Below are 57,053 nucleotides of genomic sequence, written 5' to 3'. Positions count from 1 at the left end.
TACGAAGTCGTCCGCCAGGGTGCGGCCGAAGTCCCCGAACTTACCGGGGTGCGCCGCAAGAGCGATATCGCCCGCGCTGCGGCGGCCCGGCGCGACCAGCCCGCAGCCTCGCCACCGGGGTTGTTCAAGCTCGCGCTGCGCGTGCGTGCCGACAATCGGCTCTACGTGTCGGGCATGGGTCTGGAGTCCGAGTGGGAGGCCGACATCCGCGTAGGAGGCACGTCGGCGGCGCCAAACGTCACGGGCGAGGCGCGGGTTGTTCGCGGCACCTACAGCTTCGCCGGCAAGCGCTTCGACCTGACTCGCGGCATCGTCCGCTTCCGCGGCGGGCCGGTCGGAGATCCGGAGCTCGACATCGCCGCGACCACGACGACGCAGGGCATCACCGCGACGATCGCGATCGGCGGGTCGGCGCAGCAGCCGCGGCTGACCTTCACCTCGACGCCCAACCTGCCGCAGGACGAAGTGCTGTCGCGCCTGCTGTTCGGCAGCTCGGTCACCAACCTGTCGGCGACGGAGGCGATCCAGCTGGCCGCGGCACTCAATTCGCTGCGCGGGTCGGGCGGCGGCGGGCTCAATCCGCTGGGCAAGCTGCGCAGTGTCACGGGTATCGATCGCCTGCGCATCCTCGGCGCCGACCAGGCGACCGGGCGCGGGACGGCGCTGGCGGCCGGCCAGTATCTGACCGACGACATCTATATCGAGATCATCACCGACGCCCGCGGCTTCACCGCGACCCAGCTGGAAATCGCGCTCAGCCGCGCGCTCAGCCTGCTGTCGTCGACGGGGTCGTTCGGGGGATCGAACGTGAACCTGCGCTATTCGAAGGACTATTAACGCGGGGCCAGTGCGCTTACACCTTTGTCAGTAATGATGGAGGGCGCGGTGGAGCAGTTCGACGTGATCGTGATCGGTGCCGGCCTGTCCGGCATCGGCGCGAGCTGGCACCTGGCGACCGAGTGTCCTGACCTGACCCATCTCATCCTGGAGGCGCGCGACGATCTGGGCGGGACGTGGGACTTGTTCCGCTATCCCGGCATCCGGTCGGATTCGGACATGCACACGCTGGGCTTCCGCTTCAAACCGTGGCGGCAGGCGGAGGCGATCGCGGATGGCGGGTCGATTCTCGACTATCTGCGCGAGACGGCGGCGGAGAAGTGCATCGTCGGGCGCATCCGCTATCGCCATCGCGTCGTCGCGGCCGAATGGTCGAGTGCGGAGGCGGCGTGGACGCTGACCGTCGATCGCGATGGCGAACGGGCGCTGTTCCGGGCCAACTTCCTCTACGTCTGCGCCGGATACTATGATTATGAGGAAGGGCACGCGCCCGTCTTTCCGGGGGGCGAGCGGTTCGGCGGGCGGATCGTCCATCCGCAATTCTGGCCCGACGACCTCGATTGCACGGACAAGCGCGTCGTCGTGATCGGCAGCGGCGCGACCGCGGTGACGCTGGTGCCGGAGCTCGCCAAGACCGCCGCGCATGTGACGATGCTCCAGCGCTCCCCCACCTACATCGTCGCGCGGCCGGGCAAGGACGGCGTCGCCAACGCACTGCGTCGGGTATTGCCGGAGCGGACCGCCTACCGGCTGACGCGGTGGAAGAATGTGTTGCTCGGCCAGTTCTTCTATCGCCAGATGCGCAAGCATCCGGATGCCGCGAAGACCCGGCTGATCGGCTGGGTGCGCGATCGTCTGGGCGAGGGCATCGATGTCGATCGACATTTCACCCCGCGCTATGACCCGTGGGACCAGCGGCTCTGCCTGGTGCCGGACGGCGATCTTTTCGATGCGATCAAGGCGGGACGGGCGAGCGTCGTTACCGATACGATCGAGACGTTCACCCTGGACGGCATCCGCCTGGCGTCGGGCGACACGCTGCCGGCCGACATCGTCGTCACCGCGACGGGGCTCAAGCTCAAGATGCTCGGCGGCATCACGCTGAGCGTCGACGGGCAGGTCGCTGACCCGGCGAAGGCGCTGACGTACAAGGGCATGATGTTCTCGGACATCCCCAACCTCGCCATCGCGTTCGGCTATACCAACGCCTCGTGGACGCTGAAGGCCGACCTGACGAGCGCCTATGTCTGCCGCCTGCTCAAGCACATGCGGGCGACCGGCGTCCGCCAGGCAACCCCGCGGGTCGGGGCGCCGGTCGAGCGGGAGGCGTTCCTCGACTTCACCTCGGGCTATGTTCAGCGCGCCAAGGACATCCTGCCGCAGCAGGGCACGCGCGCGCCGTGGAAGCTCGACCAGAATTACCTGAAGGACGTCCGCACGCTGCGTTACGGACCCGTCGACGACGAGATGGAGTTCCGCTGAGCCAGCACCGCGTCGGCCGCCGCGATGCCGGTGGCGAGCGCGCCGTGCGCGGTCGAGAAGTCGGTCGGCGAGCAGGCCTCGCCCGCGAAGAACAGCCGGTCCTGCCACGGTGTCGCCAGCGTCGCACGGGAGCCGCGGTGGCCGGGCAGGGCGTGACTGTACGAGCCGCCGAAGCCATCGGTCCTTGCCCAGGCAGAGCCGGCGATGAGGCGCAGCTTGCTGCGTACGCCGTTGCCAAGGAGTGCAGCGAGTTCGTCGATCGCGAAGGCCGCGGCGCCATCAAGACCGACGTCCTCCAGCGCGATCGCGCCAGCGCCGCCGAGGAAGACTTCGACTACCGGCCGGCCGAACGGGCGGAGGTAATAGCTGCCGGTGCAGGCGCTCTTCGGGTTGCCGAGCAGGTGGCTGTCGGGAGGCACGTCGGCGTCGTCGAAGGCGAGGAACAGCTTATCGGCGAGCCCCAGCGGCAGGCAGGCAGCGGCATGGGCGCGGTCATCGAGCGCCGGGGGCAGGCGGAGGCCGCCCTTCGCCAGCACGTTGGTCGCAACGGTCACGATCACCGACCGCGCGCGGATATCGCCGCGAGGTGTGACCAGCCGCAGCGCCGTGCCGTCTTCCCCGATCCGTTCGACCGGCGTCGATAGGTGGAGCGGGACGGGCGGCAGGCTTGCGGAGACGAGCGTGCCGTAGCCGTCCGGCACCCGCCAGTTCACCTCGCTCGCAGCGTCGTCATAGGCGAGATAGTCCTCGACCGAGAGCGTGCCGAGCCCCGCGCCGTTGATGTAGCCCGACAGCGCCTCGATAAAGCCGTTCCACGGCCCTTCGGCGGGCAGGGCGTCGGCTGCGCGGTCGCTCGGCTGCGGGCTGTCGCGCAGGGCGCGGTCGAAGGCGTCATAGGCCTCGCCCGCCGCCTTCTGGTCGGCTTCGGAGAAGCCCAGGTCGCGATACTGCTCGCCCCAGCTGGTCGGGCTGCGGTCGATTGCGAAGCCCGCGCTCTCCGCGATGCCGACCCACGGATTGCGCTCGGCCGAATGGAGCCAGCCGCAACCCAGGTCGATCAACATGCCCGCCACGCCGAGCGTCCAAGCGCGACCACCGACGCGGGCGCTCGCCTCGACGATCGCGACCGACAGCCCGCTCCCGGCCAAACGCCGCGCGGCGCCGACCCCTGCCGCGCCCGCGCCGACGATGACGACGTCGTACTCAGCCACGCGACGTCAGCAACGCGCTCCGCAGGCACTCGCACACCACCTCGTCGCGCTGGTTGAGCATGCGGTGGCGGAAGGTGACGATGCCCTGGCCGGGGCGCGACTTGGACGGACGCAGCTCGACGACTTCGGTTTCGCCACGCAGCGTGTCGCCGATGAACACCGGGTTCGGCATCACGACCTTGTCATAGCCCAGGTTCGCGACGAGCGTTCCCAACGTCGTGTCGCCGACCGAGACGCCGACCATCAGCGCGAAGGTGAAGGTGCCGTTGACGAGGATGCGGCCGAACTCCGACGCCTTTGCCGCCTCCGCATCCAGGTGCAGCGGCTGTGGATTGTGCGTCATGGTCGAGAACAGCAGATTGTCCGTCTCGGTCACCGTGCGGCGCAGGTCGTGGACGATGCGGTCGCCGACCTGCCATTCGTCGAAGTGGCGTCCGGCCATCAATGCTGTCCTTCGAAATGCAGTTTGAAGCCCAGATGGCTCTGCTCCCAGCCGAGCCGTTCGTAGAAGCGATGCGCGTCGGGTCGGTTCAGCTGCGACGTCAGTTGGACGAAGCGGCAGCCCGCGGCGCGGCAATGCTCGACCGCCCAGTCGATCAGTTGCTTGCCGAGCCCTTGGCCGCGCAGGTCGGAGGCTACGCGGACGGCTTCGATCTGTCCGCGGAGCGCGCCCTTGAAGCTGAGGCCGGGGATCAGCGTGACTTGGAGCGTACCGACGATGCGGCCGTTCTGTTCGGCGACGACCAATGTCTGGTTAGGGTCGGCGGCGATCTGGTGGAAGGCAGTCTCGTAGGCGGGGTCGATCGGGAGCGACGGGTCTTCGCGGGTGGCGCCGTTGAAGTCGTCGGCCATCAGCGCGACGATCGCGGGGACGTCGGCGAGGGTGGCGGGGCGGATGGCGAGGGTCACGATCCTACACTCCCATTCGTGCTGAGCTTGTCGAAGCACCGTTCTTCGAGCCGCGAGCGATCCGCGTGCGTATCGCAGAACGGTGCTTCGACAGGCTCAGCACGAACGGGTTTGGGGCGGGGGTAAGGTTCACGCCGCCTCCGCCCGTTCGATCCGCACCAGCATCCGGCCCTCCGCAACCTGCTGGCCCGCTTCGGCATCCAACTCCGCGACCATTCCGTCGAACGGCGCGACCAGGCCATGTTCCATCTTCATGGCTTCCAACGTGACGAGCTTCTGCCCCTTGGCGACCGATTGGCCCGCTGCCACCTCGACCGCCGTGATGCGGCCGGGCATGGGCGACAGGATCGCGCCGTCCGCCGCGCCACCGGCAGCGACACCGCCCGCACGGAACGGCGTGACCGACCAGGTCTGGCCGGCTTCGGTCAGCAGCAGGCCGTCGTCCTCGATCTCTTCGCCGGGCTCCCTTGCTTCGATCTCGACCGCCTCACCGTCGACCAGCAGGCGGACGGTGCGGTTCGGGGCCGCGTTCAGCCGGAAGCCCGACAGGGCAGCGTCGCCGACGATGCGGCCGGCCGCTTCGGCCAGGGCGTCTTCGCTCGGCAGCGCGTCGGGCGTCAGCGCGTCGCCGTCGCGGGCGATCAGGCCGGTGTCGAGATCGGCGGCGACGAAGGCGGGATGCTCCAGCGCCTTGACCAGAAAGCCGGCGTTCGAGCGGATCGGCCAGACGACCGCGGTGTCGAGCGCGTCGATCAACTGCTCGCGCGCGTCGTCGCGCGTCTCGCCCCAGGTGATGACCTTGGCGATCATCGGGTCGTAGAAGGGCGACACGTCGGCGCCTTCCTCGACACCCGTTTCGATCCGAGCGGCGTCGCCCAGGTCGAACGCCTCCAGTCGCCCGACGCTCGGCAGGAAGCCCTTGGCCGGATCCTCGGCATACAGCCGCGCCTCGATCGCCCAGCCGTCGATGGCGAGCTCGTCCTGCCGCTTGGGGATCGGCTCCCCGCTCGCCACGCGCAGCTGCCATTCGACCAGGTCCACGCCGGTGATCTCCTCGGTCACCGGATGTTCGACCTGCAGGCGCGTGTTCATTTCCATGAACCAGATGCGATCGGCGCGCAGGCCTTCGGACGCGTCGGCGATGAATTCGATCGTGCCGGCGCCGACATAGTCGACCGCGCGCGCGGCGTTGACCGCGGCCTGGCAGACGGCGGCGCGCGTCTCGTCGCTCATGCCCGGCGCCGGAGCTTCCTCGATCACCTTCTGGTGGCGGCGCTGGAGCGAGCAGTCGCGTTCGAACAGGTGGACGACATTTCCATACGAGTCGCCGAAGACTTGCACCTCGATATGGCGCGGGGAGAGGATGTATTTCTCTAAAAGCACGCGGTCGTCGCCGAAGGACGAGGCGGCTTCGCGCTGGCAGCTGGCGAGCATGTCGGCGAACTCGGCCGCGTTTTCGACCCGGCGCATACCCTTGCCGCCGCCACCGGCGACCGCCTTGATCAGCACCGGATAGCCGATCGCGTCGGCTTCCGCCTGCAACCGTGCCGGGCTCTGGTCGTCGCCCAGATAGCCCGGTGTCACCGGCACGCCGGCCGCGATCATACGCGCCTTGGCGGCATCCTTCAGGCCCATCGCGCGGATGCTGTCGGGCTTGGGGCCGACCCAGATCAGGCCGGCGTCGAGGACGGCCTGCGCGAAGTCGGCGTTTTCGCTCAGGAAGCCATAGCCGGGGTGGATCGCCTCCGCGCCGGTCTGCTTCGCCGCGGCGATGATCTTGTCGCCGACCAGATAGCTTTCGCGTGCCGGGGAGGGGCCGATATGGACCGCCTCATCCGCCTGGCGGACGTGAAGCGCATCGGCGTCCGCGTCCGAATAGACCGCGACGGTCCGCACCCCCATGGCGCGGGCGGTGCGGATGATGCGGCAGGCGATCTCGCCGCGGTTGGCGATCAGCAGCGAGCCGATCATCGCCCGGCTCCAAACTTCACGATCATTGCCCGTATGGCGCGAAAATTTTTGGAAACTTCGTGTGAGCTTTGCATGGCCGACGACTAGCGCGTCGCCGGCGTGTAGGAAAATGGAATCAGCCCGCCGGGCAGTCGGTCTGGCGCTGGGTGTAGGTCAGATGCTGCACCTTCCAGCCCGCAGCATCGCGGACCATCGTGAACTGGTCGGTACCGCAGTGGGTGACGCGGCCGTCGGCGCGGAAGATGTAGCTGGACCAGACCATCGCGAGGTTGCCGTCGATGTCGACGACCGGATTGACCAGCCGTTCCTGGAGCAGGCTGGGCCCGTCGGTCAGCCCACCGGCGAAATCGGCCCAGCTGCGCGTGCGAACTTCGCTGGAGCCGTCCGGCATCGCGACGATCGCGCTGTTGCGGCCGTCGGTGCGGACCTGGGCGAGGATGGCGGCGCGGTCCTTCGCGGTGACCGCGGCGAACAGGCGGTCGATGGGGGCGAGGACGGCGGCGGTGTCGGCGTCGGGCGGGGGCAGGGGGACGGCCTTGGGGAGGGGCTGGACCGGCGTGACCTGGAGGGCGAGGGCGAGGAGAAGCATGGCGGTTCCTTACCATTCCTCCCCGAGCTTGTCTCGGGGAGGGGGACCGCCCGGCGCAGCCGGGTGGTGGAGGGGCAAGCGGTCGCGTGCGGCGGACACGATCCCGCGAACGACGGCGTCCGTGTCTTTCAGAACATCAGTTGCTGGAACGCGCAAAGTCTGAAGGCCGAAGCCTGCAAGCCAAACATCGCGCGCTTCGTCATACTGCGGGCGGTTGCCGCGCGAATGGGCTTCGCCATCGACTTCGACGACCAGCTTCGCGTCGATGCAGTAGAAGTCGACGGTGAACGGGCCGCTGGGGTGCTGCTTGCGGAACTTCAGGCCGGCTGGGCGGCGGCGGAGGGCCTGCCAGAGGAGGATTTCGGGCAGCGTCAATTCACGGCGGAGGCGGCGGGCTTTGGCGACCCCGCCTTTTCGCGGTTTCGGTGCTTCATCCTTGAGCATCTCGATTGCCCCTCCACCATGCTGCGCATGGTCCCCCTCCCCGAGACGAGCTCGGGGAGGAATTTTTACATCCGGAACACGCCGAAGCTTGGCCGCTCCGGAATCGGTGCATTCAACGTTGCCGCGAACGCCAGGCCCAGCACATCTCGCGTCTGCGCCGGGTCGATGATGCCATCGTCCCACAGGCGGGCCGTGGCGTACCAGGGATTGCCTTCGTCCTCGTACTTCTGGCGGATTGGGGCCTTGAAGGCTTCGGCCTGATCGGCGTCCCAGCTCTCCGCATCGCGGTGGACCGTCGCCAGTACGCTCGCCGCCTGTTCGCCGCCCATCACCGAGATGCGGCTGTTCGGCCATGTGAACAGGAACCGCGGGCTATAGGCCCGGCCGCACATACCGTAATTGCCGGCGCCGAAGCTGCCGCCGATGAGGACGGTGACCTTCGGTACGCTGGCGGTGGCGACGGCGGTCACCAGCTTGGCGCCATGCTTGGCGATGCCCTCCGCCTCGTACTTGCCGCCGACCATGAAGCCCGAGATGTTCTGGAGAAACAGCAGCGGGATTTTCCGCTGGCAGGCGAGTTCGATGAAATGGGCGCCCTTCTGTGCACTCTCCGAGAACAGCACGCCGTTGTTGGCGAGGATCGCGACGGGCATGCCCCAGATGTGGGCGAAGCCGCAGACCAGCGAACTGCCGTAGAGCGCCTTGAACTCGTGGAATTCGGACCCGTCGACGATGCGGGCGATGATTTCGTGCACGTCGTAGGGCGCGCGAACGTCCTGGGGGATGATGCCGTAGAGTTCTTCCGGCGCATATTTCGGCGCCCGCGGGTCGCGCAGGTTGACGCCGGCGCCGGTCTGGGGCGCCAGGGTCGAAACGATGTCGCGGACGATCGTCAGCGCGTGGTCGTCGTTTTCCGCGACGTGATCGACCACGCCGGACTTGCGACCGTGCGTGTCGGCGCCGCCCAGTTCTTCCGACGAGATGACTTCGCCGGTCGCCGCCTTCACCAGCGGCGGGCCGGCGAGGAAGATGGTGCCCTGGTTGCGGACGATCACCGTCTCATCCGACATGGCGGGGACATAGGCGCCGCCCGCGGTGCAGCTGCCCATGACGCAGGCGATCTGGGGGATGCCCTTCGCGCTCATCTGCGCCTGGTTGAAGAATATGCGCCCGAAATGCTCGCGGTCGGGGAAGACTTCCGCCTGGTGCGGCAGGTTGGCGCCGCCGCTGTCGACCAGATAGACGCAGGGCAGGTTGTTCTCGAGCGCGATTTCCTGGGCGCGCAGGTGCTTCTTGACGGTCAGCGGGTAATAGGTGCCGCCTTTCACCGTCGCGTCGTTGCAGGCGATTATGACCTGTCGGCCGGAGACGCGGCCGATCCCGGCGATGATGCCCGCGCCCGGCACCTCGTCGCCGTACAGGCCGTTGGCCGCGAGCTGACCGACCTCCAGGAAGGGCGAGCCGGGGTCGAGCAGGCGTTCGACGCGGTCGCGGGGCAACAGCTTGCCGCGCGCGGTGTGGCGGTCGCGCGACGCATCGCTGCCACCGCGGGCGGCGGCGGCCACATCGGCGCGCAGGCGGTCGACCAGCGCGCGGTTGTGCGCGGCATTGGTGCGGAAGATTTCGCTGTCGGGCGAGGCTTTTGTGTCGAGGACCGGTGCACTCATGGGCTGTGGGTAGCCGTCCGTTGCAACGATGGGAAGCGGGTCTGGCGGACGGACCACGACGCGCCTAGCGTGCGCGCAACTGTCCACGGAGTCGCCTGATGCTGCGTCGTTCCCTGCTCATCCTCGCCCTGCTCACCACCACCGCCGCCACCGGCCCCCAGTCTGCGCCCCAGGCCGGCGTCGAGCGATCGTCGATGGACCCGGCCGTCAAGCCGGGCGACGATTTCTACCTCTACGCCAACGGTGGCTGGCAGAAGGCGACGCAGATTCCGGCTGACCGGTCGAGCACCGGGTCATTCTACGAAGCCTTCGCGACGACCGAGCAACGGACGACCGGCATGGTCGACCAGATCGTCCGTGGGACGCCGAAGCCCGGCACGCCCGAGGCGCGGATCGCGAATTACTACAAGGCCTATACGAACACCCGCGCGATCGATGCGGCGGGCATGAAGCCGGTCGCCGCCGACCTGGCGCGGTTCGCTGCGATCCGCGACAAGGCCGGGCTGTCGCGCGTAATCGGCACGACGATTCGCGCCGACGTCGATCCGCTCAACGCGACGAATTTCCAGACCGAGAATCTGTTCGGCATCTTCGTCACGCAGGGCCTGGCAACGCCCGGCAAGGTCATCCCCTATATCCTGCAAGGCGGGCTGGGGTTGCCGGAGCGCGAATATTATCTGTCGGCCGACCCGAAGATGGCGGAGATTCGGACACAATATCGCGCCTATATCGCCAAGCTGCTGAAGACCGCGGGCATTGCGGATGCGGATGCGAAGGCGCAGCGCATCTTCGATCTGGAGATGAAGATCGCCAAGGCGCATGTAACGCGCGAGGAGAGCGAGGACTTCACCAAATCGGCGACGGTCTGGTCGCGCGCGGACCTGTCGGCGAAGGCGCCGGGGATCGACTGGGCGGCGTTCCTGACCGGCGCGGATCTGGCGCGGCAGACCATGTTCGGCGCCTATCACGCCCGCGCGATCACCAACCTGTCGGCGCTGGTGGCATCCGAGCCGCTGGAGGCGTGGAAGGACTGGCTGGCGTTCCACCAGATCAACAGCCATTCGGACGTGTTGCCGAGTGCGATCGATGCCGCCCATTTCGCCTTCTACGGCACAACGCTGAGCGGTACGCCGCAGCAGCAGACGCGTGCCAAGCGGGCGCTGGCCGCGCTGAACCGTGAACTCGGCGACGACGTCGGGCAGCTCTATGCCGCGCAATATTTCCCCGCCAGCGCCAAGGCCGAAGTCCAGGCGATGGTCGAGAATATCAAGACCGCCTTCGCCAATCGCGTGCAGAACCTCGACTGGATGGCCCCGGCGACCAAGGCGGAGGCGCTGAAGAAGGTTCGCGGGATCGTCGTCGGTGTGGGCTATCCCGAGACATGGCGCAGCTATGCCGGCTACACCGTCAGCCCCACCGACGCCTATGCGAACGCGGTTAACGGCGAGCGGGCGGAATATCGGCATCAGTTGGCGAAGATCGGCAAGCCGCTCGATCGCAACGAATGGTGGATGACGCCGCAGACGATCAATGCGGTCAATCTGCCGGTGCAGAACGCGCTGAACTTCCCGGCCGCGATCTTGCAACCGCCGTTCTTCGATCCTGCGGCTGACCCGGCGTATAATTACGGCGCGATCGGCGCGGTGATTGGCCACGAGATCAGCCACAGCTTCGACAACAACGGTGCGGCGTTCGATGCGTCGGGTACGCTCCGCAACTGGTGGACGCCGGCCGACCTCCAGCGGTTCAATGCCGCGGGCAAGGCGCTGGCGGATCAGTACGACGCCTATCGTCCTTTCCCGGACCTGGCGGTTAACGGTAAGCTCACGTTGGGCGAGAACATTGCCGACGTCGCGGGGCTACAGGCGGCTTATGACGCGTACCATGCCTCGCTGGGCGGCAAGCCCGCGCCGGTGATCGACGGGATGACCGGTGATCAGCGCTTCTTCCTCGCCTTTGCCCAGACCTGGGCGACCAAGATGCGCGACGCGACGCTGCGCGCACGGATCGCGACCGACGGCCATGCGCCGGGGCAGTATCGTGCGCAGACCGTGCGCAACCTGGACTCGTGGTACGACGCGTTCGGCGTGAAGCCGGGTGATGCGCTCTACCTGCCGCCGGACAAGCGCGTACGCGTCTGGTAAGCCTGCTGCGCTCCCGGTTAGAAGAAAGACCCGTCAGTGCTCCCGCGAAGGCGGGAGCCCAGGGCCACAAACTACACAGTCCGTTGTAGTGCTTGGCCCTGGGTTCCCGCCTGCGCGAGAACACCGGTCGGTTTTGGTTTGGCGCGGGTCCCCGTCAGCGCGCGTAGAGCGTGTCGATCCACGCGGGCAGGTCGCCCAGCCGGTCGAGCTGGCGGAACCGCGGGTGGTCGGACGGCACGGTGGCGCTCTCGTGGCTCCATGCGCCGGGCTGCGGGACATAGGCCGCCCAGGCCCCGGCATCGAGCGCGGGGTGGATGTCGGATCGTAGCGAGTCTCCGGCCATCACCGCTTCCGCCGCATCCACGCCTTCGCGCGCGAACAGGCGGCGGAAGGTGTCGGCGGTCTTGTCGCTGACGATCTCGATGCCGTGGAACCGGTCGCCCAGGCCCGAGGCGGCAAGTTTCGCCTCCTGGTGCAGCAGGTCGCCCTTGGTCACCAGCACGACCCGACCGCGCTCGGCCAGCGCATCGAGCGTGTCCGCGATGCCGTCGAACAGCTCGACCGGATGTGACAGCAGCGCCCGGCCGGCGGCGAGAATGTCGGCGATGAGCCCGGCGGACAGGGGATCGCCGACCAGTTCGACCGCGGTCTCGATCATCGACAGGGTGAAGCCCTTGGCGCCATAGCCATAGAGCTTCAGGTTTCGCGCCTCGCACGCCGTCAGCCGTTCGTGCGTGATCGCACGGTCGGCGAACGGCGCGATCAGGTCGAGGAGCGCGTCCTCGGTCGCGTTGAAGTGGCGCATATTGTGCCACAAAGTGTCGTCGGCATCGAGGCAGATGAGGCGGATCGGCATAGCGGGCGCGTCTTTACGCCCCGATCAGTTCCCGGCCAATCAGGTAGCGGCGAATTTCGTTGGTCCCCGCGCCGATGTCGTACAGCTTGGCGTCGCGCAGGAAGCGCTCGACCGGCCATTCCTTGGTGTAGCCCGCGCCGCCCAACGCCTGGATCGCCTCGAGCGAAGTCTTCACCGCATTCTCGCTGGCGAGCAGGATCGCACCGGCGGCGTCGAACCGCGTGGTCTTGCCCGCATCACAGGCGCGGGCGACGGCGTAGACATAGGCGCGGGCCGAATTGAGCGCGACGTACATGTCGGCGATCTTCGCCTGCATCAGCTGGAACTGCCCGATCGGCGTCCCGAACTGCTTGCGATCGCGGACATAGGGCAGGACGACGTCGAGACAGGCCTGCATGATGCCGATGGGACCGGCTGCCAGCACCGCGCGCTCATAGTCGAGGCCCGACATCAGTACCTTCGCGCCTTCGCCGACCTTGCCCATGACGTTCTCGACCGGAACCTCGCAATCCTCGAACACCAGCTCCGCCGTGTCGGAGCCACGCATGCCCATCTTGTCGAGCTTCTTGCTGACCGAGAAGCCGGGCATGTCGCGTTCGATCAGGAAGGCGGTGATGCCCTTCGGCCCCGCCGCCGGATCGGTCTTGGCATAGACGACCAGGGTGGAGGCGGTCGGCGCGTTGGTGATCCAGAACTTGGTGCCGTTCAGGACATAGCGGTCGTTGCCCCTCGCCTCCGCCTTCAGCTTCATCGAGACGACGTCGCTGCCCGACCCGGCTTCCGACATGGCGAGGCTGCCGACATGTTCGCCGGAGATGAGCTTGGGCAGGAAGCGCGCCTTCTGCTCCGCATTGCCCCAGCGGCGGATCTGATTGATGCACAGGTTGGAGTGGGCGCCATAGCTGAGGCCCACCGAGGCGGACGCGCGGCTGACCTCCTCCATTGCCACGCAATGTTCGAGATAGCCGAGACCCAGGCCGCCGAATTCTTCCTCGACCGTAATGCCGTGCAGGCCGAGCTCCCCCATTTCGGGCCAGAGTTCCTTGGGGAAGCGGTTGCTCTCGTCGACCTCCGCCGCGATCGGGGCGATGCGGTCGCTGGCGAAGCGCTGGGTCGCGTCGCGGATCATGTCCGCGTTTTCGCCGAGCCCGAAATCGAGCGTCGCGTCCATCCAAACTCTCCTGAAATCCTGATATCGTTGCAACTCGCTTGCGGTAGGATCGTTCGCGCGGCAAGCCCACAGCATGATTGATCCTCATCAAGCATGGTTTTCGAGACGAGTGACGAACCACACGGACCTGACCGGATGACCGTTGCCGTACCCGCGGCGTCGGACGAGTTGTCGCGCCTGAGCGCGCTGCAGCGGACCGGTATCCTCGACACCGCGCCCGAGCCACGGTTCGATGCGATCGTCGCGGCGGTGAAGGCATTGCTGGACGTGCCGATCGCGCTGATCAGCCTGATCGATCGCGACCGGCAATGGTTCAAGGCGCGCGACGGGGTCGAGTTGAGCGAGACGCCGATCGATACGTCGGTCTGTGCGCTGGCGATCCGCCAATCGCGGCTGTTCGTCATTCACGACCTGTCGAACGATCCGCGCACCCGCGACATGTCGCTGGTCACCGGCGATGCGCATCTGCGCTATTATGCGGGGTTCCCGATCGTCACCAACGACGGTGTCGCGGTCGGCAGCGTCTGTGCGATCGATACCAAGCCGCGGCTCGACGAACTCCTGCCGGCGCAGGTGATCGCGCTGGAGGCTCTGGCGCGCCAGGCGGCGATCGAGATCGAGCGTAACGCCGCGGGGATAGCCGACAGCGACGCGGCGATGCCGTTCAGTGTCGGCAGCTGGGGCTGGGACCTGGAAAGCGGGCGGCTGACGCTGGACGCGCGGCTGGCGCGGATGCTGGGGATCGACGTCGGCGAGGCGGCACTGGGCCTTACCGGCGATCGGGCGGTCGATTATATCCATCCCGACGACCGCGCAGCGATGCGACGGGCGATCGAGGATACGGTCGCTGCGCGGGCGCCCTATTCCTGCGAATATCGCATGCGGCTGGCCGACGGGCGCTATATCTGGGTGCTGGCGCAGGGGCGGGTGATCCGGAGGCCGGATGGTCGGCCACGCTATTTTCCGGGCGCCATCTTCGACATCGACGCACGGCGGCGGCAGGAGATGCGGCTGTCGGCGCTGATCGAACTGAACGACCGGCTACGCGAGCCGGGCGATGCGGCGGATCTGGCGCAGGCGGCATCCGAAATCCTCGGGCAGACGCTGGAGGTGGCGCGCGCCGGCTATGGCCAGATCGACCCGGTCGCCGAGACCATCGACATGGGGCCGCACTGGTGTTCGAAGGGTGCCGCGCCGCTGCCGCCGCTGCTGCATTTCCGCGATTATGGCAGCTTCATCGACGATCTGAAGCAGGGCGACGTCGTCGAGATCGCCGATGTCGCACGCGATCCGCGCACCGCCGATCACGCCGATGCGATCAAGGCGTTGGATGTCCATGCCCTCGTCAACCTGCCGATCCTGGAGGACGGCCGGTTCGTGGCGCTACTGGTCGTCAACGATAATATGGCCCGTGACTGGAGCGAGGCGGAGATCGCTTTCATCAAGGAGGTCGCCGATCGCACCCGCAACGCGGTCGAGCGGCGCCGGACCGAAACCGCATTGGCACAGCTCAACGCCTCGCTGGAGGCGGAGGTGGAGGCGCGGACCCGGGACCTGATGATCGCGGAGGAAAACCTGCGCCAGTCGGCCAAGATGGAAGCGGTCGGCCAGTTGACCGGCGGGCTGGCGCACGACCTGAACAATCTGCTCACCGGCGTGTCGGGCGCGGTGGAGATGATGGGTCTGCGGATTGCGCAGGGGCGGACCGACGCGCTGGACCGGTATCTGGGGATTGCGAGCGAGAGCGTGACGCGGGCCGCGGCGCTGACGCATCGCTTGCTGGCCTTCTCCCGTCGCCAGACGCTCGATCCGAAGCCGACCGACGGCAACCGGCTGATCGAGGGGCTGTCCGACCTGCTGACGCGCACGGTCGGGCCGGGGCATCCGATCGAGCTGCAATTGCTTGAGGGCGGATGGCCGATCCTGGTCGATCCGAACCAGCTCGAAAACGCGCTGCTCAACCTGTGTATCAATGCCCGGGACGCGATGCCCGATGGCGGTGCGATCCGCATCGAATGCCGCAACCGGACGATCGACGCGGCGACCGCAAGCGCACGGCATATGCAGGTCGGCGATTATCTGGCGATCAGCGTCAGCGATACCGGTATCGGCATGTCGGAAGAAGTCCGCCGGCGCGCCTTCGACCCGTTCTACACGACGAAGCCGCTGGGGGTGGGAACCGGCCTCGGGCTATCGATGGTCTATGGCTTCGTCCGCCAATCGGGCGGACAGGTGTGGATCGACAGCGAAGCGGGAAAGGGGACCTGTGTGTCGCTGTACCTGCCCCGCACGACCGCCACGCCGGTCGCGGACATCTCCAGCGAGCGCGAGCGGCCGGTGCCGACATCGGCCCATACGATCCTGGTCGTCGATGACGAGGCGTCGGTGCGGACATTGATGGCGGAAGCGATGACCGATCAGGGCCACCGCGTGCTGACGGCATCCGATGGCGCTTCGGCGTTGCGGCTGCTCGACGGGGAGGATGCGATCGACCTGGTGCTGACCGATGTCGGGCTGACCGGCGGGATGAACGGGCGGCAGGTGGCCGAGGCGGCGCTGCGGCAGCGGCCGGCGCTGAAGGTGGTGTTCGTGACCGGCTATGCCGAGCAGGCGGTCCTGGGATCGGAGCAGCTGCCGGGCAATATGACGCTCGTCACCAAGCCGTTCGCACTCGATACGCTGACGTCGCGGGTATCGGCGCTGCTCAGCGCATGAGGCTGACGCGGGTCGCTGCGGACGGCACCCGCTCGCCTGTCGAGCGGACACTGGCCGATGAAGTGCCGATCGCGATCGAGGTGAACGGTATCGGCTATGCCGTGCTGATGGCGACGCCGGCCGATCTGGACGAACTGGCGATCGGTTTTGCGATCTCCGAACGCCTGCTGACCGCGGATGCGCCGGTCGAGGTCGACGCGCATGAGGCCGGGGCGCTGGGTGGCTGGATCGTCCGGCTGACGCTCGATGCCGCGGGCGCGGCGGCGGTGGCGGCGCGGGTGCGGCACCGGACGTCGGAGTCATCCTGCGGGCTGTGCGGCGTGGAAAATCTCGAACAGGCGATGCGGACATTGCCGCGGGTCACGGCGGTATCGGCCGCTGAGGATACCGCGGTGTTCCGAGCGCTGGGCGATTTGCGGGCTTTCCAGCCGCTCAACGCCGAAACCGGAGCGGTCCATGCGGCAGCATTGTGCGCGGCAGACGGGGCGATCCGGCTGGCGCGCGAGGATGTCGGACGGCATAATGCGTTCGACAAGCTGATCGGTGCGATGCGGCTGCACGGACGGGAGTGGGACGGCGGCTTTGCGTTGCTGACCTCGCGCTGTTCCTACGAACTGGTCGAGAAAGCGGTGCTGTCGGGATGTCCGATGCTGGCGACCATCTCCGCCCCGACTGCGCTGGCGGTCGCCCGTGCGGCCGAGGCCGGGCTGCCGCTGCGGGTGCTGGCGCGCGCCGACGCGATACTCGCGCCGTGATCCTGGGTGCGATCCTGGCCGGCGGGCAGGCGCGGCGGTTCGGCAGCGACAAGGCGCTGGTCGAGCTCGATGGCGTGCGGATGATCGACCGGATCGCTGCGGCTCTGGCGGGACAGTGCGGCGACGTCATTCTGTGCGGGCGGGTCATGGAGGGCTTTCGTTCGGTTCCTGATCGGCCGGCGGCGAATCTCGGCCCGTTGGGCGGGCTGTCGGCAGCGCTGCGGGTGGCGGCGGATCAGGGGTTCGCGCAGGTGCTGACGGTGCCGTGCGATGTGCCGGACGTGCCGGGCGACCTGCTGGCGCGGTTGGGCGCGGGGCCGGTCTATGCGGTGGATTGCCCGGTAATCGGGCTGTGGCCGGCCGGGCTGGCGGATCGGATCGACGCGTTCCTGGCTGAAAGCTACGACCGGTCGCTGCACGCGTGGGCGCGGGCGTGTGGGGCGCGGCCGGCGCCGGCGCTGAGGCTGGCGAACATCAACCGGCCGGAGGATCTGACGGCGTTTCTCGCCCCATAAGTCTGCGTCGTTCCCGCGAAGGCGGGGTGTTGCATCGGTGCGATCGCTCTGGTCAGATGGCGGGCATGGATGCGATCGATCGACGTTCCGCGCTTGGGCTGCTCGCGGCCAGTGGGGCGGCCATAGGCTCACCCGCACTGGCTCAGGCACTGTTCGACCTGAAACTGCCCGGCGGCAACGGTGCCCGCCCGATGACCAGCGCCTTCCCGGAAAAGGGCGCGATGATCCTCCAGCGCACGCGGGCGCCGCTGCTGGAAACGCCGATGGCGGTATTCGATGACGGCGTCTTCACGCCCAACGACCGCTTCTTCGTCCGTTGGCATTATGCCGACATCCCGACCGCGATCGATGGTGCCGCACACCGCGTGACGGTGGGCGGCGCGGTGCGGCGGCGGTTGAGTCTGTCGCTCGCCGATTTGATGGCGATGCCGCGGTTCGAGATCGCGGCAGTCAATCAATGCTCTGGCAATTCGCGCGGGCATTTCGCGCCGCGCGTGCCCGGTGCACAATGGGGGCATGGCGCGATGGGCAACGCGCTGTGGGGCGGGGTTCGCCTGCGCGATGTGCTGGATCGTGCCGGGGTCGCGCCCGGTGCGGTAGCGGTGCGGTTCGGCGGGCTTGACCGACCGCCGCCCGGCGCGCCGCCGTTTCTGAAATCGCTCAGCCTCGACCATGCTCGCGACGGCGAGGTGATGCTGGCGTTCCTCATGAACGGCGAGCGGCTGCCGATGCTCAACGGCTATCCGCTGCGCCTGGTCGTGCCGGGCTGGTACTCGACCTATTGGATCAAGGCGCTGAGCAGCATCGAAGTGCTGGACGCACCCGACACCAGCTATTGGATGGAGAAGGCCTACCGCATCCCGACGGCCCCGCGCGCCAGCGTCGTTCCGGGCGCGAAGGATTTTCCGACCGAGCCGATCAACCGCATGAACCCGCGCGCCTTTATCACCAATCTGGCCGATGGCGACGCGATCGTCGCGCGGTCGCCGTTCGCTGTGCGCGGCATCGCCTTCGGTGGGGCGGCAGGGGTGCGGTCGGTCGAGCTGTCGATGAATGGCGGACGCAGCTGGCACCCGGCGCAACTCGGCCCGGACATGGGCAGATACGGCTTCCGGCGCTGGGACCTGACCGGGGCGGCGGTCGCGCCGGGGCAGTATCGCCTGGCGGTGCGCTGCACGAATACGGACGGCGTCGTGCAGACGGGCGAGCCGATCTGGAATCCGGGCGGATATATGGACAATCGAATCGAGACGATCGGGGTGCGGGCGGCATGAGGCGGCTTATCGTGCTCCTGTCGCTCGCTCTCGCAGCCTGCAGTGGTCAGCCGGACGAGGCGGATGCGCCGAAGGCGGCGGAGACGGTCCGGATTTCGCTGCCCGACGATCCGGCGACGAAACTGGGCGGGAGCGATCCGGCGTTGATCGAACGCACCTGCCTCGCCTGTCATTCGGTCGAGACGATCACGACCCAGCCCAGGATGCCGGCCGAGAAATGGGCGGCGACGATCGAGAAGATGCGGGCGGTCTATGGTGCGCAGATCGCCAAGGGTGATGAGCCTGCACTGGTGGCGGCGTTGCAGTCGGCCCAGCAGTAAGTCCCGTTAGGGCCGCTGTCCGAGCAACCCGGTCCCGACATGAATATCGGCCGCCGAACCCGGCATGCGGGCTGGTTCGATGCTGTTATCGCCCTTAGCAACGGGCCGATGTCGGCGCATCAGCAGCGCGGAGCCGCCGATCGTCGCGGCAATGGTGCCGGCGAGCACTAGCAGGGCAGGGCGGGAGGGACGCTTCACGGCCATGCTGCCATCGATACCGCGCATTTTGCCACTGTCCACTCGCGGAACGGGACGGAGCGGTGGCCTGCGGGAGAACGGCGATGGCTTGCGCCTGCAACAATCATCCCGTCGACAAACGCACACGATCGGTCTTGAAGTGGACACTGTGTCCGCTTAATTGCCGCGGCGACACGACTCCGTTCAGACGAAAGCCAATTACATGACCGATACGCCCGCCGGCGGAAACCGGCCCGAAGCGACTGCCGACGACGAGGCGCAGCCGGGCAAGAAGCGTCTGAGCGGTCGGGCGAAGCTGATCCTGTCGGTGATTGTCGTCGGCCTGTTGGTCGCGGGCGGTATCTGGTTCCTGAACTATCAGAATCACGGCAAGTATCTGGAAGAGACGAACGACGCGACGATCCAGGCCGACATGGTGACGGTCGCGCCGCGCGTCGCCGGCTATGTCTCGGCGGTTCTGGTGAACGAGAACCAGGACGTTCGCGCCGGTCAGCCGCTGGTCCGGATCGACCCGCGCACCGCTCGCGCGCAGGCGGCGCAGGCCGAAGCGCAGATCGCGCTGGCGGGCGCCCAGATCGATGCGACACGCGCGCAGGTCCGCGAGCAATTCGCCGCGATCGATCAGGCGCGAGCGCAACTGTCCGCCGCGCGGGTGAAGGCGGCGTTCGATGCGCAGGAAGTCGCCCGCTATCGTCCGCTCGCCGCCTCCGGCGCGGAAACGCGCGAGCAGCTTGCCAAGCTGGAAGTCGCCGCGCGGCAGTCGGCGGAGAACGCCCGCGCCGCGGCGGCGACGCTGGCGGCGCAGGAACGACGCGTGGGTACCATCCAGAGCCAGATCCGTCAGGGTGAGGCACAGGGCCAGGCGGCGCGTGCGCAGCTGGCGTCGGCGAATGTCGATGTCGGTGCGACGACGCTGACGGCAGCGATCGGCGGGCGGGTCGGCGACAAGACGGTGACCCTGGGCCAGTTCGTCCAGGCGGGCACACGGCTGATGTCGATCGTGCCGCTCGATAAGATCTATGTCACCGCCAATTTCAAGGAAACGCAGCTCGCGCTGATGCGGCCGGGCCAGCCGGTGACGATCAAGGTCGACGCGCTCGACGGGATGGAACTCGCCGGCCGGGTCGAGAGCCTTGCGCCGGGCACGGGCGCGCAATTCTCGCTGCTGCCGCCGCAGAATGCGACGGGCAACTTCACCAAGATCACGCAGCGCGTCCCCGTGCGCGTGTCGATCGAGGCGACGCCCGCCGCGCGCCGTTTGCTGGTACCGGGGCTGTCGGTGACGGTCACCGTCGACACGATTTCCGCGAAGGACGATATCAAGCGGGTGCGCGACCAGCAGGAAAAGGCGCGCTGAGGTGGCGACCGCTGCCGCCGCTCCCGTCCGCGCCGCGCCGGGCGAACGCGCCGACCTGACCGCATGGCTGGCGGTCGCGGCGGGGACGCTGGGCGCGCTGATGGCGACGCTCGACATCTCGATCGTCAATTCCGCGCTGCCGACGATCCAGGGCGAGATCGGCGCGAGCGGAACGGAGGGGACGTGGATCGCGACCGCCTATCTGGTCGCCGAGATCGTCATCATCCCGATGGCGGCATGGCTCCAGCGGTTACTTGGCTTGCGCACCTTCCTGCTGATCGCGGCGGGGCTGTTCACGGCCTTCTCGGTGCTCTGCGGCATATCTACCAACCTGACGATGATGATCATCGGCCGTATCGGGCAGGGGTTCACCGGCGGCGCCATGATTCCGACCGCGCAGACGATCATCGCCCAGCGCCTGCCCCCGGCCCAGCAGCCGGTCGGCATCGCCGCGTTCGGCGTCACCGCGATCATGGGGCCGGTGCTGGGGCCGCTGGTCGGCGGCTGGCTGACCGAGAATGTCAGCTGGCATTATGCGTTCTTCATCAACGTGCCGATCTGCGCGATCCTGATCACCCTGCTGCTCGTCGGCCTGCCGCATGAGAAAGCGAAGCCGGAGTTGCTCGGCGAGGCGGACTGGATCGGCATCGCCGGCCTTGCACTCGGTCTTGGCGGCCTCACCGTGTTTCTGGAGGACGGTCAGCGCGAACAATGGTTCTCCTCCGACCTGATCCGCTGGATGTTTGCGACCATGATCGTCGGCTTCGGAATGATCGCGTGGGGGCAATTCTTTGCGAAAAGCCCCATCGTGAAGCTGAAACTGTTGCGCGATCGGCAGTTCGGGGCGGTGATCCTGATGGGCATCGTGCTGGGCGTCGTGCTGTACGGCACCAGCTATGCGATCCCGCAGTTTCTGGCCGCCGTTGCCGGCTACAACGCGTTGCAGGCGGGCAAGGTGGTGCTGCTGTCGGGCCTGCCGAGCCTGGTCATGATGGCGATCGTGCCGATCCTGCTGAAGCGGGTCGACATTCGCATCGCGGTCGCGGCGGGGATGTTCATCATGGGCTTCAGCGCGCTGCTGGACACTCACCTAACCGCGGGATCGTCGGGACCGGACTTCACCGTGTCGCAACTGATGCGGGGTGTCGGGCAGATCTTGGGAATGTTGTTCCTCAGCCAGGCGGTGGTCCGGTCGGTCCCGCCGGCGGAGGCCGGTGACGCATCGGGCCTGTTCAACGCCGCGCGCAACCTGGGCGGCAGCTTTGCGCTCGCCGGCATCTCGGTCCTCCAGGACCAGCGGATGTACTTCCATTCGCGCCGGCTGGAGGAGACGCTGAACACCAACGCCGTCGACGTGCAGGGCTATGTCGGTGCACTGGGCGCGGCGGTCGGCGATCCGGCGACGGGGCTGCGCCTGCTCAGCGGGCAGATCCAGCTGCAGGCGCTGACGATGACCTACAACGATATCTTCTGGATCATGGGTGTCGGCACGCTGGCCGTGCTGCCGCTCGTCCTGTTCCTCCGGCCGCTGCCCAGGGGCGCCGGCCCGGCGATGGTGCACTGATGCGAAAGTCTCTCTTCCTCGTCCTCCCCGTCATACTGGCCGGTTGCACGGTCGGCCCGAACTACGCCGGCCCACCGACGACGGCTTCCGTCGCGGTGGCGCGCGGCAGCTTCGTTCGTGCGTCGTCGCAGACGACCGCGGAAGCGCCGAAGCTGTCGAACTGGTGGGAGAGCCTGGACGATCCGCTGCTCGATACGTTGGTCGCCGATGCGCTGGCCCACAGCCCGACGATCGATCAGGTGACGGCGCGCGTTCGGGAGGCGCAGGCCCAGGCCCGCCAGCAGAAGACCGGTCAGTTGCCCAGCGTCAGTGCCAACGGCACCGTCATCCGCGCAGACCTGCCGCCGATCGGCGGGGAGGGCGGGAGCACCGATCTGACCTTCTACAACCTCGGCCTCAACGCCGCATGGGAAGTCGACTTGTTCGGCGGCGGGCGGCGCGGGACCGAACAGGCCAACGCCGCTGTCGGCGCGCGGATCGCCGATCTGGCCGATGCGCAGGTGTCGCTGACGGCGGGTGTCGCACAGGCCTATGTCGCACTGCGTGACGTGCAGGAGCGGATGCGCCTGAATGCCGAGGCGACGGCATTGCAGCGCCGGCAGCTCGCGCTCCAGCGGCAGCGGTTCGAGCAGGGGACGGCGTCGAAGCTCGACCTCGAACGCTTGCAGGGGCAACTCGACCAGACAGTGGCGGAGGCGATCCCGCTCGCCGCCCAGCGCGACGAATATCTCGGGCAGCTTGCGGTGTTGACCGGCCGTGCGCCGGGTGCGCTCGACGCGACGCTGGCCGCGCCGAAGCCGGTGCCGCTTCCGCCCGCACAAGTGGCCGTCGGCGATCCCGCGCAGCTCATCGCCCGTCGACCCGATGTCCGGGAGGCAGAGCGGCAGCTGGCGGCCGCGACCGCGGGTGTCGGTGTCAGCAAGGCGAAGGAACTGCCGACCGTGCGCTTCCTCGGACTGCTCGGGCTGGGCGGGACGACGCCGCGCGCGGTGTTCGATCTCGGCAATCTGACGACCCTTGCCGCGCCGTCGCTCAGCTGGTCGTTCCTCGATTTCGGTCGCGCCAAGGCTGCCACCCGCGCGTCGGAGGCACAGCGCGATCAGGCCGACGCCACCTATCGCCGGACGGTGCTGGAGGCGTTGCAGGACGCGGAGACCGAGTTGTCTCGCTTTGCCAACCGCCGGCTTCAGCTCGGGCAACTCGCCCAGGCCGAGGCGACGGCGGGGCGTGCGGCCGTGCTCAATCGCCAGCGGGTTGCGGCAGGTACCAGTCGGCTTATCGATCAGCTCGACATCGAACGCCAGCAGATCGCCGCGCGCATCGCCGTCGCGCAGGCACGCGCGGGGCTGACGACCAGCTATATCGCGGTGAACAAGGCGCTGGGGCTCGGCTGGAGCGCGGGCGACCTTAGAGCGGTTTCCGACCGATCTGCACCATCGTGACGGAGCCGATTTTGGTTCGTGGCGAGGAGCGAGGAAGGAACGGGGCTTTGCCCCCGTGACTGACGAGGGACGCGGCCACGGGGCAAAATCGGCCCGCCCCGAAGGGGTTGCGTCAGGAAGGTCGCTGGACGTCGTCGCGACGCTTGCAGGGGCAGATCAGCCCCTGCTTCAAGGCGCTCCTCGCCAGCAACCTTCCTGACGCAATCACGATGGCGCAGATCGGTCGGAAACCGCTCTAGCGCGGACGCAGCCCCGAGAACATCAGGTCCAGCGCTTCGGTAAGGCAGGCGCTCAGTTCGTCCGCCGTCATACGCGGCAACAGCAGCCCGCCGACCATCCGCACCGTCAGCACGATGTGGTGGGTGGTGACCCCGGCGGCCAGTTCGCCGCGCGCCGCCGCGGCCATGACGGCGGGCGCCAGCATCGCCTCCAGCCGGTCGCCGAGCGCGCGGAAGGCGGTGACGTTCGCCTCGTCCTCGCCCAGATCGGCGGCAATGCGAGCGAAGAGAGTGAGGGCGGAGGCGCCCTGCCGGATCATCGCGGCGACCGTTTCGCGGATCGGCCGGGCGGGGTCGATCGTCCCTTCGAGCGCCGAGACTTCGGCGGCGAAGATGGCGATGGCGAGGGCGCCGCGATCCTTGAAGTTGCGATAGAGGGTCGCCCGTCCGACACCGGCACGTTCCGCGATCGATTCGAGCGAAACGCCATAGCCCTCGGCGCGAAAACCTTCCGCCGCAGCAGCAAGCACGGCCTCGCGTCGACGCCGGGCATCCTGCCGCGGTGCGCGTGGTGATCGAGGCTGGTCGGGATCGGTCACCGGTTACAAAAAACCCGATGGCGAGACATGGTGACCCCTGCGGGAATCGAACCCGCGTTTCAGCCGTGAGAGGGCCGCGTCCTAACCGCTAGACGAAGGGGCCGCTTGGGCGGAGGTGCGCCCTAGAAGACGGCGGGCAGGGCGTCAAGCCGAAGTTGGGATTGGGCAGGGTGCGGGGTTCGACTAGGTTCCGGACCGCCGTGCTCACTGATGAGTCGGCGTTCAGACCGGAGATCCCGTGAGCGCGATGAAGCGTCGTTGTCACTTCGCCCTGCTGCCGCTCGTCGCGATCGTCGCGCAGCCGCTCGTCGCTCAGACCGTACCGTCCGCACCGCCGCGGACCTCGCCGGCGCCGCTCGATGTCTGGCTGCATCAGGGCAGCGACATCCCGGCCGATCCGGCCTGGATGATGGGCACGCTGCCGAACGGCCTGCGCTACGCTGTACGCCGCAACGCGACGCCGCCGGGTACGGTCGCGATCCGCGTGCGGATCGACGCTGGTGCGCTGATGGAGCCGGACGACGAACAGGGCTGGGCGCACCTGCTGGAGCATATGGCGTTTCGCGGCACCCCGACGCGGCCGGATGGGGAGGCGGTGAAGCTGTGGCAACGGCTTGGCGCCAGCTTCGGGTCGGACAGCAATGCCGCGACCAGCTATCGCGCGACGACCTATATGCTCGACCTGCCGCGCAACGACGCGCCGTCACTCGACGAGGCGATGGGGACGCTGGCGGACATGATGCAGAATGCGGCGATCGATCCCAAGCTGCTGGACATCGAGCGCAAGGTCGTGCTCGCCGAACGCGCGGCACGGATGACGCCGTTGGTGACGAAGGTGCGCGCCGCGACCCGCGAGGTGATGCAGGCCGGGATGCTTGCAGGCCGTCGCGAGCTTGCCGGGACCGAGGCGACGCTGGCCGGCGCGACGGCGGAGCGGCTGCGCGCGTTCCACAAGCGCTGGTATCGCCCCGAGCGCGCGGTGGTCGTCGTCGCCGGCGATGCCGACCCGGCGGAGATGGTCGCGCGGATCAAGCGGCAGTTCGGCGGCTGGAAGGGCGCAGGCAAGCCGCCGAGCGAGCCGGCCTATGGCAGTCCGATCGAACCCCCATCCCGCATCGCGCTGGTCACGGACGGCAACGTCTCGGCGGGTTTGCAGGTCGTCTGGGTGACGCCGCATGTCCCCGGCAAGATGACCGCCGAGCGCCAGCGCGCGCAGTATCTCGACACCATCGCTTTGGGGGTGCTCAACCAGCGGCTGGGTAATCAGGCGCGCAGCGGTGGGCCGATGCTGTCGGCGGGGGCATCGCTCTCGCGTCAGCGCAACATGTCGGACACCGTGTCGCTGAACGTCAATGTGCGCGGGACGCAGTGGAAGGAGGCGCTGGCCGAGGCCTATGGGGTGCTCAACCGCGCGCTGGCGGGACCGATCGAGCAAGCCGAGATCGATCAGCAGGCGACCAGCGCCATCGATGGCCTGCGTCGCAGCGTCGAGACGAGCAAGACCTGGCCATCGGCGGCCTGGGCGAACAGTCTGGTGTCCGACGTCGACACCGACGACGTGAGTGCGCCCCGACCCTATTATGCCGACCTGTTCGCCGCCCAGAAGCCGTCGCTGACGCCCGCTGCCGTGGGCGCGGCGCTGAAGACGTTGTTCGCACCCGAGCCGCGCGTGCTGCGGGTGTCGGCGACTCCGATCGAGGGCGGCAAAGCGACCGTTGCGGCGGCGCTGGAGGCGGCGCGCAAGACGGAGGGCGGTGCCGTCGCCGCGGTGCGGACGGTCACGCTCGACATGGTCAGCCCGCCGCTCCCGCCCGGCAAGGTCGTGGGCGAGCGGCCGATCGCCGAATTCGGCATCGACCGGGTCGAGTTCGCGAACGGCGTCGAGCTGGTGATGAAGAAGACCGACTATGCGCGCGAATCGGTGTCGGTCGATGTGCGCATCGGCACCGGCCTGTCCGGTCGGCCAGCGAATACGCGCGCGCCCGACTGGAGCAATGCGGTGCTGGCGGCGACCGGCATCGGTGACGTGACACCGCCCGAACTCGCGCGACTGGCCGCCGGGCGACAGCTGGGCTTCGCGATGACCACGCGCAGCGACGCGACCGTGCTGACGGGCACGACCAACCCGCGCGACGTCGGCGATCTGCTGCGGATGATGCTGGGCGGGGCGACGCGGCCGGTGGCGGACGACGTTGCCCTCGGGCGGTTCCGCGCCGCCTATGGCGCGACGCTGCGGTCGGCCCTCGGCCAGCCGCAATCGGTCCTGAGCCTGATGGGCTCGGCCGCGATCCATGGTGGCGACACGCGCTTCCTGGCGTTGCCGCAGCCTCGGGAAGTCCAGTCGACCGACGTCGCCGCGATCCGCGCGCATTGGAGCAAACTGCTGGCCGAAGGACCGGTCCGCGTGTCGGTGGTCGGCGACTTCGACAAGGCGGCCGTCATTCGCGCGGTGGCGGCAACGTTCGGCGCCTTGCCGGCACGCGCGGCGGCAGTGACCAAGGTCGATCCAATCCCCCCGCTGTCGACCGCTCGCCCGCTGGTGCTGACGCATCGCGGCGACCTCAACCAGGCGGTCGTCGCGGTCGTGTGGCGGACGGTCGGTGGGCTCGACAATCTGAAGGCCGGGCGCGCGCTGCAGATCGCGACAGCAGTGCTGCGCGACCGGTTGACCGACGATTTCCGCGAGACCCAGGGCGGGACCTATTCTCCCTTCGTCAATCAGGAGGAGCAGCGCGGGTTCGACGGATTCGGATCGGTGATGGCGGGCGCGCAGCTGACGCCCGATCGTATCCGGGCCTTCCGCGAGACGCTCGACCGCATCGTCGCCGATCTGGCCGCCAACGGGCCGAGCGCGGACAGCCTGCTTCGCGCGAAGGAAACCGCGGTCGGCAATGCGCAGCGGGCGATGGCGAGCAATGCCTATTGGTCGGTCCAGCTATCGGGCGACCTGAACGACCCGCGGCGGCTCGAATCGATCCGCACCTATGTCAGCGGGCATCGCGCAGTCGATGCCGCCGCGGTGCGCGATGTGGTCAAGCGGTATCTGGCGGATGCGAAGCCGCTCGTGATCGAGGTCCGTCCGGCGCCGGCCAGGCCGGTGATCGAGGTGCGACCGGTTCCAGCCGAGCCGGCGATCGACAAACCGGCACCCGCGACACCGAAGTGAGGGAGATTCCTTTCCGTTCGTGCTGAGCGAAGTCGAAGCACTGCCTTTTCTTCTTCCGTACCAAGAAAGGGCAGCCCTTCGACAAGCTCAGAGCGAACGGTGAAGATGCCTAAGCCGCTTGCGCCGTTTCCGCCGGGCGGCGGTGCTTCATCTCGTTGTTGAGCATTTCCGCCAGCAGGAAGGCGAGTTCGAGGCTCTGGCCGGCGTTGAGGCGCGGGTCGCAGTGGGTGTGGTAGCGATCGGCCAGCGACTGTTCGGTCACGTCGACCGCGCCACCGGTGCATTCGGTCACATTCTGCCCGGTCATCTCGCAGTGGATGCCGCCGGCGAACGAGCCTTCGGCGCGATGCACGGCGAAGAAGCCGCGGACTTCGGCCAGGATGCGCTCGAAGGGGCGCGTCTTGTAGCCGTTGGCAGCCTTCACGACGTTGCCGTGCATGGGGTCGCAGCTCCACACCACCGGATGCCCCTCACGCTGCACCGCGCGGACCAGCTTGGGCAGTCCGGCCTCGATCTTGTCGTGGCCATAGCGGGTGATGAGCGTCATCCGCCCCGCGACGCGGCCGGGGTTGAGCGTGTCGAGCAGGCGCAGCAGCGCGTCGGGTTCCAGGCTCGGCCCGCATTTCATCCCGATCGGGTTGCCGATACCGCGGAGGTATTCGACATGCGCCGAGCCCTCGAAGCGCGTGCGGTCGCCGATCCACAGGAAATGGGCGGAGGTGTCGTACCAGTCGCCGGTCAGCGAATCCTGCCGGGTCAGCGCCTGTTCGTAGCGCAGCAGCAATGCCTCGTGGCTGGTGTAGAAATTGGTCGCCTTCAGCTGCGGCACGCGCTCGGCGTCGATTCCGCACGCAGCCATGAAGTCCAACGCCTCACCGATGCGGTCGGCCATTTCGGTATATTTCTTCGCCCACGGGCTGCGGCCCATGAAATCGTGGGTCCAGCGATGGACCTGGTGCAGGTTGGCATAACCGCCGCTTGCGAAGGCGCGCAGCAGGTTGAGCGTCGCCGCCGACTGCGAATAGGCGCGGATCAGGCGCTGCGGATCGGGCGCGCGGCCTTCCGGCGTGAAGGCGATGTCGTTGACGATGTCGCCGCGATAGCTGGGCAGCTCGACGCCGCCGATCTCCTCCATGTCGGCCGAGCGCGGCTTGGCGAACTGGCCGGCCATGCGACCGAGCTTCACCACCGGCAACTTGGAGGCGAAGGTCAGGACGACGGCCATCTGCAGGATGACGCGGAAGGTGTCGCGGATGTTGTTGGGGTGGAACTCGGCGAAGCTCTCCGCGCAGTCGCCGCCCTGGAGCAGGAACGCCTTGCCCGCCGCGACCTCGGCCAGGTCGGCGGTCAGGTTGCGCGCCTCACCGGCGAAGACGAGCGGCGGGAAGCTGGCCAGCTGATCCGTCGCGGCGTCGAGCGCGGCCGCGTCGGGGTAGGTCGGCATCTGTCGCGCCTCGGCTCGCGTCCAGCTGTCGGGGGTCCAGGTCGCGGCCATGTCGGTCTCCGAGATACGGTGGGGGATCGCCCAGTCGGCGTGATGGGCTATGCCGTTGGCGGCGATCTGGTTGGCGATCTTGGCGCCGGCGCGCTTGCCGTCCTCTTCCCAACCCTGCACGGTCGACCCGGCAGCGCCGAACCACACGCCAAAGGCTGCGCGGCTGAGGCCACGTTCTTCGCGAAATGCACGGATCTTGGTTCCAGCAAGCGTCGTCATGACGAGGCGCTTACGCCAACAGCGTAAATCGACGCAAGTTCATTTACGCCATCAGCGTAAATTAATAGTCGCGATTGTAGCGCGCGTCGAATTCGCCTTCGTCCATGATGAGATATCGGATGAAGTCGATGAACGCCCAAAGGCCGGTGATCAGCAGGCCGACCAGCGTGCAGGTCAGGATGAGCATGATCACGCCGCTGCCGGTGCGGCCCAGATAGAAGCGGTGGACGCCGAAGATGCCGAGAAAGAAGGCCAGCAGGGCGGCGGCGATCTTATTGCGCTGGGTGCGGCGGCGCGGGCGGTCGCCGGTGTGTGCCGCCTGCGCGACATGCGCGGGGACGCTGCCGGGGACGTGGTAGATGCTGAGCGCGCGTGTCTCGTTCGCATCGAAATCGACCGCCGCGCCGACCGATGGGCCGATCTTGTCGCTCCAGTCCTCGGGCCGAAAGCGATAGCGCCGGCCGTCGTCGCCTGCGATCTGTCCGTCGCCCGTCGTGCGATCGACGCCAAGTACCTGTCCGCGCATGCTGCTCCCCCCAATCCCCCGGCAACTGGCGGGGAAGGGGGGCGGTTCGTCAATATCCGGCGTCCAGATCGACCTGATTTTGCAGTGGATTGCCCGCGAGAAATGCCGACAGGTTGGCGAGGAACAGCTCCGCCCCGCGCCAGAACATCCGTGTCTGGCTGCGGCCCGACAGATGCATCGACTGGATCGCGTTCGGCGTGGTCCACAGCGGATGACCGGCGGGCAGCGGCTCGGGCGTGACGGTGTCGAGGAAGGCGCCGGCGATTCGGCGGGCGGTCAGGGCGGCGATCAGCGCATCCTGGTCGACCATATCGCCGCGCGCCATGTTGATCAGCCAGGCCGTCGACTTCATCGCCGCGATCTCGTCCGCGCCGATCAGCGCATGTGTATCGCGCGTTGCTGGCGCGGCGAGGACGACCCAATCGAAATCGCCGATCCTGGCTCGCCACTGGTCGGGTGTCAGTGTGCCGTCACGCCCGGATCGCGTAACGCCGGTCACCGAAACCCCGAACGCCGCCAGCCGCTCGCCGATCAGCCGGCCGATCGTGCCATAGCCGACGATGAGCGCCGACGTGTCCTCCAGTTCGACCACGCCGGGCGGTGCGATCGTCCATTCCTGCCGGTCGGCCTGGCGGACGACCTGATCGAACCGCTTGGCCGCCACGAGCATGCCCATCACCGCATATTCGGCCACAGCGACCGCGTTGATGCCGACGCCGTTGGTGAGCGTGGTTCCCATCGTCTTCAGCCACGGCAGGTCGAACGCATCGATGCCGGCGTAGATCGTCGACACCCATTTCAGCCGGCGCCCAGCGGCGATGGCGGCAGCGGTTTCGCTCGGCGGCTGCATGTCGACCCAGGCGATGTCGGCGTCGGCGATCATCTCGCGCGCCTGTTCGGGTGACGCGAACCAGGAGACGTCCAGCCCGGCCGGCAGATGCGGTTCGAGCAGCGGACGGGCGAGGGCGGGGAGGACGGCTTTCATTGGGCAAGGCTATCAAATCCTCCCCGGCACGGGGAGGGGGACCGGCGAAGTCGGTGGAGGGGGAGCGGCCTACAGGTCATCGCTGGTGGAGAGCCCCCTCCACCAAGCTGCGCTTGGCCCCCTCCCCGCGATTGCGCAGGATTTTAGGGGAGCACGACCTTCCAGTCCCAACCCAGCGGATCGCCGTCCATCACCTCCACACCGGCCGCCGCCAACTCATCGCGAATCGCGTCGCTTCTCGCGAAGTCCTTCGCCGCCCGCGCCTCACGGCGCTCGACCAGCCGCGTTTCGATCGCCTGTTCATCCAGCGTCGCATGCGCGGGGCGGACGCGCAGTTCGTCACGGGTGATCATGGCCAGTCGCAGGCCGAGCACGCGGTCGATCTTGCGCACCGCGATGTAGCGGTCGCCGGCGTGGCCCTTGCCGCCCGCGACCGATTCGAGGAGCACCAGCGCGCGCGCGGTGTTCAGATCGTCGCTGACCGCAGCCTTGGCCTCCTCGACCTCGGGCGTCTCCAGTGTGCCGCGCGGCTCCGCGTCGAACCGCTCGCGCAGTTTCTCGACCGTCTGCACCAGCCGCTTCAGGCGCGTCGACGCAGCGGCCAGGTTGTCCCAGGAGAATTCCAGCTCGCTGCGATAATGCGCCTGAAGGCAGAGCATGCGGTAGGCGAGCGGATGGAAGCCCGCGTCGACCAGTACCTGCAACGTCAGGAACTGCCCGGTCGACTTCGACATCTTGCCGCCGCGGTCGATCAGGAAGTTGTTGTGCATCCAGATTCGCGCGCCCGGATCGGCGCATCCGCAATAGGCCTGATTCTGCGCGATCTCGTTGGGGTGGTGGATCTCGCGATGGTCGATGCCGCCGGTGTGGATGTCGAACGGGTGGCCAAGCTTCGCGTGGCTCATGACCGAGCATTCGAGGTGCCAGCCCGGCGCGCCCTTGCCCCAGGGTGAATCCCATTCCATCTGCCGCTGCTCGCCCGGCGGCGAGGCGCGCCAGATCGCAAAGTCCTGCGGGTTGCGCTTGCCCGACACCGGGTCGATCCGGCTTTCGCCATCCTCGGTCGTCGCGCGGGCCAGGCTGCCGTAGTTCGGCACCTTCGACACATCGAAATAGAGGCCGCCGTCGATTTGGTAGCAGTCCTTTTCGATTCGCTTGGCGAACTCGATCATCTGCGGGACATAGTCGGTCGCAACGGTCCATTCGGCGGGATCGGTGATGTTGAGCCGCCGAACGTCGCGCTTGAACGCATGGGTGTAATGCGCCGCGATGTCCCAGATCGACGCGCCCTGCGCGATCGCCGCCTTCTCCATTTTGTCCTCACCTGCATCGGCGTCCGACGTCAGGTGCCCGACGTCGGTGATGTTGATGATATGGGTGAGGTCATAGCCGTTCCACTTCAGCACGCGCCCGAGCGTGTCAGCGAACAGGAACGCCCGCATGTTGCCGATATGCTGATAGTTATAAACGGTCGGCCCGCAGGTGTAGACGCGCGCCTCGCCGGGATGGATAGGCGTGAAGACTTCGGTCTGCCGGGTGAGGCTGTTGTAGAGCTTGAGCGTCATGGCCGCGCGTCTAGCCCGGCGGCCGCATCGCGCCAAGCCGGTTGACAAGCCCGCGCTCCCGCCGCATCTGCCCGCCTCCACCGCATCGAGGCGCGATGGCGGAGTGGTGACGCAGAGGACTGCAAATCCTTGCACCCGGGTTCGATTCCCGGTCGCGCCTCCAGCGGTTCGGGCGGGCGAGTGTCCCGCCTGGACCCGCCCGGCCGAAACGGAGCGATGACGGAAGGGGTGGCCGCTCGCGGTTTCGACAGCGTTTCAAAAATTCACCTATTCATAGATAATTATCCTGCGACATTCATGTAGATCACATGAAGGTGAAATCGCGCCCTAAACGATCCCCCATCGCGACCGTCGTCAGAGGTTTGCGTGACGACCGTCGCGGCAGCGTCCTTCCGATGATCGGTGCGGGCATATTGGTGCTGGTCGGCGTCTGTGGGTTGGGCGCGGAGGGAGGCTCGCTCTACCTCACGAAGCAGCGGATGCAGAGTGCATCGGATACGGCCGCCTTGGGCGCCGCGACGGCGCTCAGCCAGGGCGGAAGCTATGCGATTGAGGCCAAGGGGCTCGCGGCCAGCTATGGTTTCCAGGATACGGTGGCGGGAACGACGGTCGTAATCAACAAACCGCCGAGCAGCGGCAGCTATGCCGGCATACAGCAGGCCGTCGAGGTCATCATCGAACAACCCCAGTCGCGGCTGTTTTCCGGCATCTGGGGCGGTGACGCCATCGCGGTGTCGACACGATCGGTCGCCGTGGCGGTCCAGCAGGCCTGCGTCCTGGCACTGAACAGAACCGCGAGCGGCGCCGTCAGCCTGAAGGGCAACAGCTCGATGACGCTGCGCAATTGTTCGGTGTTTGCCAACTCGACGGACGCGTCATCGATTTCGGTCGGCGGCACTGCGTCCATATCGGCCTATTCCGCATCGACCTCGGGCGGCATTTCCGGCGTGAACAAGATCGTCACGACCCGGCCGCCGACGACCTATCAGCCGCAGATCGCGGACCCCTATGCCACGCGGAATTTCGCCCCGCCGACAAGCTGCTCCTACAACGGCGCGAACATCGGCGGCAGCATGACCCTGTCGGCCGGGGTGATTTGCGGCGACGTCAAACTCAATGCCGGCTCGGACATCACGCTCAATCCGGGCGTCTATTACATGGTCGGCGGCACGCTATCGGTGAACGGCGGCGCCAAATTGTCGGGGTCGGGCGTGACGATCGTCTACACCACGCTCAACGGCTCGTCCTATGGCCGCGCCTCGTTCAATGGTGGGGCAGCGATCGACATCTCGCCCCCGACGAGCGGGCCGACGGCGGGAATCGTCTTCTTCGGCGATCGCACGATGCCGGCCGGCACGCAGTTTTTCCTGAGCGGCGGCGCGTCGCAAAGCCTCAAGGGGGCGATCTATCTGTCCAAGGGCGACCTGACCTATGCGGGCGGCGCCGGCACGTCCGTCAGTTGTACGCAGATCGTCGCCGATACCATCTCGTTCGTCGGCAATTCCGATCTCGAAGTGACCTGCCCCGGCTTCGGCACAAACGCCATCGGCGGCAACCTCGCCCGGCTGGTCGAATAGGATGCGTCCGATTGTCCGCGCCTTGCGTGACGCGCGGGGCGCGTCGATCGTCGAGTTTGCGATCGTTCTGCCGTTCCTGATCCTGTGCATCGCGATGCTTGTCGATGTCGGGACCGGCATATCGGAACAGATGCGGCTGAAGCAGGCCGCACAGGCGGGCGTGAACTATGCGATCGACAAGGGTTTCGACGCGGACAAAATCATCGAAGTCGTTCGATCCAGTACCGATCAGCCGGATATCGTCGTTTCGCCGGCGCCATCGAAATTCTGCGCATGCGCCCTGGAGAGCGGACTGACCGAACAGATTTGCAGCGCGAAATGCTCGTCCGGAAACGCGCCGGCCGAATATGTCCGCGTGTCGACCACTTTCACTCACAGGCGATTGATCGCCCTTCCGGGCCTCGATGCCAGCTACACACTCGTTTCGGAGTCGCGGGGGCGATTGAAATGAAGAACGACGCCTTTCTCACCGATACAAAGGGCGCGGCAGCGCTGGAATTCGCCATTCTGGCGCCGGTGTTTCTGTTTCTGATTTTCTGTCTGATCCAGTTCGGCCTGGTCGTCTGGACGCAGGCGGCGATCCAGCATGGCGCGAGCGCCGCCGCGCGCTGCGGTGCGGTCAACAGTTCGCTGTGCGGGACCGATGAGGGCGTGCGCAACTTTGCCGCGCAAAGCAGCTTCGGGCTCAACCCGTCTGCCCAGATCTTTCACGTGTCGCAAGAGACATGCGGCACGATGGTGAAGGCGTCCTTGCCCTATGCCGGCGGGGCCACGCCGATTTCGCTGCCGCAATTCCGCCTGACCGCGAAGGCCTGTTTCGGCCGCGGCGCGGCGTCGTAGGTCGAACACAGGTCCGGCAGCTATCCAACCGGCCCGGTCGGGACGGTCGTCAGATCAAGCGAAGGCGCGTCGCATGGCGGGCCGACGGCGGCGCATCGTCGTGCCGAGTACGCCGAAGCCGATCAGCATCATCGCCCAGGTCGCCGGTTCCGGTACGGCGGAGGTTTGCGCCGGGGTGTTCGACATTATCATCGTCCTGGCGCTGCCCAGAACGTAGACACCATCGTTGCTGCTGCCGAGCACGGTATAGTCGCCATTCAACGACGACGCGTCCGCTTTCACGCTGTAGATGGCGGACGTGCTGAACATGCCCCGGGCGATCGCACGATCCATGCCGGCCGCGCCGGTCTTTTGCTGGCCGCCGCCGATGATCATCGCCGCCTGAGCCTGCGTCGGCACGATGCCGAGCGATGCGAATGCCGAGACGGCAAGCAACAGCTTCTTCATGGATCAACCCTTTCCCCGCGGCCAGTTGCCGCTCCCCGTCGCCGGGTTAGGTCAGGTCAGGGGAACAGGTAAACAGGGTATCAGGGTTAACAGAATGACCGTCCTGAAATGGTTCGTTAAGGATATTTGCGCAAGTCCGATGTCCTTTGGTGCATAGCGGTACCGCAAATCCCGAAATAATCGGGGCGGCGTCGCGCGAATACTTGCGACACCGCCCCAATCTGTTGTCCGGAAAGTCGTGTCAGACCGGTTTGGCGCCCGGCGTGCCGCACTTGGCGAATTTCCCGGTGGCGGTCTTGCAGCGGGTCGGGGCGGCGGGTTTGGGCGGGCATTTGACGAAGCGTTTTTGGGCGTCGCGGCATGGCGCGGCGGCGGTGGCTGGGCCGGCGGCGGCCGCGAACAGCGCGCTGGCGGCGAGGCAGAGGGCAATCTTGCGCATGGCATCTCTCCGGTGCTGTGATCAGCGGAGGCGATGTTGATGCTCAATTAGCCCGCTAAACAAGTGAAATTGCCGTAATAATTATCGGCTGCGTGCGCGGTTAAGGAAAATGCTGACCGATGTTGCGTGCGGGGCGCTTGGCGCGGGGAGGCGCGGGCGATAGAGCGACGATGACTGCAACAACTGTATTGCATGACTAAAACAGTTATGCGATGTCGGGGATATGACGATGATGGGGAACGGCACGGAAGCCGCGGCGCGCGCCGCGATGGTGGTGAGCCAGCTGCGGACCAGCGCGGTCAGCGATCCGCGCGTGATCGCGGCGATGGCGGAAGTGCCGCGGGAAGCCTTTGTCGCGACGGACGCCGCTGAGCTGGCCTATCGCGATCGCCCGGTGCCGCTGGGCAGCGGGCGCGAGCAGAATGCGCCGCTGGCGACCGGCCGGCTGCTGACGGCGGCGGAATTGTCGCCGGCCGACCGCGTGCTGCTGATCGGAGCTGGGCGGGGCTATACGGCGGCAGTGCTCGCCGAACTGGTCGGTTCGGTTGTCGCGGTCGAGAGCGAGGCCGAGCTGGCAGACGCCGCACGTGCTGCCCTGGCCGGCCGGGGTAATGTGACCGTCGTCCAGGCGCCTTTGACAGAAGGCGCGCCCGATCAGGCGCCCTATGACGTGCTGATCGTCGACGGCGCGGTCGAGCAGCTGCCGGAGGCGCTGCTTGCGCAGGTCCGGACCGGCGGACGCGTACTGTCCGGCCTGATCGACGGTGGCGTCGCGCGCCTGGCGAGCGGCGTCAAGTCGGACGGCTTCGTGCTGGTGCCCTTCGCCGATATCGATTGCGTGACGCTGCCGGGCTTCGAGCGCCCGCGGGCCTTTCATTTTCCGGGATGACGATGCGACGTATTTTTCTGACCACCGCCGGCGCCGCTTTGGCGCTGACCGGCGCAGGGGCGGTTTCGGCCGAAACGCTGCGCGAGGCGCTGATCCGTGCCTATCGCACGAACCCGACGATCACGGGCGCGCGGGCGGACCTGCGCGCGCAAGACGAAACGGTGCCGATCGCACGCGCGTCGGGTCGCCCCTCGGCCAACCTTCAGGGCACCTATACCGAGACGCTGCGCCAGACGGGTAACAACATCTTCGCGCCCGATCGACAGGTGAACGGCCAGGCCGTCGTCTCCTATCCGATCGTGTCGTTCGGCGCGGTCAGGAATTCGGTGCGGGCGGCGGAAACGCGTCTGGAGGCGGGCCGCGCGAATCTGCGAGGCACGGAGGCGAATCTCTTCACCGACGTGGTGTCAGCGTACATGGACGTCATCCGTGACGAAGCCGTGGTGGCGCTGAACCAGCAGAACGTCCGCGCGCTGAGCGTCAACATGCAGGCCTCGCGCGATCGGTTCGAGGTCGGCGACCTGACGCGCACCGACGTTGCCCAGTCCGAAGCGCGGCGCGCGCTGGCGGAGGGGCAGTTGCGGCAAGCGGAAGCGCGCCTGATCGCCAGCCGCGAGAATTACATCCGGATCGTCGGTGCGCCGGCGGGCACGCTTGAGACGCCGCCGCCGTTGCCGAACCTGCCCGGTGACACGGCGACCGCGGTGACGACGGCGCTCAACAACAACCCGCTGCTCGAAGCGGCAGCGAAGGCGCGTGACGCGACGCGGCTCGATACGCGCGTGGCGCGGGCGTCGCGGCTGCCGCGGATCAGCGTGCAGGCCGGTGGCACCTACTATAACTTCCTCAACACGCTCGGATCGTCGTCACCGATCACGGCGGCGCCGCAGAGCGACTATGGCCTGACGGCGGGCATCGGCCTGACGCTGCCGCTTTATCAGGGCGGGCGTCCAGCCGCGCAGGTCCGCCAGTCGCAGGCGCGCGAGAGCCAGGCGATCGAGCAGGTGACGCTGACGGAGCGCGGCGTGATTGCGCAGGTCCGCTCGGCCTATGCCAGCTGGCTGTCGGCGCAGCAGGTGATCGCGAGCAGCGAGGTAGCGGTCGCCGCCAACCGGCTGAGCCTGGAAGGCGTGCGGGCGGAGAACAGCGTCGGCACCCGAACGATCCTCGACATCCTGAACGCGGAACAGGAGCTGCTGAACTCGCAGGTGACGCTCGTGTCGGCGCGTCGCGACGCCTATGTCGCGGGCTTTGCGCTGCTGGCGGCGATGGGGCGCGCGGAGGCTGACGATCTGAATCTGGGCGATACGGGGCCGCTGTACGATCCCGTCGTCAACTACGACCGGGTGCGGAACAGGCTGTCCGACTGGGGCTCCGATCCCGAGCCGACGCCGGTCGCGACGCGCACTGTGGATATCGCGCCGCAGACGCCGGCGGTCGGGCGCAATCCCGAACTGGACGACCCGGCTTTGTCGCGTCCGCCAGGAGCCGATCCCGCCGCACTCAACCCCGGCACCCCGCCGCAGGGTGCGCCGGCGGGCCGTGTCGGTCGACAGGCAGTTGACACCACCCCCGCCAATCCCGCAGGAACACCGCGTTAACCGCTTATTGTGTCGGGGGCCTGTCGACATGGGTGATGTCAGTAGCGAACCGACGATGGAAGAGATCCTTTCGTCGATCAAACGCGTGATCGAGGAAAGCGAGACTCCTGCCGGCAACAGTCGTGCCCGGCGTGGCGCGCCGCGCCCGATCGCGGCGCCGGATGCGTCGATCGACGATCGTCATGACGATGACGATAACGACACGGTGCTCGAACTATCGCAGCGCGTGCCGTTCCCGGCGGCCGAGCCGGTGTCTCGTCGCGAGCCGATCCGCACCGCACCGCCTACGCGCGCAACGGAGCCTGCTGAGTCCGCCTATCACGACCGCGTTCCGCCGCGTGCAGAATCGATCGTGTCGCCCGACACCGCACAGGCGAGCCGCGGCCCGCTGGAGGCGCTGTCGCGGATGATCGTGAAGCCGGAAAACCCCGGCAGCGACACGCTGGAGGGCATGGTCCGCGAGATGTTGCGACCGATGCTGCGCGACTGGCTCGACGCCAATCTGCCGTCGATGGTGGAAGCGATGGTTGCCAAGGAAATCGCCCGTATTTCCGGCCGGGGCGTGTAGGGGGCAACCCGAACCTCTATCGCGAGTTAAGTGCCGCATGAACGGCGATCCGTCATCCCTCGACACCGATATGACGGACACGCAGTCGCGCATGCCGCCGGCGCCGCGCCTCAGCGACCCGAGCACGCCGACCAAGTCTTCGTCGCACGACATCTTCTTCGCCGCGGTCGAAACGACGCGGATGCCGATGATCGTCACCGATCCGAACCAGCCGGACAATCCGATCGTCTTCTGCAACAACGCCTTCTCGCGAATGACGGGTTATGCGCTGGACGAGATCATCGGCCGGAACTGCCGGTTCCTCCAGGGTGCCGAGACGAATTGCGACGCGATCGATCAGGTTCGCGAGGCCATCAAACGACGCGAGGAAGTCGCGGTCGAGGTGCTGAATTACCGCAAGAACGGTTCGACCTTCTGGAACGCGCTGTTCGTGTCTCCGGTCTTCGGCGACGACGGCAAATTACTGTATTTCTTTGGCAGCCAGCTCGACATTTCGCGCCGCAAGGAGGCCGAGGACGCGCTGCACCAGGCGCAGAAGATGGAGGCGGTTGGAAAGCTGACCGGCGGCATCGCGCATGATTTCAACAATCTGCTCCAGGTCGTGCTCGGCTATGTCGACATGCTGGAGGCGCGGATCGACGACAGCGACCGTGCGTCGCGCCGTGCGATCGAAGCGATTGGCATGGCCGCCAACCGGGGTGCGACGCTGACGCAGCAACTGTTGGCCTTTGCCCGCAAGCAGGAACTGCGCGACCGCTTGCTCAACCTGAACACGCTGATCAGCGATTTCGCGACGATCATCGATCGCAACCTGGGCGACGGCATTACGGTGCGCCGGCGGTTTCAGGACGAGCTTTGGAATTGCCGTGTCGATCCCGTGCAGGCCGAAATGGCGCTGCTCAACATCCTGTCGAATGCGAAGGATGCGATCGACGGCAAGGGCGAAGTGGTGATCGAGACGGAGAACGTCGTCTCCACCACCGAGCAGCCGTTGGCCGAAGGCGTCGAACCGGGCGAATATGTGCGCGTCGCGGTGACCGACAGCGGCAAGGGGTTCGACGACAATCAGATCAACCGGGTGTTCGATCCGTTCTTCTCGACCAAGGAAGTGGGCAAGGGCACCGGCCTTGGCCTGTCGATGGTCTATGGCTTCATGCGCCAGACCGGCGGCGGTGTGCTGGCCGAGAATGTCGAGGGGCGGGGCGCCCGCGTCACGATGTTCTTCCCCCGCGCGCGCGGCATATTGGAGCCGGCCAAAGTCCAGGCCAGCCAGACCCGCGGTCACGGCGAGCGCATTCTGATGGTCGAGGATCAGGAGGAAATCGCCCAGCTCGGCCGCGCAATCCTGGAAGATCTGGGGTATGAGGTCGTCCACAGCCCGAGCGCCAGCCAGGCGATCGACCTGCTGGACACGGACAGCAACTTCCGGCTGATCTTCACCGACATCGTCATGCCCGGCGGGATCAACGGCGTGGAACTGGCGAAGGAAGTGCGCCGCCGTTTCCCGGCGATGCCGATCCTGTTGACCACCGGCTATTCCGACCGCGCGCTGGATGCGGAGAGCCAGGCGTTCGACCTGGTGCGCAAGCCCTATCGCCGCGCCGAACTCGCCCAGCGGATCAGTACGTTGCTGGAGGGTCCGAACGGGGTTGTCTGACGGCGCGGCTGGGGTACACCTGCCGCCCATGAAGCACATCCTGCTCGCAGCCACCGTGCTGCTCTCCGTCTCCGCCCCGGCGAGTGCCCGCCAACTGACCATCGACGATGTAACGATGCTGTCGCGCATATCGTCGCCCGCGGTGTCGAAGGACGGCCGCTGGCTCGTCTGGCAACAGCGCGAAACTGACCTCGCCGCCAATCGCGGCCGGTTCGACCTGTGGCGGTTCGACCTGACCCGCAAGGGCGCGACGCCGGAGAAGCTGGCGGCCGAGGCCGACGTCAACGAGACGAGCCCGCAGATCGTCGGCGACACCGTCTACTTCCAGTCGGACAAGGGCGGCGACGATGCCGTGTGGGCGATCCCGCTCGCCGGTGGTGCCCCGCGCAAGCTGACCGGTTTCCAGGGCGGGTTCGGCGGCTTCAAGGTCGCGCCGACCGGGGACAAGATCCTGATCTGGGCCGACCGCAAGCCCGGCGCGCCGAGCCTCGCCCCGGCGATGGAGAAGAAGGACCCGAACGCGGGCTCGGGCCGCACCTATGATCAGTTGTTCGTGCGGCATTGGGATAGCTGGGCGAACGGCAACCGCTCGCAGCTGTTCGTCCTTCCGCTGGGCGCGGACGGCGCGCCGGGCGACGGTGTCGCGATTACCGGCACGCTGATCGGCGACACCCCGTCCAAGCCCTTTGGCGGTGGCGAGGAAGTCGCGTGGAGCCCGGACGGCCGCACCGTCTATTTCGCGCTACGCGAGGCGGGGCGGATCGAGGCGACGTCGACCAACCTCGACATCTTCTCGGTGCCCGCAGATGGCTCGGTCGCGCCGACGAACCTGACCGACGCCAATGACGCGACGGATAATTTCCCGACCGTCTCACCCGATGGCCGGTGGCTCGCCTGGGCGGCGATGGCGCGCCCGACGTATGAGGCGGACAAGCTGACATTGATGGTCCGCGACCTCCAGACGGGGCAGGTCCGCGCGCTGACAAGCGGCTGGGATCGCTCGGTCGAATCGATCGCCTGGACGCCCGACAGCAAGCGCATTCTGGTGACCGCGCAGGACAGGCAGGAGAACCCGGTGTGGTCGGTCGACGCCGCCAGCGGCAAGGTGGCGCGTCTGACGCAGCAGGGCAACGTCACCGCCGTGGTGCCGACCGCGAAGGGCTTCGTCTATGCGATGAACAGCCTGGTCGCGCCGGACGATTTCTACGTCTTGGACGGCAAGCGCAACGTCCGGCTGACCAGCGTCAATGCGGCCAAGCTCAAGGACATCGACTGGCCGACCATCACCCGTTTCAACTTCACGGGCGCGAACAACGACACCGTCTGGGGCTATGCGGTCAAGCCCGCGGGCAGCACTGGCAAGGTGCCGATCGCGTACATGGTCCACGGCGGCCCGCAGGGGTCGAGCAATAACGGTTGGTCGTACCGCTGGAACCCGGCGGTGTTCGCTGGCGCCGGCTACGGCCTCGTCGCGGTCGATTTCCACGGGTCGACCGGATACGGTCAGGCTTTCACCGATGCGATCCGCAATAACTGGGGCGGCTGGCCGCTCGAGGATCTGCAAAAGGGGCTCGCCGCGGCGACGACCAAGTTCGGCTGGCTCGACGCCGACAACGCCTGCGCGCTCGGCGCTTCTTATGGCGGGTATATGATGAACTGGTTTGCCGGGCAGTGGCCCGACCGGTTCAAGTGTCTGGTCCAGCACGACGGCGTCTTCGATGCGCGCGCGATGGCGTATGAGACCGAGGAACTCTGGTTCGACGAATGGGAGCATGGCGGCAAGGCCTATTACGAGGACCCGCAAGCGTTCGAGCGCTGGAACCCGGTGAACCATGTCGCCAAGTGGCAGACGCCGATGCTGGTCATCACCGGCGAGAAGGACTTTCGCATCCCGTACACGCAGGGGCTCGCGAGCTTCACTGCGCTCCAGCGGCGCAACATCCCGTCGCGGCTGGTGGTGTTCCCGGACGAGAACCACTGGGTGCTGAAGGCCAAGAACTCGCGGCAGTGGTATGGCGAGGTGCTGGGCTGGCTGAACCGGTGGACGGGGAAGGGGGCGAAGTAAGGCGCGTCATCCCGGGCTCGACCCAGGATCCAGGGTCGCAGGCGGGACGGCCTGTGGCCCTGGATGCCGGATCACGTCCGGCATGACGAAGGGGGTGGTGTGAAATGACACACATCGCTTAAAGCCGCCCCCATGACCGAACTCGCAAAGACCTTCGATCCCGCCGCCATCGAGGCGAAATGGTACGCGCATTGGGAGGGGACCGGCCAGTTCCGCCCCGACCGCCCGAATGCGGAGCCGTGGACGATCGTCAACCCGCCGCCCAACGTCACGGGCAGCCTTCACATCGGCCACGCGCTCGACAACACGTTGCAGGACATTCTGGTCCGCCACGCGCGGCTGAAGGGCAAGGATGCGCTGTGGGTAGTCGGCACCGACCACGCCGGCATCGCGACACAGATGGTGGTCGAGCGCCAGATGAACGCAGCGGGCGAGAAGCGCACCGACTTCACCCGGGAGGCGTTCATCGACCGGGTGTGGCAGTGGAAGGCGGAGAGCGGCGGCGAGATCACGTCGCAGCTTCGGCGTCTCGGCTGCTCGATGGACTGGGAGAACGAGCGGTTCACGATGGACCCCGGCTTCTCGAAGGCCGTGCTCAAGGTCTTCGTCGAGCTTCACCGCCAGGGGCTGCTCTACCGCGACAAGCGCTTGGTGAACTGGGATCCGGGCCTGGGGACCGCGATCAGCGACCTTGAGGTCGAGACGCGCGAAGTGAAGGGCAGCTTCTGGCGGCTGCGCTATCCGCTGGCGGACGGATCGGGTCATATCGAGGTCGCGACGACCCGGCCGGAAACGATGCTGGCCGACATGGCGGTCGCGGTGCACCCGGACGACGCGCGCTATACCGCGCTGATCGGCAAGCAGGTGCGCCTGCCGATCACCGGCCGCCTGATCCCGATCGTCGCCGACGAACATGCCGATCCGGAGCTTGGATCGGGCGCGGTGAAGATCACGCCGGGCCACGACTTCAACGACTTCGAGGTCGGCAAGCGCGCCGGCATCGCCGCGCGTGACATGCTCAACATGCTCGATGCCAAGGCGCGCATCGTCCAGACCGCGGACGGGCTGATCCCCGACGCGTTCCTGGGCCTGTCAACGGCGGAGGCACGCAAGGCGGTCGTTGCGCGCCTGAAGGACGAAGGCATCCTGATCCCGCACGTCGACAAGGATGGCGAAGAGCACGACGCCGAGCCGCGCACGATCCAGACGCCCTATGGCGACCGCTCGGGTGTGGTGATCGAGCCGTGGCTGACCGACCAATGGTATGTCGACGCCGCGACGCTGGCCAAGGGTCCGGTCGAGGCGGTGCGCGACGGGCGCATCCAGATCGTGCCCAAGACGTGGGAAAAGACGTTTTTCAATTGGATGGAGAACATCCAGCCGTGGTGCGTGTCGCGTCAGCTGTGGTGGGGGCACCAGATTCCGGCGTGGTTCGACGCCGAGGGTAACGCCTATGTCGCGGAAACCGAGGAAGAGGCGCAGGCGCAGGCGGGGGCGGGTGTCGCGTTGACCCGCGATCCTGACGTGCTGGATACGTGGTTTTCGTCTGCACTGTGGCCGTTCGCGACGATGGGGTGGCCTGACGAAGCCGATCACCCTCACCCTTCCGCGGCTTCGCCGCTCCCTCCCTCTCCCGATGGGAGAGGGAAGGGGCCCGCCGCCGCAGGCGGTGGGAAGGGTGAGGGTGACGCCCAAGCCGAATGGCAGCGCCGTTACCCCAACGACGTCCTCATCTCCGGCTTCGACATCCTGTTCTTCTGGGATGCGCGGATGATGATGCAGGGGATGCACTTCCTGAAGGACGTGCCGTTCCGCACGCTGTATCTCCACGGCCTGGTACGCGCCGCCGATGGCGCGAAGATGTCGAAGTCGAAGGGCAATGTCGTCAACCCGCAGGGGCTGATCGACCAATATGGCGCTGACGCGCTGCGCTTCTTCATGGCGGCGATGGAAAGCCAGGGCCGCGACATCAAGATGGATGAGAAGCGGGTCGAGGGGTATCGCAACTTCGCGACGAAGCTGTGGAACGCCAGCCGCTTCTGCCAGTCGAACGGCATCGGCGCGTCGTCGACGCCGGAGCCGCCGGCCGCGACCTTGGCCGTCAACAAGTGGATCGTCGCAGAGACGGTGCAGACGATCCAGGCGGTCGACCTGGCGCTGGCCGACTATCGCTTCGACGGCGCGGCGGATGCGATCTACCAGTTCGTCTGGAGCCGCTTCTGCGACTGGTATCTCGAACTCATCAAGCCGGTGTTGCAAGGCGAGGGCGTCGAGGGCGCCGACGAGACGCGCGCGGTCGCGGGCTGGGTGCTCGACCAGATCCTGGTCCTGCTCCACCCGTTCATGCCCTTCATCACCGAAGAGCTGTGGCACGCGATGGGGGCACGCGAATACGACCTGATCGTCGCGAAGTGGCCGATGGCCGATGCACGCGCGCTCGATCCGGCAGCGGCGGGGGAGATCGAGTGGCTGATCCGATTGGTCAGTGAAGTCCGTGCCGCGCGGACCGAACTTAATGTGCCGCCGGGCGCGCGTTTGCCTGTCCATGTCCGTGATGCTTCGGCCGCCACCGAGGCTCGTCTGTCCGCGCAGGCGGCGGTCATCGCGCGTCTCGCCCGGATCGACCGGGCGGAGGGCGCGGCGCCGGAGGGCGGCGCGCTCCAGATCGTCGTGGACGAGGCGACGTTCGTCCTGCCCCTAGGCGACGTCATCGACCTCGCCGCTGAACGCGCGCGTCTGACCAAGGCGATCGCCGCGGCGGAGAAGGAGCGCGATGCGCTGGCCGGGCGGCTCGGCAACCCGAGCTTCGTCGAGCGCGCCAAGCCGGAAGCGGTCGAGAAGGCGAAGGCCGATCACGCCGACAAGGCGGCGGAGGCCGAGCGGCTGGCGGCGGCGTTGGGGCGGCTGGGCTGAGGGTGACGGCTACCCTATCCACTTTCGTCATCCCGGGCTCGACGCGGGATCCAGAGTCGCGGGCCATATCGCCTGTGGCTCTGGATGCCGGATCAAGTCCGGCATGACGAAGGAGGAGAAAGGCGGCAAGAGCCGCGACCTCACCACCGGCCCGATCGCGGGCACGCTGCTCGCCTTTGCGCTCCCCACGCTCGGCAGCAACATCCTCCAGTCGCTGAACGGATCGATCAACACGATCTGGGTCGGGCACTTCCTGGGTGAGGCGGCGCTGGCGGCGACATCGAACGCGAACATCATCATGTTCCTGATGTTCGGTGCCGTGTTCGGCTTCGGCATGGCGGCGACGATCCTGGTCGGTCAGGCGATGGGGCGCGGCGACATCGACGCGGCGCGACGGGCGTTTGGTACCGCGGTCGGGATGGTGCTGTTCGGAGCCGTGGTGATCGCGGCAATCGGCTGGATGCTCGCGCCGCAAATCCTGACGATATTGGCGACGCCCGGCGACGCGTTTCCGCTCGCGCTGGCCTATCTGCGCGTCATCTTCCTCAGCCTGCCGGCGTCGATGATGGTCGTGCTGGTCATGATGGGGCTGCGCGGGACCGGCGATTCGACGACGCCTTTCTGGTTCATGGTTTTGAGCGTCGTGATCGATGCCGGCCTCAACCCGTTCCTCATCGCCGGGATCGGGCCGTTTCCGCGGCTGGGGATCGCCGGGTCGGCGACCGCGACGCTGGTGGCCAATCATGTCTCGCTCGCCTGCCTTGTCGTCTATGTCTACGCCCGCGACCTGCCGCTGCGGCTGCGCGGCGGCGAGCTTGCCTATCTGAAGCCGCACGGGCCTTTGGTGCGGACGATCAAGGCGAAGGGCCTGCCGATGGGTGCGCAGATGCTGGTCATGTCGTCGGCGGGGCTGGCGATGGCGGGGCTGGTCAACCGGCAGGGCGTCGACACCGTCGCGGCGTACGGCGTCGCTCAACAGCTGTGGACCTATATCCAGATGCCGGCGCTGGCGATCGGGGCGGCGGTCAGCGCGATGACGGCGCAGAATATCGGGGCGGGCCGATGGGACCGGGTCGGCCGGATCACGCGGGCCGGGCTGATCACCAATCTGGCGCTGACCGGGGTGATGGTGGTGGTGACGACCCTGTTCGACCGCGCCGTGCTTGGCCTGTTCCTCGGGCAGGACAGTCCGGCGATGCCGATTGCTGCGCATATCCAGCTGGTCGCGGCGTGGGGCTTCGTCCTGTTCGGCGCGACGATGGTGCTGTTCTCGACCGTGCGCGCGAACGGGGCGGTCATCGCGCCGCTCGTGATGCTGTTCGTGTCGATGTACCCGGTGCGGCTCGGCTTCGCGGCGGCGCTGTTGCCGGCGTGGGGGGCGGATGCCCTTTGGTGGAGCTTTCCCGCCGGGTCGGCGGCGAACCTGGTGATGGCGGTGGCTTATTATCGCTACGGCAACTGGCGGAAGGGAGCTTTGTTGACGCCCGAACCGGCGGATTGCGAGGAGCAGGCGCACGCCGATGCGGAGCCGGCCGGGCGGGTGCATCCTACAGGGTGAGGCATCAACCCGTTCGCGCTGAGCTTGTCCAAGCACTGCCCTTCTCCTTCAAGCCGTAATGCGTGAGGCACGAAGAAAAGCAGCCCTTCGACAAGCTCAGGGCGAACGGTTGGCAGTTGTGGCCTACGCCGGCACCATCACCTCGATGATCCCCGGAGCGACCTTCGCCGTGACCGGGGTCGTTGCCAGCACTTCGCCGTCGATCGAGATCGGTCGTGGCTTGTCGCTGTCGATGCGGATCGATCGCCCGCGGAACACGGTGACCTTTTCGCGCCGCTGCGGCAGGCGCAGCACGTTGGCCGCCCAGTTGTAGAGCAGCCGGCTGCGCAGGTGGCCGCGGACGACCTCGACCAGGATCTCGCCGTTGTCGATGGCCGCGTCCTCCATCATCTCCTGGCCGCCGTGGTAGCGGCCGTTGGCGATACGGACCTCGACCGCGCGCATTACGCGGGGCTGACCGCTGCCGTCGTCGATCGAGACGGGGAAGGGACGGAACTTGGCATATTGGATCGCCGCCCAGCTGAGATACCCCGCGCGGCCAAGCCATTTCTTCAGGTCGTGCGGTACCGTCTCCGCGATCTTCGGGGCGATGCCCATCGTTGCGGCGTTGGCGAAGTAATCGTCATCGATCATGCCGAGGTCGATCCGCTTCGGCCGCCCCTCGCTCAACACCTGCACGGCGCCCGCCACGTCGAGCGGGATGCCAAGTGTGCGACAGAAGCTGTTGGCGGTACCGAGCGGCAGGACGCCCAGCACCACGTCCTTGCCGACCAGCAGGTCGACCAGGCCCGACACGGTCCCGTCGCCGCCGCCGAAGACGACCAGTTGCGGCTTCTTGGCTAACGCGCGCTCGACCGTAGCTTCCAGGTCGTTCGGGTCCTCGACCGCATGGGCATCGACGGGGAAGTCGACTCCGTCGAGCGCCTTGCAGGCCTGTTCGAACAGGGCCTGGCCGCGGCGCGACTTGGCGTTGACGATCAGGGCGGCGGAGGTGAAACGGCTCATGATCGGCTGCAACGCGCCAGCTCCGGTTTCGGATGCGTAACGCTTGAAGCAGGGCAGGCGATGGCGCAAGGCTGGCGGCCATGTCCCACTATCCCGCGCTTCGCCTGCGTCGCACCCGCGCCTCCGCCTGGAGCCGGCGGCTTCATGCCGAAAATGTGCTGACCCCGGCCGACCTGATCTGGCCGCTGTTCGTGACCGAAGGTGCTGACGAGGAACCGATCGCCAGTCTGCCCGGCGTGTCACGCTGGTCGCTGGCGAAGGTCGCGGAGCGGGCGAAGGAAGCGGCGGCGCTCGGCATCCCGTGCATCGCGCTCTTTCCCAATACGCCGCCGCATCTGCGCAGCGACGACGGGGCGGAGGCGTTTAATCCCGACAATCTGATGTGCCGCGCGATCCGGGCAATCAAGGATGCCGCGCCGGAGGTCGGCGTGCTGACCGACGTGGCGCTGGACCCCTATACCAGCCACGGCCACGACGGGCTGGTCGATGGTGCGGGCTATGTTTTGAACGATGAGACGGCCGAGGTGCTCGTCCGTCAGGCGCTGGTCCAGGCCGAGGCGGGGGCGGACATCGTCGCGCCGTCGGACATGATGGACGGTCGCGTCGGGTTGATCCGCGAAGGGCTGGAAAGCGCGGGCCATCGCAACGTCCAGATCATGGCCTATGCCGCCAAATATGCGAGCGGCTTCTATGGCCCGTTCCGCGACGCGGTTAGCACGCGCGGGCTGCTGAAGGGCGACAAGAAGACCTATCAGATGGACCCGGCCAACGCCGAAGAGGCGATCCGCGAAGTCGCGCTCGACCTGGTCGAGGGCGCGGACAGCGTGATGGTCAAGCCGGGCCTACCCTATCTCGACATCATCGTGCGGGTGAAGAGCGAGTTCGGCGTGCCCGTCTTCGCCTATCAGGTGTCGGGCGAATATGCGATGATCGAGGCCGCGGTGGCGGTCGGCGCGGCGGAGCGTGAGGCCGTCGTGCTGGAGACGCTGATGGCGTTCAAGCGTGCGGGTTGTTCGGGCGTGCTGACCTATCACGCCCCGCTGGCCGCACGATTGCTCGGCGCATGATCGAGACTGAGCGGCTGGTCCTGCGGCCGTGGCGCGACGCCGATATCGAACCGTTCGCGGCGATGGGGCAGGACGCCGATGTCATGCGCCACCTGAACGGCGTGATCGATCGGGATGCGGCCATAGCGGTCATCGATCGCCACCGCGTGGGTCAAGCGCGGGACGGCCATTGTTTCTGGGCGATCGAGCGGCGGGCGGACGGCGCCTTCCTCGGCTTTTGCGGATTGCGGCTCGGCGGGCACCCCGGAACCGGGGTGACAGACGAGCTGGAGATCGGCTGGCGGCTGGCGCGACATGCCTGGGGCCAAGGCTATGCCCGCGAGGCGGCGGAGGCGAGTCTCGCCTGGGGATGGGCGAATACCGATCGCGCGCGGATCGCGGCATGGACCGTTCCGGCGAATGAAGCGTCTTGGGGTCTTATGCGACGCCTTGGCATGTCCGAACGGCCGGACCTTCACTTCGACCATCCCGATTTCGCGGAGGGGCATCCGCTGCGCCGGCATCTGGTCTACACGATCGATCGGCCGACTGCGTGATCGAGACCGCCGCGCCGCCTGCATCTCGCGCCGGTCGCGCGCTGTTCGTCGCGACGATCCTTACGGGATCGTTCCTGCTGTTCCTGGTCCAGCCGATGGTCGCGCGGATGGCATTGCCGCGTCTGGGTGGCGCGCCGGCGGTGTGGAATTCGGCGATGCTGGTCTATCAGGCGTTGCTGCTCGGCGGCTATGCCTATGCGCACGCCCTGAGCAAGTTGCGTCCGCGGCAGAGTGCGGCGGTGCATCTGGGCGTGCTGGCGATCGCGGCGCTGTGGTTGCCGATCGGGCTGTACGATTTCGAGATGCCCGCCGACGCCGAGCCAGCGGTGTGGGTGCCGTGGCTGCTCGGCGCATCGATCGGGCCGCTGTTCTTCGCCGTATCTGCGCAAGCACCGCTGATGCAGCGCTGGTATGCGGTCGCGGCGCCGGGGCGTGACCCATATGCGCTGTACGCCGCGTCGAATATTGGCAGTTTCGGCGGGCTGATCGCCTATCCGTTGATTGTCGAGCCGACGATGGCGCTGGGCAGGCAGAGCCTGGTCTGGAGCGCTGGCTATGTCGCGCTGTTCCTGCTGGTCGCGGGGTGCGCTTGGCGGCTGCCGCGACGGGCGGAGGCGGCGGAGATCGTCGGCGAGGCGTCGCCACCGGCGCCGGTCCGGCGGGTGCTGCTGTGGATCGCGCTGGCGTTCGTGCCCTCGGGGCTGATGCTCGCGACGTCGACGTTCCTCACCACCGACATCGTCGCCGTGCCGCTGCTGTGGGTGCTGCCGCTCGGCCTCTATCTGCTCAGCTTCTCGGTCGCCTTCGCGGTGCGGCGCGGGATCGCCGACACGATCACGCGGTTTGCCCCCGTCACCATATTGTTGTTCGGCGGCGTGATGATCGCCGGGCACAACGCGATGCCCTATCTCAACGCCGGCATCGCGCTGCTTCTATTGTTTGTCGTAGCGGTCGCGCTGCACACGCGCATGTACGACCTGCGGCCGGCACCCGATCGGTTGACGGGATTCTACCTCGCGATGTCGGTCGGCGGGGCGTTGGGCGGCGTCTTCTCCGGCCTCGTCGCGCCGGTCGTATTCGACTGGACCTATGAATATCCGCTGCTGGTGCTCGCAGCGGGGCTGCTGGTGCCGCAGACCTATCTGCTGCCCATGGTCGCGAGACTGTGGGCGAGCGACCGGCGCGGCATGTGGCTGCGCATCGCGATCGTCGCGATCGTCGTCGCCGGGCTCGCCGCTGTCGCAATCCGTCAGGACGTTCAGCCGGGCGGAGGGACGGGGGCGGAAAATGTCATCTACCTCGTCCTGTGCGTGCTCGGCATCCTGCTGGTCGGTCAGCGCACCGCCTATATGATCGCGCTGTTCGGGGCGCTGATGCTGTTCGGCGGCTGGCGTGCGCTGGAAGTGACCATCGAAGGGCAGCACCGCACGCGCAGCTATTTCGGCGTCTATACGATCCGCAACTATGCCTATGAGCGGACCCTGGCCCACGGCACCACGCTGCACGGTATCCAGCTGACCGGCACGCCCGAGCGCGAGCGGTTTCCGACCAGCTATTATGTCTGGAACTCAGGCGTCGGCATCGCGCTGCGCATGGCACCGGAGCTGTACGGGCCCAATGCGCGCGTGGGCGCGGTCGGGCTCGGGACCGGGACGCTCGCTTGTTACGCCAAGGCGGGCCAGCGCTGGAGCTTCTACGAGATCGATCCCGCCGTCGTCGCTCTGGCGCGGAACCCGGCCAAGTTCACGTTCCTGTCGCGCTGCCTGCCCCAGGCGCGGATCGTGGTCGGCGACGCGCGGATGCGACTGGCGCAGGAACCCGCAGCATCGCTTGACGTGTTGGTCCTCGACGCTTTCTCGTCCGACGCGATCCCGATGCACCTGATGACGCGCGAGGCGTTCGAGACCTATGCGCGCGTCCTGCCCCGCAACGGCGTGTTGCTCGTCCATACCTCCAACCGCTTCCTGAACCTGGAGCCGGTCGTCGCGGCATCGGCACGCGGATGGATGGGGGCGATGCTGCAATATCAGCCGCATGAGAACGAAGGGCCGCATGCGACGATGAGCGACTGGATCGTGCTGACGCGCGATCCGTCGACCTTTGCCCGCGTGATCAGCGACGGGAGCAACTGGCGGCCGCTTTACCCCCGGCGTGACCTGACGCCGTGGACGGACGATTATGCGACGATCCTGCCGGTGCTGCGCGCGTTCCAGTAGGCGATCAGGCGAGCAGAGCGCGCAACCGGTTTTCCTCCGTCATCTGACGATCGATCACCGCCTGTGCGCGCGCGATCGCGGCGTCCAGCGTCGGATAGGGAAGCTGGCCCGCGCTTGCCCGTCCGATCGCCAGCGCCTCGATATCGGTCATCGCGGCGTCGGCAGCGGTGCGAAGCTGTTGCAGTTCGCCCAGCGCCTGCTGCCCGTCCAGCCAGCGCTCCGACCCTTCCGCCGCGCCCTTGGCCGCGCCGATCCGTTTCGCCAGCGCCGGACGGCTCGCGTCGAACGCAGCGGCCGCCTTGTCGAAGGCCGCCACCTGCTCGGCAATCCGCGCGTCGAGTGTCGGGTCGGGTCGAACACTTTCATCTTGCTGTGCCGCAGGCGCGTCGCCGCGGGTTTCGATCGCACGGGGCAGGAGCGAGGGCGCGTCGACCGGCTGGCTGGCGCATGCGGAGAGGGTCAGCGGCAGCAGAAAAAGACGATATTTCATGCCGAAAGCCTAAGCGCGCATTTTTCTGCAAGCAATGGCTTGCGCTCCCCCGATTCGCCTCGTATCAGCGCCACTCCCAAGCGCCCGTAGCTCAGCTGGATAGAGCATCAGACTACGAATCTGAGGGTCGGACGTTCGAATCGTTCCGGGCGCGCCACACCCCCGCAAGACCAACCGGTCCTGCGGGGGTTTGTGTTTCAAGCGACCCCCGGCATGACAATCATCCCGCTGTCCGACATTCCCCCTTCCCAGGTGGAAGCATTGCTCGACCGTGCGTTCGGGACCGATCGACGGGCGCGTACCGCCTATCGCCTGCGGGCCGGGACGACGGCGATCGGAGCGCTCAGCCTTGCCGCCTTGGATGATGACGGCGGTCTGGCCGGGACGATCCAGTGCTGGCCGGTGCAGCTCTCCGGCGACGACGGCACGACCGCACCAATGATTCTGGTCGGGCCGGTCGCGGTCGAACCGGCGAACCAACGCGGGGGAGTCGGGCGGGAGTTGATGGCCCGCATGCTGGCGGTGGCGGATGCATCCGACCTGCCCGGCACGTCCGCGCTGATGCTGATTGGCGATCCCGAATATTATGGGCGCTTCTTCGACTTCACCGCGGCGGCGACCGGTGGCTGGCGTTTGCCGGGGCCGTTCGAGCGGCATCGCCTGCTGGCCCGGGGCGGGAGGGTCCCGAGCGGCGCCGGCGCTGTCGAGCCGCGCCCCTGAACGCTTTCGCGCCGCGATGCTTCTGATATCGCAGGTGACGCTCTCTTTGGAAGGACGACGGTGCAGGACAGTCTGACACTGCAGGTACACGACCTCGAAGTCATGGTGCTGACCGGCATCTATTCGGAGGAAACGCACCTTCCCCAGCCGCTGCGCATCTCTCTCGACGTCGAGCTTGACTGTCCGGCACGATTCACCCCCGACACGCCGCTCGACGCATCGAAAAGCTATATGGATCTGCGCCATGCAGCGACCGATGGTCTGCCGCAGGGGGTGCATTTCACGCTGATTGAGGGCGTCGCGGACTATATCGCCGAGACGTTGTTTCTTCAGGACCCCCGTATCCGCCGCGTACAGATCCGGATCGTGAAGCTGGCGATCGCGGAAGGCCTCGAATCGATCGGCGTCACGCTCATCCGGCATCGGCGCTGACATGCCGTTGGCGCTGGTCACCGGCGGTGCGCGACGGCTTGGGGCGCATATCGCCGCGCGGCTGGCGCAGGCGGGCTACGACCTGGCGCTGCAATCGGGAAGCGGTGCGCCACCTGAGGATTGGTTGCTGGACGCGATCGGCGACCGGCGATGCGAGACCTTCCTCACCGATCTCGACGATCCGGGCGCGGTGGCTGCCTTGCCCGATGCGGTCGCGCGCCGCTTCGGCCGACCGATCGACGTCCTGATCAACGGCGCCTCCCGATTCGGGGCGATGGATGGCGCGGACGGCGCCTATGATGCGGTCGCTGCGCATCTGCGGGTGAACCTCGCCGCGCCGGTGGCATTGGCGACTGCCGTTGCGCGCGCTGGCCATGGTGTGGCGATCGTCAACATTCTCGACCAGCGTATCGCCAATCCGCCGGTCGACCAGCTCGCCTATACCCTGTCGAAGCAGGCGCTGGCGGAGGCGACGCGGACCCTCGCGCTGGCGCTTGCTCCGAAGGCGCGGGTCAATGGCGTCGCGCCCGGACTGGTGCTCCCGACCGAGGATTATGCCACCGGTCAGTTCGACCGCGTCGGCGCGCTGATGCCGCTCGGGCGTAATGCGCGGGCGGATGAGATCGCCGATGCGGTCCTGTGGCTCGCGCGGGCCGAAGCGGTGACGGGGCAGGTGATCTTCGTCGACGGCGGCGCGCATCTGAAGAGTTTCGAGCGCGACTTCGTGCATCTCGCGCGGGATTGACGAGACTTAGAGCGTCGCTTCGATCGCGCGTGCGGCCAGATCGGGATCTTCCGCTTGGGTGATCGGTCGTCCCACCACCAGGATAGACGCGCCGGCATCCAGTGCGGCGCGCGGTGTGACGACGCGCTTCTGGTCGCCGGCAGCCCCGTTTGCGGGACGCACGCCGGGGACGACGAAGAAACCGGTCGGCCATTTCTTGTGCGCGGCGGCGACTTCCTCGCCCGAACAGACGACGCCGTCGATACCGGCCTCGCGCGCGAGTTCGGTCAGGCGGACGACCTGTTCGTGCGGATCGCTCGCGACGCCGACCGACCGCAGGTCGCTGCCGTCGAGACTGGTGAGCACGGTAACCGCGACAACCTTCGTGCCGGTCGGGGCCGCGGCCTTGGCATCTTCCAGCATCGCGCGACCGCCGCTGGCGTGAACGGTCAGGATGGCGGGCTCCAGCGGGCGTAGCGCCTGGATCGCCTTGGCGACGGTGTTGGGGATATCGTGGAACTTGAGGTCGAGGAAGATCGGCAGGCCGATGTCCGCCATCTCGCGCACGCCGGCCCGGCCGTTGGCCATGAAGAATTCGAGGCCGAGCTTCAGCCCGCCGACATGGTTCCGCACACGCGCTGCAATCGCCTTCGCTCGCGCCAGATCGGGCGTATCGAGCGCGACATACAGCGGCGAACTCACAGGCGGCGTTCCTCGGCTGGGATGGGGGGCAAGGGGTCGCCATCGGCGGCAGGGACGATCGCAACCGGAGCCGCAACCGGAGCCGGCGTGGCGACTGCGAGGCGCAGGTCGGCGACGGTGCGCTCACTCGCTGTCAGGCGCTGCGCCAGCCGCCAGCGGATCGCGCGCTGCCACAACCAGGTCGGGACCAGCCCGAGCAGGAAGCACAGCAGCATCAGCAACGGGATATTGATACCGACGATCAGCCCGCCCCACAGCCGGATGTCGACGTTCGTCCAGTTGTTGAAGGCGAAGGCCACCGCCAGGCCGACGGTGAAAACGATCAGCAACGTCTTCAGGAACTGCATGCCGCCATCCTATGCGCGGAAATGCCGATTGACCAGCCTTACCCAATTTCCTTGCGCAAGGCTTCGAACAGCCCGGGTATCGCAGTTAGTCGTTCTTCTTCCGCCGCAAGGATCGCGAGGAAGGCGTCGCGCTTGATGGCGGCGACGCGGCCGGGCCTCAGGCGGCTGCTGGCGGGCAGTGTCGATACGACGATGTCGATCAGCCGGTCGGCGCCGTGGAGGCGGCCCCAGAGATAGTCGTTCTCACGGTATGCCCGGCTGAAGAAGGCGCCGAAATTGTGGAATTGCGTACCCTTCAGGGTCGCCGCCGCGCCACCCTCCCGGATCGCCTTGGCATCGTCGGGCGAGATACGGTCGACCTTGACGGGATCGAACTCGTCCAGTCCTTCGCCTTGCAGCAGCGGAAGGGTTGCGATGTCATAGAAGGGGAAGCCGAGATAGCCGAGCAGCAGGGGGCGCCGGACGTCCTTTGGTAGGGAGACGAGTCCGGCCGACAGCCGACGGTCGGTTCGGGCATCGATCGCGGGCAGATTCATTGCCGCGTCCAGCGCGGTGAGCGCCGCATCGGGGTCGGTCGCGATGCGGCGCACGTCGGCTCTCAGCGCAAGGAAGGCGTCGCTTCGTTCGAGATCGAGATATTCGGCAAGCGATGCGTAGACTGCCTCGCGCACGGGGGCGAGCAGATCGTCGTCGCCATGTTCGTCCATTTCGGCCAACCGGCGTGCCATCAGGCGCAGGCGCCGGACGCGGAAGCCCAGGTCGAAGCGTCGCAGGAAGTCGACGATCGGGGCGGTCGCGGCCAGCGCGGCAGCGGTGTCGGACGTAACGCCGCGCGCCGCCAGTGCCTCCTCCACGCAGCGACCGATCCGCCGCAGGCTGTCGGGACCGGTGTCGCCGCCGGCGCGCTGGAGCGTGGCGACGGTCAGCGCGGTCACATCGGCGAGCTTCAGCCGGGCATAGGCCGAATAGGACAGGCCGGCGTCCTTCGCCGCTGCCACCTGTGCGCGCCGTCGCCACCCCGCCAGCCGCGCCGGCGTCGGATAGTCGAGCAGCAGGGTGTAGCCGAACAGCCGGACCACCGCCGCCTCGACGTCGTCGCGCAGGCCCGCCAAAATGCCGCGCAGCCGCTCGACGCGCGCGGTGCGCGCGTCGATGGCCTCCAGATTGTCGCGGATCGGCTGTTGCCGCGGCAGTTCGCTGACCGCGCCGATGATCGTCTGGAAGAAGCCCGGCGCCTCGACCTTCGAAATCCCGAGGTTGAAGTTATAGCCCGGCACCGGGTCGACATAGACGAAGCGGCGGTCGATTTGGCGTTTGGCGGGGCGATCGCGCAGCGCGTCGATCGCGGGGCGGAAGGGGGCGTTGGCCAGGACCGAGCCGTCGATCAGAACCGCATCCTCGGCAGCGTTGACCGCGGCATGGCGCGGCAGGACACGGCGAAGGAACGCCTTGCGCCCCGGCCAACGCTGTTTGCGTTCCTTCAGCACGGCATCGACCTCACCGACCTTCAGGGGCGGGAAGGCGCCGGGAAAGCTCGACGTCGCCCGCGCCGCCAGCGCGAGTTCGGCGGCGTCCGCCAACTGCCCGTCGCCGCTGTCGGAGAAGGGGAAGACAAGCCGGTGCTCGGTTTCCACTACTTCGGCCGGAGAATTCAACCGCAGGCGTTCGGGATGGCCGCGGAAATCGGTGACGGTGACGAACAGATCGAGCGGCTGACCCGGCGGCAGCAGTCGCGCGCCCTTCGGACCCGCCGCCATGGCGTCGAGCGCATCGAGCAGCATATGCGTCAGCCGGGTGCCGCCGAAGGGCGGCTCGAACCAGCGCGATCGCACGAATTGCCGCAGCTTGCGGGCGACATCCTCGCGCGATCCTGGCTCGACCGTGCCGTCGATCTGGTTGCGGTCGGAAACCATCCAGGCAAGCGGTGTCGCCCAGAGCTTGGAGAAACGGTCGGGCGCGGCATCGGGATCGAGCAGCGCCTCGATATCCGCATTCTCCAGCCACATGTGCGTGAGCGGTTCCAGCGACTGTCCGGTCGCGAGCGCCTGCGCCAGGAAAATGCCGTT

General features: G+C 67.4%; 49 protein-coding genes, 3 tRNA genes and 1 pseudogene (2 of these 53 running past the window's edge). 30 read left to right on the top strand and 23 right to left on the bottom strand.

The genetic code is table 11. The features are described from left to right. A protein-coding gene (locus ACFSC3_RS14605; protein ID WP_380941163.1) for a translocation/assembly module TamB domain-containing protein crosses the window boundary here: on the top strand, positions 1-837 show its 3' end. It extends 3,402 nt beyond the left edge of the window; only the last 837 of its 4,239 coding nucleotides appear in the window; its start codon lies off the left edge, out of view; it ends in the stop codon at positions 835-837. Positions 838-885: 48 nt separating this feature from the next. Continuing rightward, positions 886-2,319 carry a flavin-containing monooxygenase gene (locus ACFSC3_RS14600; protein ID WP_380941162.1) on the top strand — a complete coding sequence of 478 codons (1,434 nt, stop codon included), beginning with the start codon at positions 886-888 and terminating at the stop codon, positions 2,317-2,319. Here the strand turns inward: ACFSC3_RS14600 and ACFSC3_RS14595 are convergent. From ACFSC3_RS14595 to ACFSC3_RS14565, 7 genes are all read right to left on the bottom strand, one after another. Further along, the gene (locus tag ACFSC3_RS14595; protein ID WP_380941161.1) at positions 2,283-3,530 is read right to left on the bottom strand and encodes a flavin monoamine oxidase family protein; all 1,248 of its coding nucleotides are present in this window, start codon (positions 3,528-3,530) and stop codon (positions 2,283-2,285) included. The genes ACFSC3_RS14600 and ACFSC3_RS14595 overlap by 37 nt on opposite strands. Further along, positions 3,523-3,972: a MaoC family dehydratase gene (locus tag ACFSC3_RS14590; RefSeq protein WP_380941160.1), complete on the bottom strand. Its 450-nt coding sequence runs from the start codon at positions 3,970-3,972 to the stop codon at positions 3,523-3,525. The genes ACFSC3_RS14595 and ACFSC3_RS14590 overlap by 8 nt, the downstream gene beginning before the upstream one ends. Further along, positions 3,972-4,439, bottom strand: coding sequence for a GNAT family N-acetyltransferase (locus tag ACFSC3_RS14585; protein WP_380941159.1), 468 nt, complete (start codon positions 4,437-4,439; stop codon positions 3,972-3,974). Before ACFSC3_RS14585 ends, ACFSC3_RS14590 begins: the two co-directional genes overlap by 1 nt. A 129-nt stretch (positions 4,440-4,568) precedes the next feature. Further along, positions 4,569-6,410 carry an acetyl/propionyl/methylcrotonyl-CoA carboxylase subunit alpha gene (locus tag ACFSC3_RS14580; RefSeq protein ID WP_380941158.1) on the bottom strand — a complete coding sequence of 614 codons (1,842 nt, stop codon included), beginning with the start codon at positions 6,408-6,410 and terminating at the stop codon, positions 4,569-4,571. A 115-nt stretch (positions 6,411-6,525) separates the two neighbouring features. Beyond that, a complete protein-coding gene (locus ACFSC3_RS14575; RefSeq protein ID WP_380941157.1) occupies positions 6,526-6,999 on the bottom strand; it encodes a nuclear transport factor 2 family protein in 474 nt (157 codons plus the stop codon). Between the two features lie 9 nt (positions 7,000-7,008). Continuing rightward, on the bottom strand, positions 7,009-7,443 hold the full coding sequence (locus ACFSC3_RS14570; protein ID WP_380941156.1) for an endonuclease domain-containing protein: 435 nt from the start codon (positions 7,441-7,443) through the stop codon (positions 7,009-7,011). Between the two features lie 65 nt (positions 7,444-7,508). Continuing rightward, positions 7,509-9,110, bottom strand: a complete 1,602-nt coding sequence (locus ACFSC3_RS14565) for a carboxyl transferase domain-containing protein (RefSeq protein ID WP_380941155.1) — start codon at positions 9,108-9,110, stop codon at positions 7,509-7,511. A 98-nt stretch (positions 9,111-9,208) separates the two neighbouring features. On the opposite strand from ACFSC3_RS14565, the gene ACFSC3_RS14560 reads away from it, so the two are divergent. Beyond that, positions 9,209-11,254 (top strand): M13 family metallopeptidase, encoded by a 2,046-nt coding sequence (locus ACFSC3_RS14560; RefSeq protein ID WP_380941154.1) that lies wholly within the window; start codon positions 9,209-9,211, stop codon positions 11,252-11,254. Positions 11,255-11,408: 154 nt separating this feature from the next. Here ACFSC3_RS14560 and ACFSC3_RS14555 read toward each other — a convergent pair whose 3' ends face one another. After that, complete coding sequence (locus tag ACFSC3_RS14555) at positions 11,409-12,110, bottom strand: HAD family hydrolase (RefSeq protein ID WP_380941153.1); 702 nt, start codon at positions 12,108-12,110, stop codon at positions 11,409-11,411. Between the two features lie 13 nt (positions 12,111-12,123). Next, complete coding sequence (locus tag ACFSC3_RS14550; protein ID WP_380941152.1) at positions 12,124-13,281, bottom strand: isovaleryl-CoA dehydrogenase; 1,158 nt, start codon at positions 13,279-13,281, stop codon at positions 12,124-12,126. Positions 13,282-13,416: 135 nt separating this feature from the next. Between ACFSC3_RS14550 and ACFSC3_RS14545 the strand changes: the two genes are divergently transcribed. From ACFSC3_RS14545 to ACFSC3_RS14525, 5 genes are read left to right on the top strand one after another with little or no spacing between them, the layout of a single operon-like run. Then, positions 13,417-15,996, top strand: coding sequence for a GAF domain-containing protein (locus ACFSC3_RS14545; RefSeq protein ID WP_380941151.1), 2,580 nt, complete (start codon positions 13,417-13,419; stop codon positions 15,994-15,996). Then, positions 15,993-16,751, top strand: a complete 759-nt coding sequence (gene fdhD / locus ACFSC3_RS14540; RefSeq protein WP_380941150.1) for a formate dehydrogenase accessory sulfurtransferase FdhD — start codon at positions 15,993-15,995, stop codon at positions 16,749-16,751. Before ACFSC3_RS14545 ends, fdhD begins: the two co-directional genes overlap by 4 nt. Next, entirely contained in the window at positions 16,748-17,266 is a 519-nt protein-coding gene (gene mobA, locus ACFSC3_RS14535; protein ID WP_380941149.1) for a molybdenum cofactor guanylyltransferase, read from the top strand. The genes fdhD and mobA overlap by 4 nt, the downstream gene beginning before the upstream one ends. Positions 17,267-17,322: 56 nt before the next feature. After that, complete coding sequence (locus ACFSC3_RS14530) at positions 17,323-18,540, top strand: molybdopterin-dependent oxidoreductase (protein ID WP_380941148.1); 1,218 nt, start codon at positions 17,323-17,325, stop codon at positions 18,538-18,540. Beyond that, complete coding sequence (locus tag ACFSC3_RS14525) at positions 18,537-18,860, top strand: hypothetical protein (RefSeq protein WP_380941147.1); 324 nt, start codon at positions 18,537-18,539, stop codon at positions 18,858-18,860. The genes ACFSC3_RS14530 and ACFSC3_RS14525 overlap by 4 nt, the downstream gene beginning before the upstream one ends. Positions 18,861-18,866: 6 nt before the next feature. On the opposite strand, the gene ACFSC3_RS14520 is transcribed toward ACFSC3_RS14525, so the two are convergent. Further along, positions 18,867-19,085, bottom strand: a complete 219-nt coding sequence (locus tag ACFSC3_RS14520; RefSeq protein ID WP_380941146.1) for a hypothetical protein — start codon at positions 19,083-19,085, stop codon at positions 18,867-18,869. A 175-nt stretch (positions 19,086-19,260) separates the two neighbouring features. On the opposite strand from ACFSC3_RS14520, the gene ACFSC3_RS14515 reads away from it, so the two are divergent. From ACFSC3_RS14515 to ACFSC3_RS14505, 3 genes are read left to right on the top strand one after another with little or no spacing between them, the layout of a single operon-like run. Then, positions 19,261-20,415: an HlyD family secretion protein gene (locus ACFSC3_RS14515; RefSeq protein WP_380941145.1), complete on the top strand. Its 1,155-nt coding sequence runs from the start codon at positions 19,261-19,263 to the stop codon at positions 20,413-20,415. Position 20,416: 1 nt separating this feature from the next. Continuing rightward, positions 20,417-21,979, top strand: coding sequence for an MDR family MFS transporter (locus ACFSC3_RS14510; protein WP_380941144.1), 1,563 nt, complete (start codon positions 20,417-20,419; stop codon positions 21,977-21,979). Next, on the top strand, positions 21,979-23,421 hold the full coding sequence (locus tag ACFSC3_RS14505) for an efflux transporter outer membrane subunit (protein WP_380941143.1): 1,443 nt from the start codon (positions 21,979-21,981) through the stop codon (positions 23,419-23,421). The genes ACFSC3_RS14510 and ACFSC3_RS14505 overlap by 1 nt, the downstream gene beginning before the upstream one ends. Before the next feature lie 235 nt (positions 23,422-23,656). On the opposite strand, the gene ACFSC3_RS14500 is transcribed toward ACFSC3_RS14505, so the two are convergent. Together ACFSC3_RS14500 and ACFSC3_RS14495 are read right to left on the bottom strand one after the other, a co-directional pair. Beyond that, positions 23,657-24,238, bottom strand: a complete 582-nt coding sequence (locus tag ACFSC3_RS14500; RefSeq protein WP_380941142.1) for a TetR/AcrR family transcriptional regulator — start codon at positions 24,236-24,238, stop codon at positions 23,657-23,659. A 28-nt stretch (positions 24,239-24,266) separates the two neighbouring features. Further along, positions 24,267-24,341 (bottom strand) — tRNA-Glu (locus tag ACFSC3_RS14495). Positions 24,342-24,485: 144 nt separating this feature from the next. Here ACFSC3_RS14495 and ACFSC3_RS14490 point away from each other — a divergent pair. Further along, positions 24,486-27,404: a M16 family metallopeptidase gene (locus tag ACFSC3_RS14490; RefSeq protein ID WP_380941473.1), complete on the top strand. Its 2,919-nt coding sequence runs from the start codon at positions 24,486-24,488 to the stop codon at positions 27,402-27,404. Between the two features lie 109 nt (positions 27,405-27,513). On the opposite strand, the gene ACFSC3_RS14485 is transcribed toward ACFSC3_RS14490, so the two are convergent. From ACFSC3_RS14485 to cysS, 4 genes are all read right to left on the bottom strand, one after another. After that, positions 27,514-28,899, bottom strand: coding sequence for a class II 3-deoxy-7-phosphoheptulonate synthase (locus tag ACFSC3_RS14485; RefSeq protein ID WP_380941472.1), 1,386 nt, complete (start codon positions 28,897-28,899; stop codon positions 27,514-27,516). 280 nt (positions 28,900-29,179) lie between these two features. Beyond that, positions 29,180-29,644 carry a TM2 domain-containing protein gene (locus ACFSC3_RS14480; protein WP_380941141.1) on the bottom strand — a complete coding sequence of 155 codons (465 nt, stop codon included), beginning with the start codon at positions 29,642-29,644 and terminating at the stop codon, positions 29,180-29,182. A 49-nt stretch (positions 29,645-29,693) separates the two neighbouring features. Continuing rightward, positions 29,694-30,629, bottom strand: coding sequence for a D-2-hydroxyacid dehydrogenase (locus tag ACFSC3_RS14475; RefSeq protein ID WP_380941140.1), 936 nt, complete (start codon positions 30,627-30,629; stop codon positions 29,694-29,696). A 143-nt stretch (positions 30,630-30,772) separates the two neighbouring features. Beyond that, positions 30,773-32,194 carry a cysteine--tRNA ligase gene (gene cysS / locus ACFSC3_RS14470; protein WP_380941139.1) on the bottom strand — a complete coding sequence of 474 codons (1,422 nt, stop codon included), beginning with the start codon at positions 32,192-32,194 and terminating at the stop codon, positions 30,773-30,775. Positions 32,195-32,283: 89 nt separating this feature from the next. Between cysS and ACFSC3_RS14465 the strand changes: the two genes are divergently transcribed. The 4 genes from ACFSC3_RS14465 to ACFSC3_RS14450 all read left to right on the top strand — a co-directional run bounded on the left by ACFSC3_RS14465 (position 32,284) and on the right by ACFSC3_RS14450 (position 34,611). Next, positions 32,284-32,357: transfer RNA gene (locus tag ACFSC3_RS14465), tRNA-Cys, on the top strand. A 199-nt stretch (positions 32,358-32,556) separates the two neighbouring features. Further along, on the top strand, positions 32,557-33,771 hold the full coding sequence (locus tag ACFSC3_RS14460) for a pilus assembly protein TadG-related protein (RefSeq protein ID WP_380941138.1): 1,215 nt from the start codon (positions 32,557-32,559) through the stop codon (positions 33,769-33,771). A 22-nt stretch (positions 33,772-33,793) separates the two neighbouring features. Next, positions 33,794-34,222 (top strand): TadE/TadG family type IV pilus assembly protein, encoded by a 429-nt coding sequence (locus ACFSC3_RS14455; protein WP_380941137.1) that lies wholly within the window; start codon positions 33,794-33,796, stop codon positions 34,220-34,222. After that, a complete protein-coding gene (locus ACFSC3_RS14450) occupies positions 34,219-34,611 on the top strand; it encodes a TadE/TadG family type IV pilus assembly protein (RefSeq protein WP_380941136.1) in 393 nt (130 codons plus the stop codon). The genes ACFSC3_RS14455 and ACFSC3_RS14450 overlap by 4 nt, the downstream gene beginning before the upstream one ends. A gap of 54 nt (positions 34,612-34,665) precedes the next feature. Here ACFSC3_RS14450 and ACFSC3_RS14445 read toward each other — a convergent pair. Both ACFSC3_RS14445 and ACFSC3_RS14440 read right to left on the bottom strand, forming a co-directional pair. Further along, positions 34,666-34,773 (bottom strand): annotated as a pseudogene (locus ACFSC3_RS14445) (PEPxxWA-CTERM sorting domain-containing protein); the annotation flags it as partial. A gap of 526 nt (positions 34,774-35,299) precedes the next feature. Then, positions 35,300-35,497 (bottom strand): hypothetical protein, encoded by a 198-nt coding sequence (locus ACFSC3_RS14440; RefSeq protein WP_380941135.1) that lies wholly within the window; start codon positions 35,495-35,497, stop codon positions 35,300-35,302. A gap of 223 nt (positions 35,498-35,720) precedes the next feature. On the opposite strand from ACFSC3_RS14440, the gene ACFSC3_RS14435 reads away from it, so the two are divergent. The 7 genes from ACFSC3_RS14435 to ACFSC3_RS14405 all read left to right on the top strand — a co-directional run bounded on the left by ACFSC3_RS14435 (position 35,721) and on the right by ACFSC3_RS14405 (position 46,748). After that, positions 35,721-36,386: a protein-L-isoaspartate O-methyltransferase family protein gene (locus ACFSC3_RS14435; RefSeq protein ID WP_380941134.1), complete on the top strand. Its 666-nt coding sequence runs from the start codon at positions 35,721-35,723 to the stop codon at positions 36,384-36,386. A gap of 2 nt (positions 36,387-36,388) precedes the next feature. Next, on the top strand, positions 36,389-37,987 hold the full coding sequence (locus tag ACFSC3_RS14430; protein WP_380941133.1) for a TolC family outer membrane protein: 1,599 nt from the start codon (positions 36,389-36,391) through the stop codon (positions 37,985-37,987). A 28-nt stretch (positions 37,988-38,015) separates the two neighbouring features. Continuing rightward, a complete protein-coding gene (locus ACFSC3_RS14425) occupies positions 38,016-38,555 on the top strand; it encodes a DUF2497 domain-containing protein (protein WP_380941132.1) in 540 nt (179 codons plus the stop codon). 70 nt (positions 38,556-38,625) lie between these two features. After that, positions 38,626-40,212: a histidine kinase famiy protein gene (locus tag ACFSC3_RS14420; RefSeq protein WP_380941131.1), complete on the top strand. Its 1,587-nt coding sequence runs from the start codon at positions 38,626-38,628 to the stop codon at positions 40,210-40,212. Positions 40,213-40,240: 28 nt separating this feature from the next. Beyond that, complete coding sequence (locus tag ACFSC3_RS14415) at positions 40,241-42,277, top strand: S9 family peptidase (RefSeq protein WP_380941130.1); 2,037 nt, start codon at positions 40,241-40,243, stop codon at positions 42,275-42,277. Positions 42,278-42,409: 132 nt separating this feature from the next. Beyond that, complete coding sequence (locus tag ACFSC3_RS14410) at positions 42,410-45,190, top strand: valine--tRNA ligase (RefSeq protein WP_380941129.1); 2,781 nt, start codon at positions 42,410-42,412, stop codon at positions 45,188-45,190. 103 nt (positions 45,191-45,293) lie between these two features. Further along, positions 45,294-46,748 (top strand): MATE family efflux transporter, encoded by a 1,455-nt coding sequence (locus ACFSC3_RS14405; protein WP_380941128.1) that lies wholly within the window; start codon positions 45,294-45,296, stop codon positions 46,746-46,748. 123 nt (positions 46,749-46,871) lie between these two features. On the opposite strand, the gene ACFSC3_RS14400 is transcribed toward ACFSC3_RS14405, so the two are convergent. Beyond that, on the bottom strand, positions 46,872-47,753 hold the full coding sequence (locus tag ACFSC3_RS14400; protein ID WP_380941127.1) for a diacylglycerol/lipid kinase family protein: 882 nt from the start codon (positions 47,751-47,753) through the stop codon (positions 46,872-46,874). 80 nt (positions 47,754-47,833) lie between these two features. Here ACFSC3_RS14400 and hemB point away from each other — a divergent pair, with 80 nt between their 5' ends. Genes hemB through ACFSC3_RS14385 form a run of 3 tightly spaced genes read left to right on the top strand, consistent with a single transcriptional unit; the run spans position 47,834 to position 51,572 of the window. Further along, the gene (hemB, locus tag ACFSC3_RS14395) at positions 47,834-48,820 is read left to right on the top strand and encodes a porphobilinogen synthase (protein WP_380941126.1); all 987 of its coding nucleotides are present in this window, start codon (positions 47,834-47,836) and stop codon (positions 48,818-48,820) included. Beyond that, positions 48,817-49,356 carry a GNAT family N-acetyltransferase gene (locus ACFSC3_RS14390; RefSeq protein ID WP_380941125.1) on the top strand — a complete coding sequence of 180 codons (540 nt, stop codon included), beginning with the start codon at positions 48,817-48,819 and terminating at the stop codon, positions 49,354-49,356. The genes hemB and ACFSC3_RS14390 overlap by 4 nt, the downstream gene beginning before the upstream one ends. After that, a complete protein-coding gene (locus ACFSC3_RS14385; protein ID WP_380941124.1) occupies positions 49,353-51,572 on the top strand; it encodes a spermidine synthase in 2,220 nt (739 codons plus the stop codon). The genes ACFSC3_RS14390 and ACFSC3_RS14385 overlap by 4 nt, the downstream gene beginning before the upstream one ends. Before the next feature lie 4 nt (positions 51,573-51,576). Here ACFSC3_RS14385 and ACFSC3_RS14380 read toward each other — a convergent pair whose 3' ends face one another. Next, on the bottom strand, positions 51,577-52,062 hold the full coding sequence (locus tag ACFSC3_RS14380; RefSeq protein ID WP_380941123.1) for a hypothetical protein: 486 nt from the start codon (positions 52,060-52,062) through the stop codon (positions 51,577-51,579). 80 nt (positions 52,063-52,142) lie between these two features. Here ACFSC3_RS14380 and ACFSC3_RS14375 point away from each other — a divergent pair. The 4 genes from ACFSC3_RS14375 to ACFSC3_RS14360 all read left to right on the top strand — a co-directional run bounded on the left by ACFSC3_RS14375 (position 52,143) and on the right by ACFSC3_RS14360 (position 53,959). Beyond that, positions 52,143-52,219: transfer RNA gene (locus ACFSC3_RS14375), tRNA-Arg, on the top strand. Between the two features lie 56 nt (positions 52,220-52,275). Continuing rightward, on the top strand, positions 52,276-52,782 hold the full coding sequence (locus ACFSC3_RS14370; protein WP_380941122.1) for a GNAT family N-acetyltransferase: 507 nt from the start codon (positions 52,276-52,278) through the stop codon (positions 52,780-52,782). 60 nt (positions 52,783-52,842) lie between these two features. Continuing rightward, the gene (locus ACFSC3_RS14365) at positions 52,843-53,214 is read left to right on the top strand and encodes a dihydroneopterin aldolase (protein WP_380941121.1); all 372 of its coding nucleotides are present in this window, start codon (positions 52,843-52,845) and stop codon (positions 53,212-53,214) included. Position 53,215: 1 nt separating this feature from the next. After that, entirely contained in the window at positions 53,216-53,959 is a 744-nt protein-coding gene (locus ACFSC3_RS14360; protein ID WP_380941120.1) for an SDR family oxidoreductase, read from the top strand. Positions 53,960-53,965: 6 nt separating this feature from the next. Here ACFSC3_RS14360 and pyrF read toward each other — a convergent pair whose 3' ends face one another. The 3 genes in view from pyrF to ACFSC3_RS14345 are tightly spaced (at most 38 nt apart) and all read right to left on the bottom strand, a layout consistent with a single transcriptional unit that may run on beyond the window. Continuing rightward, positions 53,966-54,640, bottom strand: coding sequence for an orotidine-5'-phosphate decarboxylase (gene pyrF, locus ACFSC3_RS14355; protein ID WP_380941119.1), 675 nt, complete (start codon positions 54,638-54,640; stop codon positions 53,966-53,968). After that, positions 54,637-54,987, bottom strand: coding sequence for a hypothetical protein (locus tag ACFSC3_RS14350; protein ID WP_380941118.1), 351 nt, complete (start codon positions 54,985-54,987; stop codon positions 54,637-54,639). Before ACFSC3_RS14350 ends, pyrF begins: the two co-directional genes overlap by 4 nt. A gap of 38 nt (positions 54,988-55,025) precedes the next feature. Continuing rightward, positions 55,026-57,053: the 3' portion of a patatin-like protein gene (locus tag ACFSC3_RS14345; protein ID WP_380941117.1), read on the bottom strand. It continues 249 nt past the right edge of the window; 2,028 of the gene's 2,277 nt are visible here — the last part of the coding sequence; its start codon lies off the right edge, out of view; its stop codon occupies positions 55,026-55,028.

The organism is Sphingomonas floccifaciens, assembly GCF_042681125.1.
In the GTDB taxonomy this organism is placed as follows: Bacteria; Pseudomonadota; Alphaproteobacteria; order Sphingomonadales; family Sphingomonadaceae; genus Sphingomonas; species Sphingomonas floccifaciens.
This window is presented reverse-complemented; position numbering and strand designations above follow the sequence as displayed.

Excerpts from the sequence above, each read along its gene's own strand:
- ACFSC3_RS14545 (WP_380941151.1), top strand. The coding sequence starts at position 13,417 with ATGACCGTTGCCGTACCCGCGGCGTCGGACGAGTTGTCGCGCCTGAGC.
- ACFSC3_RS14480 (WP_380941141.1), bottom strand. The coding sequence starts at position 29,644 with ATGCGCGGACAGGTACTTGGCGTCGATCGCACGACGGGCGACGGACAG.
- ACFSC3_RS14505 (WP_380941143.1), top strand. The coding sequence starts at position 21,979 with ATGCGAAAGTCTCTCTTCCTCGTCCTCCCCGTCATACTGGCCGGTTGC.
- ACFSC3_RS14370 (WP_380941122.1), top strand. The coding sequence starts at position 52,276 with ATGACAATCATCCCGCTGTCCGACATTCCCCCTTCCCAGGTGGAAGCA.
- ACFSC3_RS14590 (WP_380941160.1), bottom strand. The coding sequence starts at position 3,972 with ATGGCCGGACGCCACTTCGACGAATGGCAGGTCGGCGACCGCATCGTC.
- ACFSC3_RS14415 (WP_380941130.1), top strand. The coding sequence starts at position 40,241 with ATGAAGCACATCCTGCTCGCAGCCACCGTGCTGCTCTCCGTCTCCGCC.
- ACFSC3_RS14515 (WP_380941145.1), top strand. The coding sequence starts at position 19,261 with ATGACCGATACGCCCGCCGGCGGAAACCGGCCCGAAGCGACTGCCGAC.
- ACFSC3_RS14530 (WP_380941148.1), top strand. The coding sequence starts at position 17,323 with ATGGCGGGCATGGATGCGATCGATCGACGTTCCGCGCTTGGGCTGCTC.
- cysS (WP_380941139.1), bottom strand. The coding sequence starts at position 32,194 with ATGACGCTCAAGCTCTACAACAGCCTCACCCGGCAGACCGAAGTCTTC.
- ACFSC3_RS14435 (WP_380941134.1), top strand. The coding sequence starts at position 35,721 with ATGACGATGATGGGGAACGGCACGGAAGCCGCGGCGCGCGCCGCGATG.
- ACFSC3_RS14520 (WP_380941146.1), bottom strand. The coding sequence starts at position 19,085 with ATGCGCGGTATCGATGGCAGCATGGCCGTGAAGCGTCCCTCCCGCCCT.
- ACFSC3_RS14550 (WP_380941152.1), bottom strand. The coding sequence starts at position 13,281 with ATGGACGCGACGCTCGATTTCGGGCTCGGCGAAAACGCGGACATGATC.
- ACFSC3_RS14410 (WP_380941129.1), top strand. The coding sequence starts at position 42,410 with ATGACCGAACTCGCAAAGACCTTCGATCCCGCCGCCATCGAGGCGAAA.
- ACFSC3_RS14440 (WP_380941135.1), bottom strand. The coding sequence starts at position 35,497 with ATGCGCAAGATTGCCCTCTGCCTCGCCGCCAGCGCGCTGTTCGCGGCC.
- ACFSC3_RS14380 (WP_380941123.1), bottom strand. The coding sequence starts at position 52,062 with ATGAAATATCGTCTTTTTCTGCTGCCGCTGACCCTCTCCGCATGCGCC.
- ACFSC3_RS14425 (WP_380941132.1), top strand. The coding sequence starts at position 38,016 with ATGGGTGATGTCAGTAGCGAACCGACGATGGAAGAGATCCTTTCGTCG.
- ACFSC3_RS14390 (WP_380941125.1), top strand. The coding sequence starts at position 48,817 with ATGATCGAGACTGAGCGGCTGGTCCTGCGGCCGTGGCGCGACGCCGAT.
- ACFSC3_RS14360 (WP_380941120.1), top strand. The coding sequence starts at position 53,216 with ATGCCGTTGGCGCTGGTCACCGGCGGTGCGCGACGGCTTGGGGCGCAT.
- ACFSC3_RS14430 (WP_380941133.1), top strand. The coding sequence starts at position 36,389 with ATGCGACGTATTTTTCTGACCACCGCCGGCGCCGCTTTGGCGCTGACC.
- ACFSC3_RS14475 (WP_380941140.1), bottom strand. The coding sequence starts at position 30,629 with ATGAAAGCCGTCCTCCCCGCCCTCGCCCGTCCGCTGCTCGAACCGCAT.
- fdhD (WP_380941150.1), top strand. The coding sequence starts at position 15,993 with ATGAGGCTGACGCGGGTCGCTGCGGACGGCACCCGCTCGCCTGTCGAG.
- ACFSC3_RS14350 (WP_380941118.1), bottom strand. The coding sequence starts at position 54,987 with ATGCAGTTCCTGAAGACGTTGCTGATCGTTTTCACCGTCGGCCTGGCG.
- ACFSC3_RS14575 (WP_380941157.1), bottom strand. The coding sequence starts at position 6,999 with ATGCTTCTCCTCGCCCTCGCCCTCCAGGTCACGCCGGTCCAGCCCCTC.
- ACFSC3_RS14525 (WP_380941147.1), top strand. The coding sequence starts at position 18,537 with ATGAGGCGGCTTATCGTGCTCCTGTCGCTCGCTCTCGCAGCCTGCAGT.
- ACFSC3_RS14570 (WP_380941156.1), bottom strand. The coding sequence starts at position 7,443 with ATGCTCAAGGATGAAGCACCGAAACCGCGAAAAGGCGGGGTCGCCAAA.
- ACFSC3_RS14560 (WP_380941154.1), top strand. The coding sequence starts at position 9,209 with ATGCTGCGTCGTTCCCTGCTCATCCTCGCCCTGCTCACCACCACCGCC.
- hemB (WP_380941126.1), top strand. The coding sequence starts at position 47,834 with ATGTCCCACTATCCCGCGCTTCGCCTGCGTCGCACCCGCGCCTCCGCC.
- ACFSC3_RS14565 (WP_380941155.1), bottom strand. The coding sequence starts at position 9,110 with ATGAGTGCACCGGTCCTCGACACAAAAGCCTCGCCCGACAGCGAAATC.
- ACFSC3_RS14485 (WP_380941472.1), bottom strand. The coding sequence starts at position 28,899 with ATGGCCGCGACCTGGACCCCCGACAGCTGGACGCGAGCCGAGGCGCGA.
- ACFSC3_RS14420 (WP_380941131.1), top strand. The coding sequence starts at position 38,626 with ATGACGGACACGCAGTCGCGCATGCCGCCGGCGCCGCGCCTCAGCGAC.
- ACFSC3_RS14555 (WP_380941153.1), bottom strand. The coding sequence starts at position 12,110 with ATGCCGATCCGCCTCATCTGCCTCGATGCCGACGACACTTTGTGGCAC.
- ACFSC3_RS14490 (WP_380941473.1), top strand. The coding sequence starts at position 24,486 with ATGAAGCGTCGTTGTCACTTCGCCCTGCTGCCGCTCGTCGCGATCGTC.
- ACFSC3_RS14580 (WP_380941158.1), bottom strand. The coding sequence starts at position 6,410 with ATGATCGGCTCGCTGCTGATCGCCAACCGCGGCGAGATCGCCTGCCGC.
- ACFSC3_RS14405 (WP_380941128.1), top strand. The coding sequence starts at position 45,294 with ATGACGAAGGAGGAGAAAGGCGGCAAGAGCCGCGACCTCACCACCGGC.
- ACFSC3_RS14400 (WP_380941127.1), bottom strand. The coding sequence starts at position 47,753 with ATGAGCCGTTTCACCTCCGCCGCCCTGATCGTCAACGCCAAGTCGCGC.
- ACFSC3_RS14450 (WP_380941136.1), top strand. The coding sequence starts at position 34,219 with ATGAAGAACGACGCCTTTCTCACCGATACAAAGGGCGCGGCAGCGCTG.